Raw genomic sequence first — 57,671 nt, forward strand, 5'->3', positions numbered from 1 at the left:
GCTGATTGTAACCCCAATCACCAATAATGTAATCATAGCGATCCAGCACTTCACTATACCGATCACGAAACGCTTCGGGATTCCACCCGTTCTTGTGATCCTGCAACAATTCATAGTTTTTACCACCGATTTGAAACAAGCTATTCTGACCGCCTTTCCCGGATCAAGCCTGCGAAAGGGCGCCTTCTTCCTTATGCTGAGCGGCTGACTTCACCTGCTCATGCGCTTGGTAGGAGCTGCGGACCAACGGTCCGGATTCGACGTGGCTGAATCCCCGCTGTAATCCCTCTTCCTTTAACTTCGCAAAATCTTCCGGTGGATAATATTTTTGCACATATAAATGTTTCTCGGACGGCTGCAAATATTGACCAATTGTCATAATGTCACAATCGACTTTGCGCAGATCATCCATGGTTTGTAAGATCTCGTCCCACTCTTCCCCGACACCTAGCATGATGCTTGATTTCGTTGGAATAGCCGGATTTAATTGCTTCGCACGTTGAAGCAGCTCCAGAGAGCGACGGTATTTCGCTTTAGCCCGAACTTTGTCGGACATTCGCTCCACCGTTTCAATATTATGATTCAGAATATCTGGCTTGGCATCCATGACGATTCGTAGCGATTCAATATCGCCCATAAAATCGGGAATCAATACTTCTACACTGCAAAAAGGTAACCGGCGGCGAATCGCACGAACCGTTTCTGCAAATATAGTAGCACCCCCATCTTTCAAATCGTCGCGAGCCACACTGGTTACGACACAGTGCTTCAAATTCATGTTTTCAGCCGCTTCAGCGACGCGTTCAGGCTCCTGCAAGTCCAGTTCCGTAGGCATTCCCGTATTTACTGCGCAAAAACGACACGCACGCGTACAAGTATCACCCAAAATCATAAATGTAGCTGTCCTATTGGCCCAGCATTCATATATATTAGGGCATCGTGCCTCCTCACATACGGTATGTAATGTCTTGGAACGCATCATGCTCTTGATTTCCTGATAGTTATCGCCTGTCGTAAGTTTAATACGAATCCAGTCGGGCTTAGCTTCCTTCACTTTTCTAGACAATGGCATAGACCTTCTTTCTGATAAGCTTAAGCTGTCATTGCCATACATTATAACATGAAAGCCATGGAAAAACCTCCATTCATTGTTCCCTTTTTGATATGACATTGATGCCGGAAAAAGTAAACTCTTTACATGGATAAAAGCGGCGGATATGGCTCAATCTAAACAAAAGCACCCTATTCACGCTATTGAATACGGGGCCTAGAATTTACCGGGCGATTAAGCCCTTCTATAGGAGGTCGGTTCACGTGCCTTACCCTACGCGGACAGCCCGAGCTGTTCGTTTGTTATCGCTGCTGTTATGCGCTACTACACTGACAACGGCCTGTCCGCTTCCTGCCCATGCCTTTGCCAATCACTTACAGTCCTCGTCCGCCAGAAGCAGCCTGACCGCAAATGTAGATGCTTCACATGTTCAGTCTTCGTCGTATACGTCCAGGCTGGCTCTATATCATTCCATCGAAGCCCTGACTGGAGTTCCTTGGTACAGGCTGGCCGCCATCGACCAGTATGAACGCACACTTACAGTGGCCCATCCCAGGGATCGCAAGCATGCGGAACGGATCATAGGTATTTTCATCACGGGACCAGTCTGGTCCGGCCTGATGAACCCTGATTCGGAGGATCAAAATCCGCGTTCCATTGAACTATTTTCCGGGCTGGGACAAGACGGTTCGGGTGATGGAATCGCTGACCGTAATAATGACAAGGATCTGCTATTCAGCATCGCATCTTATCTCGGAAAGTATGGAAACAACGAGGATGAATTTGGTATTGCCGTTTGGGAATATTACCATAACAGCCGCGCAGTTCAAAGAGTTCAGCAGTTTGCCAAGCTGTATCGGACGTATGGCAAGCTGGATCTGGTCAGTCAAGCCTTCCCTCTTCCTTTAGGCAGCATTTATAGCTACCGCAGCACATGGGGAAGCCGTCGCAGCTGGGGCGGTTACCGTATACATGAAGGAACTGATCTGTTTGCTGGCTATGGAGTTCCAGTTCGCAGTACCTGCTACGGTGTAGTTGAAATGAAGGGCTGGAATCCCTTCGGCGGATGGCGAATCGGAATCCGAGATCTCAACAACCGCTATCACTACTATGCGCATCTTTCCGGCTTTGACAAAACCGTCCACAACGGAGACATCGTTACACCCGGTCAGACGGTGGGCTGGGTCGGAAGCTCGGGCTATGGAAAACCCGGTACTCAAGGCAAGTTTCCACCGCATCTGCACTATGGTATATATCGAGACAATGGTTGGGCAGATTGGTCCTTTGACCCGTATCCGTTATTAAGACAGTGGGAGCAGACCGAACGCAAAGCGCTCAAAACAGGAAAAACAAAAGGGACCTCCTCATAGGGTCCCTTTTGTTTTTCCTGAGCAACTCACGTCACTCCCCTCCGCTCTATGGCGTTGGGGACTGGCTAGAGGTGTTTTGGTCTTCCTGTACCTCTGGAACACTTACTGTGCTGGGATCTACAGCGCCGCTACTCTCTATGGAATGGGGAGGCAACGCCAACTGCGGAGCGGCTGCACCATTTTTACCCACTGGTTTCCCCTGATTGTCATAGTAGTACATCGGAACGTTGCCTACCACTAATAAATAAGAAACCGGAATTTCCGTCTCCACAATCTGAGGTTGCATCTCAAACGGTATAACCACGGACACTTCCGTCGTAATCCGAATGTACACTTCCACCAAGATCATGTTTATGCCCGCATCCTGTTGACGGGTATTTAAATCCACCTTGATTGCTCCATGCGGCTCCACCTTTAGGGGGACCGTTGGTCCATAAGCTGCCAACAGTGGACTGCCCAATGCCTGACCAATCGGAACACTCTCATCAAAATGGCTCATGCTGTCCATCGTTGCCTTGACTGCTTTGAGCGTGTCTGACGTAATTCTCATATGCTCTGCATAATTCAGAACAAAGCCGGAGGTTCTTCCTTGTGCATCCGTTCTCCATTCGATCAAATTATCAGCCGTCTTCCCCTGCTCTACCTGTGCTGTAATTGCTGAATTAATAGCCTCCGTCGCCATTTGTTTGACCCGTACTTTTGCCAGGTGCATCATAGGCGGCTTTAAATGCTGCTCCACATAAGCAGCCACCTGTATGATTCCCACCAGCAGCGCCAGTACCACAATCAAAAATACTCTACGTCTGCCGCGTCGTCTTCTGTTGGGCGCGCTGTGCCATTGCGGTCTTCTCATCATCCGTTCCCCCCGCAGCGTTGAACTTACCCTACAAGGATATGCAAGGGAGGGACGAAAAAGAAGCCGCCCGTCCGGCAGCTTCTCTAGATGGAATACATATACAATTGCAAATTTCAGGTGCACTTATTATTTGAAATTATGGTCAATCTTTTCGATATCAGCCTGACTCAATTGGACATTTAGCGTCTTCAAATTCGCCAGCACCTGCTCCGGCCCCTTCGCCCCTGGAATGAGGGCATCAATCGAATCGCGGGTCAAATACCATGAGAGTACAACATGAGCAACCTCTGCATTCAACGCATTGGCAATCTCTCGTACCTGCTCCACTTTGTCCAAATTACGAGCAAATGCATCTCCCTGAAACAGTGGATTTTTTGCTCTGATGTCTGTGAAGGTCATGTCTTTCGTATACTTACCACCCAGCAATCCTGAGGCTAGCGGGAAATAAGGCACAAACGAAATGCCATTTTCCTTGGTATAAGGCAGCAGATCCTTCTCAGCTTCCCGTTGAAACAAATTATATTGGGATTGGAGCACATCTACATAACCGTCGCTATTCGCATCCTTAAGTTGTTCAATGGAAAAGTTAGATACGCCAATAGCCTTGATTTTGCCTTCGTCCTTGAGCTTCTTCAATTCTCCAACTGCTTCTGCCTTCGGCGTAGCTTCGTCCGGGAAATGGATATAGAACAGATCGATATAATCGGTCTGTAATCTTTTCAGACTGGATTCGACGGATTCACGTAAAAAAGCAGGCGAGTTGTCAAAAACAACCTCTCCGTTCACAAATTTGTGTGCCCCCTTGGTCGCAATGACCGCTTCCTCACGTTGGCCCCGCTCCTTCAGCACCTCACCGATCAACCGCTCTGAGTGCTCAGGTCCATAAATAAAAGCCGTATCCAGAAAATTGATGCCGTTGTCCAAAGCTGTGCGAACGACTTCTTTGCCCGTTTCATCATTCAAACCGGAAAAGAGATTATGTCCTCCCACCTTATTTGCACCCAAACCGATTGGTTTTACATATAGATCTGTTTTTCCAATACGCACTTGCTCTGCCAATTCACGTCATCTCCTTTTCGAAAGTTACTTCCATTTTAATATTAAATTCCAAAAAAATCAAAGTGCGTACCTGGCAGTTGTTCTCATCCTTTAATTCCCGTCAAAGCAATCCCTTCCATAAAATACTTCTGTCCTATGGCAAACAGAATAATAGCAGGCAAGACTACAATTAAAGATGCGGCCATCAAAACGCCCCATTGAGCCGAATATATTCCCTGAAATTGCTGCAGCCCAATCGCCAACGTAAATTTGCTCTCATCATTAAGGTAAACCAGCGGCCCCATAAAATCATTCCATGTATTCAAAAACGTAAACAATCCAATGACCAAAATCGCCGACCTCGACAAAGGCAAAATAATACGGGTGAAAATCGTAAAATGATTGCCTCCATCCACAAATACAGCTTCATCCAGTTCTCGCGGTAGCGTCATGTAGAATTGTCTTAGCAAAAAAATATTAAAAACGCCTCCACCAAAAAACGAAGGTAATACCAATGGAACGTACGAACTAACCATGCCTAATGCCTGCCAACCAATAAATGACGGAATCAGCGTGACTGCAAACGGCAGCATCATGCTGCTTAATAACAAGGCAAATACCTTATCTCTTCCCTTCCATCTCATTCGCGCAAAGCTATAGGCAGAAATGGTACTCGACAGAAGTACACCCGCCAAAGTACCCGCAACGACGATAAATGTATTCACAAAATAGCGCCCAAAGGATAACTCTTCAAACGGCTGTAAAAAATTCTCGAATACAAAAGGCTCTGGAATCCATTTCGGCGGGATCAAAAAAATCTGACTTAAATCCATCATGGAGCTTCGCACCAGCCAGTAAAAAGGAAACATACAAAACAGTGAGCCCACTATGAGAACTGCGTAGAGCAAAACCCTGCTCCAACTCCAACCGCGTTTTTTCATGTTCATGCCCCCCCGCCTTCGTAATACACCCATTTTCGGGCCGTCTTGAACAGAAAGGCAGTGAATACCAAAACGACAATAAAGAGCACCCAAGCAATAGCACAGGCATAACCCATATTCGAAAAAGTAAATGCCTCGCGGAACAAATAAAAGGTATAAAACAAGCTGGAGTTATTGGGTCCACCCTGAGTCATGACGTAAGGTTGAACAAACACTTGAAACCCACCGATGAAGCCCATAATCGTATTAAAAAAAATAGTGGGCGATGTCAATGGAATTGTAATATACATAAGCTTATGAAGAGCGTTTCCACCGTCAATTTCAATGGCTTCATAATAATGTCTAGGTATATCTTGCAAGCCTGCCAGAAAAATAATCATGGTTCCTCCAACGGTCCACAAACTCATTAAAACCAGAGTAGGAACTACCGACCCTTCGCTATAGATCCATTGACTTTCGGGCAAATGCAGCGCACGCAATACCACATTTAGCAAGCCAAGATCCGGATCAAACAGCCACATCCAGATCATAGACGATGCTATGAGTGGCACAATGGTAGGGAGATAGAAAACAGTCCTGAAAAAAGCCAGACCTTTTACCTTTTGATTAAGTAATATCGCCAAAAAGAAAGCTACAATAATTTGCAGGGGCACACTCAGGAACACATAATAAAACGTAACCCCGAGTGATTTATAAAAAAATTGATCCGTACCGTCAAATAAGTGGACGTAATTATCCAGACCGATAAAATGGGCCTGTGAAGCCACCTTGTAATCGGTAAGACTGAACCAGAGACTAGCGATCATCGGTCCCAGAACAAAAATGACAAAGCCGAGAATAGCAGGGGCGGCAAAAAGCCACCCCAACCAATTTTCCTTCTTACGAATAGAAGATAATGATTGCATTCTATCCCTCTCTTTCTGTCAAAACACTCACCCTATTCTTTTGGATACGTCCCTTTAAATTCCGCGTTAGCCTTTGCGGAAACCTCCTTGAATGCTTGCTCCACCGTTTTCTTGCCCAGCCATACCTGATCCAGCGCCGGGTTAATGATAGCATTGATTTTTTCCGAGTTTTTCAGATAATAGTCGTAAGAATTGACACCGTTATGCAGCGTTTGGTTCATGACAGCATCACGGTAACCATCGGCATGACCTGGTTTGACATCAGCCCATTTGCTAATCAAGTCTGGTTCGGTGTACCATTTTTTCATGACAGGCATCCACAATCCGCTGGAATGCATGTCAAGTCCGCTTTCAGCATCCAGCAAGAATTTATAAAACATCCATGCTTCTTTAGGATGTTTGGTTTTGGCAGAAATCACTTCCGGTTCGCCAAACAGGATCGTTTTGCTGCTTTTCAGCTTGGGTAATACGCCTACACCAAAATTCACCTTCGATTCTCCAAGATCCAATTGAACCCACTGTCCATCCAGATCCATCGCTACACGCTTACTTTGCAGTGCTACGGCCGGGGAAGGTATATTTTTGGACTGCGTTGGCGACGGTGCCACATGATAAACGTTGATCAGATCAGCCATTTTCTGAACAGCTTCAATCACATCAGGGCTCTCAAGATTAAGCGAGTCCCCTTTGTCTGAAATGACACTTGCGTTATTGGAAGGCACAAGCAAATGCCACATCCATGTATCAAACCGAACTCCATACTGTTTAATGTTACTTGCATCGAAATTGGGACTGAGCGCATTATTTCCCGCTTTATCAATGGTCAGCTTTTGTGCTGTCTCTAAAAACTGCTCCCATGTCCAAGCCTCCTCAGCCTTTACTGGCGGCAAAGCAACACCAGCCTCCTCAAACAAATCTTTATTGTAATAAAGCGCGAAAGCTTCCTCAGTTACCTTGATCCCAGCCACTTTGTCCTTATCCCAATAGATGACTGAATTAGGAATAAGACTTTCCTTCGTTAGCTCCTTATCCTCCTTCAAAAATTCATTTAAATTATATAGTTTGCCTTGTTCAGCCCATTGCAGAGCCTGTGCTTTATAAATGGGAAATACATCGGGTGCCTGATTGGCGGCAAACATCGTCGTTAATTTGGTTACGTAATCCCCGGGGATATGCATATAGTTAATTTTGATCCACGGATATTTCTCTGTAAATTTTTTAGCGATTTCCTGCTGAACCTTCTTTTCATTGGTGCTCCCCCAACTGGCATAGGTCAGTGTCACTTGCTCGTGACCCTGCAAATCAACTGGTTTGCTGCTGCTCTCATTTGAACTACAGGCTGACATAAGCCCAACGATCAAGCACATGCAGACAATCCATAATTTTCGTTTTAACATGAGTAACGCCCCCAAACCGTTTATTTTTTTATCTTTTCGTTTGTTGCTTCGTCACTAAACTCATTTTAGCAAACGCTTACATTTTTAAAAGTCGTACTCTCATTGGATTGGTGTCATTTGATTAGATCTATGAATTTCTCCGATGCGAATCAGGACGAATGTCCCTTTACCTGCTGGCGAGTGGAGCGTAATGCCATAATCCATTCCATATAATAGCCGTACTCTTCTGTCTACATTTTTAATGCCCGTTGATCTGATTTCTCCAGCTTGAATTCGGCGTATATGATCTTCTTGAATTCCTAATCCATTATCCTCCACTTTAAAACACACCAATTGCTTCTCGATCCAGGCTGTGATCCTAATCAGACCCCCTGATTCCATTTCGGCGAAGCCGTGAATAATTGAATTCTCTACAAAAGGCTGCAAGAAAAGTTTGGGAACTTCCATCTGAAGCAAAATGGGATCAATATCATATTCCACCGTGAACTTGTCCTCAAAGCGATTCTGCATAATATAAATGTATTTTTCCAGCCAATTCAGATCGGTTTCCAAACTCCATGTATCGTTTTTAGTTCGAGTAGTAATTTGCAGCATTTCCGCCAGACTAATGATCAATTGGCCCAGCTCGTGCTGTTTATGTTCTAACGCGATCCAATACATGGTCGTTAAAGTGTTATACAAAAAATGGGGATTCAGCTGTAAATTAAGTGCCATTAACTCCGACTCTTTGGCTCGTAGACGTGACTTGTAATTTTCCTCGATTAAATCTTTAATTTTTTCATTCATTTGATTAAACCGAATCACCAGGTCTCCCAATTCATCATAGCCACGTACAGGAATTCGAATATCAAAATGTCCCTTCTCCATTACTTTCATCGCCTGTTTCATATCCGTGATGGGCTTACTGATATAAACAGACAGTAAATATGCAAGAATAACAGCAACGAGCATCATAAAACCTAAAAAAAACACCGTGTAGGTGCGAATCGTTGACAGATGTCCCAATACATCTTCCATGGGAATGGCTATATAAGATACCCAGCCCGTCGTCTTCATCGCTTCGTAAACCAGTAATATGCTTTGACCTTTAACGTTTACCATTTTCATCCCTTGTTCCGAAGTAATGGCATCCTTAAGCCAATCCGCCACGGGCTCCCCCACTTGTTGCTGTCCATTCGAACTCATGACCATCCCATTTTTATCATGAATCATGCCATAGGATAGATGTGTAAATCCGCTGCGGGCTGCATAATCTTCAAAGCCCCCTTTTAACAAGTCAGGACGAAAATTCAATATAAGTATAGGTTTTTCCTTTCCCTCCGGAAGCGTATGAAAGGTTCCTGCATCATCTAATGCAGTCAAATGGAGCTGCTTTACCACAGCAAATAAAGAACTAAACTCATAGGAGCCTCGTTTTAAATCCTGCTGATGGAATGTATCGGCATACGAATAAGCGGGAATCCATTGGGTAGCCCCTTCTGCTTCCACCGCCGTTGTTGCCAACGGAGAAGAATAGAACGGCTGAACGGGAATATACATCCGATCAGTGCTTCCATATGCATAATTTTGCGTCATAATTTGGGAAGCATACACTTCCTCCATATTGCCAAAGTATCTGTACAAAGTTTTTGTAATGCTGCGATCAGCTCGTAACAGCGATGAAGAATCCGTAGTATCCACGTTCATAATGGTCTGAAGAAGATCATGGTCGATCGGAATCATATCTACGGTTTTTTGAATAGCTGTCAGCTTGTTATCCAGCAGCTGGTTATTACTACGCAGAACGCTTGTAACGCTATCTGTTACATTTGTAGTAATATTCCGTGCGCTCGTTTCAAAGTAAACGAAACCTAGGATCAAAACGATAAAACCAGACAACAAAAAATAGGACAGCATCAATTTCGTACGAAAGCTACTGTCCAAAAATTTTTGATACATATATTTAACTTGGCGCATCGTATCTTCCTTTCACCTAACAATCATTTGAATTTCCTACGAAATTCTTCCGGCGTGTGCATTACGTTTTTTTTGAACACTTTAAAAAAGTATTTGATATCTTTATAACCAACCTGTCTACTAATTTCTGCGACCTTGGCGTCTGTATGCAGCAGTAAGTGCTGAGCCTTTTGCATTCTGAGCTTCACCATATATTCCGTGAACGAGAGCCCAAAATAATTTTTGAACAGAATGCTAAAATAGGACGCATTATAGTGGAAGCTCCGGGCCACGATCTCCAGACTTAGGTCTTCATGTAGATGTGCATCTAGAAATTCCTTGCACTTGTTCATAATGGGTTCGCCTTTGGAGCCGCTATGAAGCTCAAGAATCAGCTCTTTTAACCATGTTGCAACACCATCCTCAAGATTCCGAAGATAGGTTGCCCCTTCGACAGCTTTGTTCAAACGTTCCGAGAAACGTGAGTAGACTTCCTCACTCCACCCTATATTTAACCGTTGTAAACTAACCAACAGAAGGTGTACCAATTTAGCTTTAAGCGCTTCAGGTGCAGGATACCCTTGTGTCATTTGTCCAATGAAATTTTTCACCTGACCCAATAGCTGATCGGGCTCTCCATTAGAGATAGCGCTTTCAATAAATTTAAAAAAGGCCCTTTGTTCGTGTGCGCTCATTTCCTGTACTGGCCGCTCATCATCTGAAACGACAAGGTTCAAACATCTGATGTGAGGTGTATAAAAACGCATGGAGATCAGGCCAACGGCCTTTTCGTGAGATTGGTTTATTTGCATTTCATCAAAATCAAAAGACTGACCCCAAGCAAACCAGATTGAAATCGCTTGCTGTTGCTCCAACTTTTTCAGCCCAGCTTGAAGGGCGCTTTTGGCCTCCTTGCTTTCAGCCCTATCCTTCCAATTCACTACTGCAACCACATGGTCTTTACGGGATTCGAGTGGAAACACGACAGAAGACGCCCAAGGTCGCAATATTTCAACAACCGTATTACGGAGCTGAGAATCCCACATATGTATATCCTCCGGGTGGGCCGCCGATGCTCCCAACGCGAGAACTTCTCCTACCCCACGCCATCCAAAGTGACTCTTTAATAGGATTTTCTCATTAGGCTGTAATTTGTCTGTCACGCATTTGCTAAACAAATGCTCCACAAATGCAGGCATACTCTGCTCGATCTGATTCAACGCTGTTTGATTCCCAATCAGTGCTTCCTGCTCCTCTACAATGATCTTCTCCATATGTTGAATCACTTCAATGAGCTGCTGCGATTGCACCGGTTTCACCAAATAATCATTCGCCCCGTACCTCACCGCCTGCTGTGCATAGCTAAATTCCTGGTAGACTGTCACTAAAATAACTTTGGTCTCATGCTGACCAGATGTTCTCAATTGTTGAAGATATTCAAGTCCATTCATGATCGGCATTTGAATATCTGTAAAAACGATTTGGATCGGTTTGGATAACGAAATGGTCAGAGCATCTTTCCCGTTCTTGGCTTCCCATACCTCGTATTCGGGACGTAGATCCCTGACCATGGCAGCCAAACCTCGACGCTGTCTAGTTTCATCATCCACAACAAGTACTCCCAGCGGGATCGAATTCACTGACTCCCCTCCTGTTCGTTTTCATACACGCATTTTTTTTCAGTATAACACTTACAGTTGGGAGCCGATCCTATTTTCTTTTTCGCTTCATACCGCGGATAGTCGTTTTCGTTGCCTGATCCACCCGATATGATTCCGTGATTTTTTGCAGTGCTTTGTTGAAGGTGAAATCATCCAATGTATTATGACTTAAATACGCCATTGTTACCTCTGGCAGCTTGATATAACAGATCGATATCGCCCATGCTACTGCCATTTGTACATAATAATCCTCACGATGGGTCTGATCCAGTAAAGTAAACACCCGGTTCATATACTGTTCCTCAATATAAAAATTTAGAAGCATAACCACACCAAACCGAATTTCATATTCTTTCTTGGAGAACAGATAGGGCTGAATAAACTCCCATACCCGTTCTTTATGATGTTTCGTGATTTTCAATCCGGCACAAAAGCTGTCACATACGGACCAATTATCAATTTTAGGAACAAACTTGGCGGTATAACTCAAAACTTCCTCTATATCTGTTTTTACAGAACCAATCACCATACCTTGCAGCATTACTTCTTCGAAGTGTTCACTTTCAGCGGTCTCCAGGTAGAGACGCCAATCTCCTTTGGCAATATTTTGAGCTAGCTTACGCAGCACTGGCAGACGTACACCCAGCACATTATTAATCGTCGGAAGCAATGCAGCCGTAAATTTCTGAAAATCCGCATCCACGTATGACAGTATCTGTTCTCTGATTGTTTTCTCCATCGTTTCCACTCCCTGATTCTTAACGAAATGAAATACTCCACAAATAAATAGAGGCTACCGAACCATAAGGCGAATAAACTCGGCGGTACTCCTCAAATTGCTGCTTGGTCAATGTATCTAGATGGTACAACTTCATCATTCCCCGTCGAATAGCCATATCGCCCCAACTGACGACATCTGGACGCTCCATACAATTAATCAGCATCATTTCAGCCGTCCAAGGTCCTATCCCTTGCAGCGAGGACAATTTCTGGATCACCTGTGCATCGGAAAGCTCATATAATTCCTGTAAATCCAACAGGCCCTGCTCGATCGTTTGGGCTATATTTAGAATACATGTGGCCTTTTTCATGGTGATGCCACAGCTTTGAATATCTAAAGCCGTCTGAACGGCTATATTTTGTGGAGTGATCACGCCTAACTTTTCCTGCATCCTTGCCCATATGGTCTGAACCGCCTTGGCCGATATAAGCTGTCCCACAATCGCATGAACGAGCGCCGCGAACAGGTCGGGAATGATGATCCGTTCTACCTTGCCCATTTGCGTCATCGCTGCACCAAGTACGGTGTCTACGTTTTTTAGATAATTGATTTCCTTTTCTCCATAATCAAAGTTTTTGGTCATTACGGTTTGCATTCGTTCTCCCGCTGCCCCCTTATATGTTCACTCATGATTCAATGGCATGGACTGCTTTTACATCAAGGTTCGAATCCTTCTTTGCTCACATAGAGCTGCTCTTTCGGGAAAACATGGAGAAAACGTTCATAAACCTCCTTATAGGCAGCAGGATGATACCATTCTTCCAGCCCCAATGACTCGTACAACGCACCAATTTTTAAGCTACGCGTTCGTCTTCCCCCACTGCCGTCTCCCATAAAATAATCATCAATACAGACACGGTTGACCAGAGGCAACAGCTTATCTGCAAAATGTTCACTGCTTGGAAGCATCGGAGCAATCGTAGCTTGGGTTGGTACACCTGCCTCCTTTAAAAGATGCAGCGTTTGGAGACGAGCCTGGATGGGAGGAGCTTCCGGGGTAAAATGTTTGCGTATATCTTCTCGATCAGTTTCTACAGTCATACTCACACGAACACGATTCCCCAATCGAAGCAGTAAATCGGTATCCCGCCGTACCAGTGGACTGCGCGTCTGTAAAAAGAGAAAATCAGGTGGATCCTCCACCATCACCTCCAGCAGAGACCGGGTCACCTCTTCCTTGTACTCGGCAGGCTGATAAGGATCTGTGCTTGATGACATAAAAATCGTGACTTTACCTTTGGACTTGGCTCTGCGAAGCTCCTTACGAAGAATATCTGCCGCCTGATTTTTAATATCAACCCATGTCCCCCAAGCTTCCTTCCGAAATGTGGAGACTGGCAATTGGCGTACATAGCAATACGAGCAACCAAAGGTACAACCTGTATACGGGTTCAACGAGTGTGTATACCCTGACAAGAAGCCAGTCCCTTTATTCAAAAGAGTCTTGGGGGATTTGTAATACTCATTTTTCATACTGAACCGATGCCACACTTTCCTTTTCGAGCTGCAAAAGCTTCACCTTCATGTCCAACCCACCCCGATATCCGGTCATAGCTCCATTTTTACCAATAACCCGATGACAAGGGACGGTGACCAAAATCGGATTAGCACCGATGGCAGCCCCCACCGCACGAACAGAGGCTGGCTTTTGAATAGCGTTGGCAATGTCTGAATAGGATAGTGTTTCCCCATACGGAATATCACACAACGCATTCCAAACCGCCATCTGGAACGCAGTCCCATGAAAGTCAAAGGGCAATGTAAATTGGGTCCGCTCCCCTTGGAGATATTCAATCAGCTCCTTGGCATAGGGCTGTAAAGCAGCATCCTCTTCAACTAAAGGACTGCCGGGAAATCGCCTTCCCGCCCATGAAAACAATTCCTCTACAGGTTGATTGGGCGAACCTACATAACATAGTCCTTCCGATGTAGCTGCAATATATAAATTCCAATCCTCATGTGTCAACAATGACCAATAGATCGTTTTATTTATTTGCTGTGCCATGCTGTGTACCTCCATTTTGTGTTGCTTTCAATTTGAGTTGGCGATATTGCAATGGGGTGTAGCCTGTATTCTTTTTAAATAACGTAATAAAGTAAGGTGCATTGGACAGACCTACGTTCTCCCCCACTTCCGTAACAGATATATCTGAGCAAATGAGCAGCTTCTTCGCTTGTTCCAACCTGGTCTGCTGTATATATTCCATTGGAGTTAGATGCATAATCCGCTTGAAGGTACGATGTAAATGATACGGACTTCCATGACTTATCTCAGCCAGGATGTGCAATGTTAAGTCCTTCATATAGTTAGAATTCACGTATTCTGTAACCAGTGCGACCCATTCATGATCAGGCAATCGTTGTCCTGTCGGTTTACATCTTTTGCATGGACGAAAATGCTGGGCCAATGCCTGCTCTGCTGTTTTAAATATACGGATGTTCTCTCTTTTGGGAGGTCTGGATTTGCAGGAGGGGCGACAAAATATTCCCGTTGTCTTCACAGCGTACAAAAATACCCCATCATATGACTTGTCGTTTTCTACAATAGCTCTCCACTTGTCGTCAGTTATGGATAAATCGGATGTGCTCATTCAAATCACCTCTCTTGTGCAATGTGGCCTCCCCACATATCTATGGCAGAATTTTTCTAAATCCGTCTGTCTAAATTATAGACTAAATAGTGAACATATGTACCCCTCTTGGAATGTAAAGGCAAGATAACGAAAAAAAGATGACTCCCCGCGGAGCCACCTTTGATCTTACTTATCTATCTTATTTAGGCTTGCAGCTTGCTCGGTTTGGCGGTAATCGTCAACTCATCTGAAGGAGGCTGATATTCCTTTGACCAATACTCGGCATTTGAAATACCTGCCTTCTCCGGGTCAAACACCGGGTCCAGCCCTTGCCTCTGCTGCTGTTCGTAATCCTTAAGCACAAGAAGAGCAGGCTTGGCCAACAGAATCATAGCAATCAGATTCACCCAGAGCATAATACCGACCCCCATATCCCCCAGTGTCCACGCCAACGCCGATTCCTTGACGACCGTTCCATAGAACGTCGAACCCAGGATAACCAGCTTTAGAACGAACATGGGCCATTTGGCTTTACGGTCGGCAACCAGGTAGGCCATATTCGTTTCTGCGATGTAATAATAGGCGATAATGGTCGTAAAAGCGAAAAAGAACAAGGTAATGGACAGCAGACTCGACCCAAAACCCGGAAATACCGATTCAATAGCAGCCTGTGTATATTGGGTTCCCTCTTCAACACCCGGGAGATGTTGCACAATAAAATCGCCACCAGGTCCCTTCACATTATACATACCAGTAAACAGGACCATAAAAGCCGTAGACGTACAGACCAAAAAGGTATCCACATACACGGAAAACGCCTGAACTAGCCCCTGCTTCGCCGGATGAGATACTTCCGCAGCGGCTGCCGGATGCGCACCAGAGCCTTGTCCGGCTTCGTTGGAATAAATGCCCCGCTTTACGCCCCAAGCGATCGCCGTCCCTGCCATACCGCCAAACACAGAATCCACGCCAAAGGCACTGCGAAAAATCAGCGAAAATACATCGGGAAGCGCAGTAATGTTCGTCATCATAATGTAGAAAGAGACGAGGATGTAACCGAGTGCCATAAACGGAATGACAACCTGAGCCACATTGGCAATCCTTTTTACACCACCAAAAATGATAAGCGCCAGCAACACGACTACTAAAATCCCCGAAACCTTCATATCCATGCCAAACGAACTGTGAAAAGCTACAGCAATGGAGTTCGATTGAGTTCCCGGCATCAGTAAACACATCGCGACCAACGCAGCAACCGCAAAAATGACGGCAAACCATTTTAAGCCTGTCCCTTTTTCAATATAAAAGGCCGGACCGCCCCGGTACTGACCATCGCGCTTTACCTTATACACCTGAGCCAGTGTGGATTCTACAAAAGCTGTAGCCGACCCGATAAAGGCCATGACCCACATCCAAAATATCGCCCCAGGTCCACCCATACCAACCGCCAAAGCAATCCCAGCAATATTCCCCGTCCCTACACGCCCCGATAGTGCCATCGTAAAGGCCTGAAAGGAGGATACACCTGCCTCGGAACTTTTCCCTTTAAATACTAGGCGGATCATCTCTTTGAAATGCCTGATTTGTAGGAAGCGAGTCATGATCGAAAATAATAGCCCCACACCCAAACAGACATATACCACAGGATTGCTCCAAATGACGCCGTTTACTGCCTCTGCCCACTGCTCTAACATTCCTTGTATTTCCCCCTGATCAATCAATTGATTTTCCAGTCTATGTTTTCAGAAAATTTGCATAATTACAAAAAATTATAGATTAGTTTTTACCCCCGTACAAGTTAATTTAATTGACATATTGTCAATTACACGTGAGCTTACCGGCTACATAAAATGACGACAAAAAAGCTCTGATGATCCGGGAATGTGGACCATCAGAGCTTTATTCTTAAGACATCAGGCGATGCCCTCTTTCTCATTTGAAGCACTAGACAATTTCAACAGTGGGGACTGCTCCGTTACCTCTCCTTGAGCGATTGGGAGGATCTCAACATATTGGGAAGAGTTTGTAATGATAACTGGCGTAATCGTAGGATAACCCTCTGCCCTGATTTGCTCAACATCAAACTCAAGCAGTAGATCCCCAGCTTTTACCTCGTCGCCTTCTTTGATATGGGAAGTAAAATATTTACCGTCCAGCTTGACTGTATCTACTCCAACATGAATCAAAACCTCTGCGCCATGGGGTGAAACAATCGCAAGCGCATGTTTTTTCTTGAACGCCACAGTGATGGTTCCATCGAAAGGGGCCACGACTCTGCCCGTTGTCGGTTGGATGGCGATACCTTTGCCCATAGCCTCTGAAGCAAATGCAGCATCTGGAACTTCTGTTAGAGCTACCACAGTTCCTTCAATCGGGCTAAGTACCTCTTCATTGGAAACATCGGTTGGTGAGGTTGATTCATTAGCCGAATTGTCGATGGTTTCTTCCGCTTCGACCGGGTCCTCAAATCCTAAAATATAGGTCAAAATTGCCGACACCAGAAATGAAACCGTAATCCCTAAGATCAATCCCGGGAATCCTTGTCCACCGGGGCCGTAAAAGATTGGTAAGGTCAGCAACCCAGGTGCGCCGGAGGCAAATGCTTGCGTTCCCGCTTGACCGATAATGGCACCACCGGCGGCGCCGCCGATAATACCTGCAATAAACGGACGTTTCAGTGGCAACGTAACCCCATAAACTGCTGGCTCCGTGATGCCGAATAAAGCGGTAAGTGTGGCGGAACCCGCCAGCGTTTTCAGCTTTTTATTTTTCGTTTTCAGCATAACACCAAACGCAGCGCCGGTTTGAGCAAAGACGGAAGCCGAAGCAGCGGGCTTAATGCCATCCCGGCCGTTGACAGCAATGTTATTAATAAATACAGGTATAAGCCCCCAGTGAACACCAAAAATAACGAGCAGCTGCCAGCAAGCACCAAGGATTGCTCCAGCCAGCAACGGACTAAAGCTGAACGCAGCAACGAGTGCGGTAGCGATTGCGTTGCCCACATACACCCCGACTGGACCAAAGACCATCAGGGTCAGAGGAAGCATAATTACAAGTAGAATCAAAGGTGTAATAAAGTTTTTAACGCTCTCGTGGATCACTCGATTGCACCATTTTTCCAGCTTACTCATGACGATGACGGCTAAAATGATCGGAATAACGGTAGATGAATAACTCATCATAACAATAGGAATACCGAAAAAGTCCGTAGGTGTACCTTCCGTTTTTAGCGTGACAATGGTCGGGTAAAGCAACCCTCCGGCAATGGTCAGGGCAACGAAGATATTACCACCGAATTTCCGTGCCGTTGTAACCGCTAACAAGAGAGGAAGAAAATAAAACAAACTGTCGGCCGCAGCATACAAAATCATATAGGTAGTGTCTTTCGGTAGCAACCAGCCGAGGTTGCTCGCAATCAGCAGCAGACCTTTCAGAATACCGGACCCCGCCATAACTCCGAGCAACGGTGCAAAAATGCTGGAAATTACGTCGATTACGGCGCCAAATCCTTTGTTGCCTTTAGCAGAATGATCTTCTTTTCCAGTTTCATTCAAAATATTGGATACTTTGCCGATTGCATTATATACCTCTGGTACTTTGTTGCCGACTACAACCTGGAACTGACCACCGCTTTGCTTTACCGTGATAATTCCATCGGTTTTTTCCAGCTTTCCCTTGTCTGCTTTTGCCTCATCTTTTAGCACAAAACGCAGGCGAGTGGCGCAGTGAACGAGCGATATTACATTTTTTTCGCCACCTACCAGGTGTACAATTTCCTTAGCCAGTTTTTCATTACTCATGATGGACACCTCCATGTTCTAAGGGGCTTTTTACATATTTAGGCACACAAAAAACCTAAGCCTTGAAAAATGGTGGGCACTTTAGTCCCGCAATTTTTCATGACTTAGGTTTTGCCTGCATAACCAGTAACAATCCCAGTTAAAACTTATTAAATTCCTGTTACTCTCATAATATAACCAATCTACCATATTTGTCAACAAAAACTTTTAATCATATATTTTTGATCCTTTTTCGTCGAAAAAGTTCGACTTATCTATTCACCACCCGTTCAATATGCACGGTCAGATACAATTTTTCTTCGTTCGTCAATTCGTGGTTGTATTCTTTTTGCACAAAAGCACCAATTTTCTCTGTGCAAGCAGCTGCTTCCTTGTGCTTTTCCTTAATCATGTCATACAAATGATCATAGTTATTTTCGTAGTGATTTCCCTTAAATACGCGCTGAGCGAAAAATTTCAGATGCGTAATAAAGCGGAAATAGCTCAGAGAGTCCTCGTCAAAATCGACCTTAAAGTGATATTTTGCAATATTGATAATTTGCTGGATAAACTTCGTGATACTCATGGTCGTAATGACTTCCTCGTTCATTTCAGCATTCACGATGTGAATCGCAATATAAGCTGCTTCGTCCACAGGCAGTTCAATACCGAGCCTTTGTTTGATTTGCTCCAACGTTTTCAGACCAATTACGAATTCTTCTTTATATAGCTGCTTGACTTCCCACAATAACGCGTTTTTGATTTCCAATCCTTCCCGGTATCTTTCAACAGCGAAATTAATATGATCGGTCAGCGAAACATAAATATTTTCGTTCAGCTTTCTGTTCAGATTATGCTTGGCATCATTAATGACTTCCTCCACAATCACGATCAAATCAAGCGGTACCTCACGCAACAACATTTTAAAGTTATCGGACGTCTGCTTGTTTTTCAGGGCAAATACCTTCTGAATTCTGGTTTCGTCTACTTTGTCTCCAGGCTTTTTCTTAAAAGCAATCCCCCGACCCATTACCACGAGTTCGGTACCGTCCGTCTGGTAGACGCTGATTACATTGTTGTTGATGACCTTTGCTATGTTCATCTCGATCCCCCGTTCCATATGCCAGCAAGAGCCACACTTGCTCCATCCTCTTTATTGTAAACAGAAAAAAAACCGAAGCACGCCAAATAAACAAGACTGTAACATCTTCTTATTTGTGGCTTAGGTTTTGCCTGCTACGCAGTAACAATCCTAAAAATGATGGAATTGCGTCAAGTATAGCCCGAAGAGGAACGATTGTCAACGCTTTCAATGAAGAAACGAAGATCGGAAATCCCCGTGGGCCCGGGACGTCCGATCCTATTTTCTTGTGGTACGATTATTCGCCCAGATTTTCGCCGTCGGAATGAATTACGTTTTTGTACCAGTGGAAGCTTTTCTTTTTAATACGTTTCAACGAACCGCTTCCTTCGTTGTCGCGGTCCACATAAATATAACCGTAGCGTTTTTTCATCTCTCCTGAGGAAGCACTGACAATGTCAATAGGTCCCCAACTTGTGTAACCGATAATTTCAACTCCGTCTTGAAGAGCCTCACCCATTTCGGCAATATGCCGCTTGAGATAGTCGATCCGGTAATCGTCGTTAACTTCTCCTTCAGGCGAAACCACATCATTGGCACCAAAACCGTTTTCCACTACGAACAGGGGCTTTTGGTAACGGTCATGCAATTGGTTGGCTGTGATGCGGAATCCTTTTGGATCGATCGTCCAGCCCCATTCGGACTTGTCCAGATATGGATTGGCCACGGAGCCAAATACATTACCACTGGTCATGTTCTTGACGATTTCCGGGTCTGTGCTGGTCGTCCGGCTCGAATAGTAGCTGAATCCGATATAGTCAACGGTATGATCTTTCAGAATGGCTGCGTCGCCTGATTCCATCTCAATGTTTAATCCATGATCCTTGAAGAAGCGCTTCGCATAACCAGGATATTCGCCGCGTGACTGTACATCAATGAAGAAGTAGGACTCGCGGTCTTTTTCCATGCCCTGATACACATCTTCGGGATTACACGTATACGGATAGAAGCTGCCGGCAGCAAGCATACAACCAATCTTGGCATCCGGGATAATCTCGTGACACGCTTTTACAGCCAGCGCGCTTGCCACAAGCTGATGATGTGCAGCCTGATACTGAATCTGTTTAACGTTTTCACCTTCTTGAAAAACAAGACCGGCGCCGAGAAACGGCAAATGGAGAAGCATGTTAATCTCGTTGAATGTCATCCAGTATTTCACTTTATCCTTATAGCGGGTGAATACTGTTTTAGCATAGGTTTCAAACAGGCCTACCAGCTTCCGGCTCCGCCAGCTTCCATATTTCTCGACTAGATCCACTGGCACGTCAAAATGAGCGAGGGTAACGACTGGCTGAATGCCATGTTTATGCAACTCGTCGAACAAGTCATCGTAGAATTGCAAACCTGCTTCATTTGGAGTAGCGTCTTCTCCTGTTGGAAAAATACGAGCCCAGGCAATGGAAATACGTAGCGCCTTAAATCCCATTTCTGCAAATAGCGCGATATCCTCGCGATAGTGGTGATAGAAATCAATGGCTTCGTGGGAAGGATAGAATTCGCTTTCAAGTGGAGTCAGCGAGGGAACATTCCCTTTCATTATGCTTCTTCTCTTCTCTCCGGTAGGCAACAGATCCACCAGACTCAATCCTTTACCGTCTTCCAAATAAGCGCCCTCGGCCTGATTGGCAGCAAGAGCACCGCCCCATAAAAAGTCTTTAGGAAAAATATAACTGGACATAAACGTTCTCCTTCCAAATGTGTGATAAAGGGGTTCCTAGAGGGTGGTGATGGATATAAAAAAACCCAAACCAGCCTGTATACACTTGCAGTGTAAACAAGCCAATTCAGGTTATGCCCTATCGGTAACATCCCATGAAAAGGTTATACGTATTTGATTGAAACTCTAACAAAGATTTGGGAACCTGTCAAATTCATTTGATATAATAACACGCAATTAACAAACCAACAGCATTACGTCAATCGCCTATTGGGTAATGAATAGAACCATGAAAGAAACCCCAGATAAACGACTTTACGAAAGATACCTGGCTGTTCGTCTTTGTCTGGAAGGGCACATGTTTTCGGAAAGTCGCTAATTTAAGATATTTTGTTGCAAGAAATTTAGAAAATCCCTTTGCATAGAGCCAAGAGGAATAATTTTTTTGATTATCTTGAACCTCCAATGCTGTCCTTTAATGTTAAATGACCAGATTGCAGAAGACAGATATATAGAATGATATTTTTGTTCTTGTAAATCAGCTACTTCAAATTCAACTTTTTCTACTACTTTAGATGAAAATAGATTGAGGAAAAGGATGATAATCCTATCATTATTTAGGAGTAATATAGCTCGACTTGTACAAGCTGAAAGACTCTGAGGAGTTGAATAGCAGATAAGCATGTTAGGTTCTCTATGCGATTCAGTTAGCTTATTAATAGTTTTTTTGTTAATGAATATCATAATCAAATACCTTTCTATTTGTTACTATATAAACCGCAATTAAGATCATAACCTAACCAGTAGCCGACCACTTGTTTCTAGCGGTTGTTCATTGATTCGTTTCATAAACCGGCCGGCATGAACTTAATCTTATAAAACCTCTAAAAAAACACGTTATTCGCCACATTGGATTTAAGCCATAGCCCCCTCGACTGGATCAGGTTGGGACTATAGGGCGGAAGAAAGGCCAGGTGCAGGCGTGGATGTTCCTAGTCTCAATTGACAATATAAATAGTCCCATTTGATGTTATAAACCACACCAGCTGTGGGTTATATCATCAATTGAGACTATAACATGCTTACAATCGTTGTTTCTATAACATTAGTCAAAGATATTTATAACATCTAGTAGGATAAACGTACCTTTTCTATAAAATAAACTGAGATAAGTATTTTCCATTAATTGTTACCAATACGTAAATGTTAAGTAATATTGATTTTGGAAAATGAATAGATCTATCAGTGAAATTAATTCACTTGACTACGATCAAGCATACTCATTTTAGATGATGCATACAGAACAAAGTACTACTCCCTCACATAAATATTTTTTCCGTGTCCATTCTTCCTAAAGTCAAATTTTCATACATGCCCCTATGAAATCTATTCCTACTTTGCTTTGAGTCATTTTATGCATCACTATTACAAACAATAGTTGCTTTTCTTAATTTATAGTCGTAATAACCGACTAGATACCCGTCTGTTTCTAATTTTCATAGATAGATGCCTGCGATAATATTTGATATATCCACTCACCTTCAAACTTAATTTCAAACTCACCTTTTGGAATTATATATTTTTTAAAAATTTGAGCAATGACAAATTGGTTTTGAACTTATGTCCCTGTCCATAGGTCTGGACAAGAACTATAACGCTAAATCAAAAAAAAACGCGATTATCACGCCTTCTTATGAGTACAAGTTTTTCCACTCTGAGAGCAGTCCTTTATTTATGCACCTTTTGTAATGTGATCTTCATATTTATCTAGATCCGATATAATATTAAATAAAGCTTTTTGAATTACCTGAGAGTAGTGATCCTGAAGTTGTTTTTTGCTTCGTAAATGTTTATGTCCATATTTCTTTGCTTCTTCAATATCACTTTGCATTTTATTTATAGAAGAAATAATTTGCAAGTGGTCGTATAAATGAAGCGCAATATCATCACTTATTTCATTTAAAACTACATTTTTAACGTTGCATAAATATGATTTATGAGCAACTACAGTAAGCCATGCTAAATCGTCATCATACAAACTAACTGGATCATCAATTTCTTCCCAAATTTCCTGTAAATTATCTATTAGATCCTTAATTATGAACATCTTCTTGGAGTAATTATGCCCTTGGTCTATTATTCCATTAACCTCTATATTCGAATCTGCTAAGTACGCAAATTTTTCCTCCGTCGTTAGTGAAATACCTAAGAACTCTCTTCTAACGCCATAATTCAGACGATTATTCAAAATATTAACTAACCTTTCCAAGTGGTAGATTTTTATTTCATATGATGTACTGGTCATTAAATCTTCTCTTTGAGAAACTGTTATCTCTTGATTTGTTATAAAGGCTAACCCAAAAGCCCCATTCTTACTAATACCTCTAATATCTTCAATGCATTTTTCTTTGATAACTTTATATGTTTTTTGCCCTCTTGGAAAGTATACTGCTCCTATCCACTTCTCATTATTTTTAAAACATATAAAGTCTTTTGTCCCGTCCCTTCCACCTAATGGATGAGATGGATCAATGGATTCAAAGCCTTCTGAGTTCAAAATATGGCTTGCTAGTCGCTCAGCAGCTTTTTGCCCTTTAGTCCATTCTTTCAGTCTAAACCAAGTTTCATCTCCTTCTAAACGTCTCGGATTTTCGTCTTGCATATTGGTCACTCCCCATCTTTTGATCATAGATATCATTTGCTATTGAGCTTCAGACATTCTAACTTTGTATTCCTAGCTTATAAATATAGTCTTATGCTATAAGCGCTCATCAAGACATTGCACCAGGCTAATTGGTACATATGGACTAAAACTATAGTTAGTTATTTAATCAACTTATAAAAATTTATTGTTAGGCACTTTTTCTCCAAGCTTGAAGTATTTTCAATCTGCTAGTGATTAGTTTTGTGGAACCCTCTCCTCAATCTTGTAGCAAATTTTTTTTCATCCGTCCGCAGACGTAGGAGATTTACGACGTTGCTATCAATCACCACGGTATGGGTGACTCGATTTAGTATTTCCTGATAAGCTTTTGATCCTAGTAACACTTATAAACAGAGGAACGCTCCGGTATCCATCTCTTCATGAAACCATGCTGCTCGCGTTCCTCTGGCAAGCTCACTTTAATGGTTAATTATTTTCATAAATTTGTTCTATAAAGTCTTCTGAAAATTCAGACTCAACCTCTTTCAAAGGCATTGTCTCCCAGACTAATTCTTCAATAGTTTTATCGCAAAATAGTCCCAGTTCTGTTTGCCCCCACAACTTACCTACATTAATATTAGAATACTTACCAAGATTAGATTTAGACAAATTGATGTCATGTTTGAATAAGTAGTGAATGGTTTCTTTGAGCTTTTTCTTTTCTTCATTCAATTTCTTTGTAGCTTGTTGCTCCTTTGAAACAACAACTTGTTCTTGTATCCACTCTCCTAATTCTGGGCAATTTTTCGTTAGCCACTTTCGATTCCTTCTAATATAACTGTATACATTTTGGCAATTGAAAGCCCGTTCCTCCCTAAGTAATTTCTCTGTGTAATCCCTAGCCAAAAACCAACAAGTTTGAATTTGATATGACAAAATCGACTTGTTTTGGAGTTGGCGAGCAGAAGTAGCCTCATCATGTAAATTATGATACTTTAGGACACCTCTCGATACCCCATAGATTTGTTCGAAATCCTTTTTTGAGAATGATTTTCCCTGTTGTCGACACAATTCTCGATATTCCACAATTTGCTTTGATAAATTCTTATGATACCTCGGTATCCTTTCCACCTTTTTCTTATTATGAATCCAATACATCTGAATCTCAAAAGTATAGTAATACTGATGAAATTCTAATACGTTCCAATTAAATATTTTTTTTGCTGCAGGAATCATTTTAAATCTAAATAAACCACCAACATGCTCACTTAATGTTTTGAACTTATTTATAAGATCTGATTCAGATTTTGGTCTTGTTACAAACTTATAACCTTCGGGAATTAAATTCTGGTTGTACATATAACCGATAACATCATTAACCTTTTGAGATGAAATATTGAGTATATGTTGTATCCTTTTTCTGGATACTCCAGATTTTAAGAGTAGTAAAAAATGATTGGAAACCAAATTAATTGTATTACCAATTTCACACCAATTTCCAGAATTCCGGTCATACCCATATGGTATGAAGCAAGAAGTACAAATTGATGGTTCCCGATGAGTGTGACTAGCTTTAAAATAATGGTTTGTCATATGAACATTCGTATTTTTATATTTACACCAAGGCGTTAAACAAGGGCCATGCTCCTTAGTTGGCTTATCCTCAAGAATAGATTGAATATACTCCTGACTCACTTCGACTCTTTCTAAGTCCTCAACAGAATTGTTACTATTTAAAAAAAAACGAATTAACATACCCACAATTGAATAATGCTTATCCCTTTTCCCTCTTATTAACCGCATTAAAATTTTTATATTACCTCGAGTTAAATACTTTACTCGATTCGATCTATATCTACTTTCCTTTGATTGAGAAAGAAATATCAACTTTAAGGCCAGCGTTTGTTTTAAATTGAATTGTCTGATACTTTGTTGTGGTGACAAACAATTATTTCCTAATAGTTGTTTCCAAATTTTATATTTTTTCAATTGGTGTGTGTACTCCGTTTCTTGTTCTTCTGCTATTTTTCCGTCGATACTTCCATAACTAAGTGAATAAGAACAGAGCACACAGCAGGATTCCTTCATTTGGTCCCTTGTATACGGCTGTAGTTTTCCGCAATTTATACAACTGGATTCCAAATTTGTTTTATGAATCTCGCATATTTGTAAACCTTTAATTTGCCATATTAAACTAAACCCTTTTTTATTTTCTAAGCATTTTCTGCAAAACAATCGTTTTTTCGTTTCCACTAACAAGCTCAGTTGATGTAAAGTGATGTCTAGCTCTTCACCAGAAATTTTTGAAATTTTTTCTACTGCTGAATAATAGGTATGAGAAAGGATTTCATCCTCACTCATACCTAATAAGTTTCCTAATAGATATATATCCGCTTGGCATTGGGGCAGCAAATCCAAATAACGATACTCTCTAGATGTAATTTTCTCTTTTTTCTGATTGTGAATGACTTGAAGTATCTGGTGAAATGTTGTCCGATTGGCTTCTGCTATTCGAAATAAGTAACTGGTTAACGCCTCTCCTTCTTCGATTCTCGGTCTGATTGGGAAAATATTTTTGTCCTTCATCTCTCTCCCTCATCATTAGATATTTTAATAATCTGGAATGTTTATTGAGAAAACCAAATCCCCTGACCTTTGTATCTCGCTGTTACGCTCCTCCCGCCATTCTTCAATTTGCTCAACTAGCTCTGGTATAACTTTTTTTAGGTAACCGTGCCTTATACCAAGAAAAGCGTATAGTTTTTGCGAATAAACATGTTCTGAACATTCACCGATATATGAAATTGCTTTTTTTGATATATTCAAGAACAAATGTTCTCTTCTTCGTTTCAATTGAATCTCTTTATGATTATGCACTACCCTTGCTCCACCTCTTTTATAGAGGGTGGATGTGGAGATTCCTAACTCTTTAGATACATTAGGTAGAGTAATAGAAATATCCAAGACAATTAGTTGTTCACATATAAATTGAACTTCATGTTCAAAGGTATGATCACTGAATATCATTTTCTCTTTATTATATCTTCTATTAAATAATTCTCTCATCACTGCTGGATGGTATCGGTGCAAAAGATATTGGCCATACCCATTCCATTTCGGCCAAAATCGGATTTGGGCTATATCTTGTCCTTGTTTCAACGCTGATATGAACATTTCTAACAATAATTCGTTGACTTCATATTGAGCTTTAGCCGTTTTCTCCAATAAGATTTGCCTTACATTAAAATATGCCACTCCTCGCCTAATACGCTCTTTATTCATAAAGAAACATTTCTTTTTATCCAACCAACTCATATTGCTTATATCACGCTTGGTCAAAACATCATACACAGCAATAAAACTGGTTCGTTCAATTAATTTCTTCTCCTGATTAAAAGCATACTCACAGAAGCATTCTTTACAAATTAAATAATGGGACAAACCTTTGCCTGACTTATGGGTATGTTTAGTGTTTGTAGATACAAGGCTACCTGGTTGATCTTTTTGTTTACACCATGGGGCTATGCACATATGCCCTCGAGTCCACTGAGTAGATGTATCCTTTAATAATGACTCTAAGAATTCTGGAGGTATTTTCATTTTGTACAGGTCGTTTATACATACCTTATTCTTGTATAGAACGTTGAATACAAAATTTAGTTTTAAAATCTTTTTGGCTTTAATAGTATTTCGTGCGTATTGGAGAAGGTGGGCTAAAGTGTATCCATCCAATGACTTTTTAACTATTTCAGGATGATACATAGACTGAGAATCATTTAACAAAAATAACAATTTCTGCGCAAGACTCTGAACTTCAAAATGCAACTTATCCCCGTAGATAAGTTGATTCATATTGGTTCGTACGGATTTCTGACGTGCTATACTATTTCCCTCATGTGTAGGCTCTGCTGGTATGTCTGTTAAAAGTTGATCGCAGTGGGGACAGCGTCTCAAGCTCGTAATCTCGTTATAATTTATCCGATGATTACAGTAACTGCACTTATTTACGAGCCTTTGATTGTGTTTTTGACAAGAATCAATTCCTTCTACCTTCCATAACAAATCGTAACCTCGATTTTCTTTCAAGCATTGAGGGCAGAAATGAAGAGTTGCACGTATCATATCGTTTGTAAAACGAGCTTGCTCTCCATTTGTAGAATATCCAAAGGTATTTACAACATTCGTGAAGCTACCTTTGTTCACATCAGATTGACTGATGCCTGTAAGTTTAGATAACTTTTCAATATTAAATACACTTTCAGGATAGTAATCAATCCTACGAATATCTCCTGCGTGAAGTAAGTACTTCTCATTTTTTCTAATCATATTCATCAATAAAATCAATGTAACTCCATTGTTTTCGGCAGTTCGTAGGAGATAACTAAACAGAGACTCTCCTTCAATATAAAAAGTTCTAGAGGGAAGTGCACAGTTACCTTTAGTTTTCAAGAAAAATCACCTTCCGGAAAATAATGATACTATCATTATTTCCCAGAAAGCATATATTAATAGCCTTTAGCCAACATCGTTTTAAACTCTTCTATTGGTAAATCACCATTTATATTCTGATAAGCTCTCCTGAGTACTTCTATCGTTTCTGATGTGAACGTTACATCCGCATATTCTCCGTCGAATACACCAAGGAGGCTGTACATTTCTTGAAGTACGGGCGTGAGGATCCCCATCAATCCAGAACTCATGGTGTGTAAAATCTGTGGCAGTTTTGTCGCAGGGTCCCCCAAACCTATAGGTTTTTCAGGTGCCAGACTTTCCTCTATTCTTGACAGTAATCGGCACCACTCTTCATCACACCTTTCAAACCGGTTAATGTACAATTTAGGGTACCGTCGATAGTTCTGAAAGTTTATTTTTAGTAGAGTCTCCACTTCAGGAGTTCCTGCCAGTACAAGAGTGATGTTTGCTTTATTGGCTATTTTCTTGAGTGCATTCATGGCTGCTTTATGAGGGACATTGGAGGTAAGAATATAGTCCATCTCATCTAAAATAAGTACTTCTACTTTTTGTTCCATAAGCAAATGAAATGCCTGACGTTGTGCATCACCAATAGATATGCGTCGTGGCATTTCTGGAAAACCCAAAGCATAGGAGATCTGCTGATATAGCTCTTTAATGGTGAAGGGATCTGGCAACTCCATATATACAACTGGCTTAATATCAACTTCTTTAGAGTTATCTGGACTCACCTCGGTGTATCCCATGTTGAGCTCTTCATATTTTAATAATGCTTGCGACTTTCCAACTCCAGAGGGACCGATAACAGATATATGCCGCTTACCATACTGTGTTGTACCTTGTTTAAACTTGTTTTGAGTTCGGATGGAGTCGAGTACATACCATACTTGTTCAATTTTCGGAAAACGAACATGTAGATTCGCAACTCTATAGGCTAAAGATTGAGTTTCCTTTTGTTCTACTATATTTTTCATTTTATATCCTCCATCTCGGCAAAAATGGCTTTAGCCCCCAATAGTAATTCATCCAAATCGTTGTTTCCTTCTAAGATTAAATTATTCGTTAAAGAGATCGCTATTTTCCCCCCCATTCGTTCATTCATTTTTCGCGCAGTAAGTTTTGGTTTGTAAGAATTAGCAATTAAATCCTGTAATTCTTCTTTGGCTTTTTGAACTGTCTCATTATCCAATCGATTTTTCCGTTTTAGATAACCTGTTTTCCGAAGGTTGTCTTTGATTTTATTCCAGGTATAGCGGTTTATATCTTGAAGCACCTCTGGAGGAGGAGAGGAAGCAACCACTTCAACATATTCTTTCGAGTCAGGTAATTGAATAAATATATGTGATATATCATCATCATCGTATTTAATTTTATATTTGACCTCCCTCTTATTCACAAGGTGTGCCAAATGATCGGCCCTATAATGGATATGATCCATTGTGATTCCATCTTTGCGGGTATAGGGTTTAAGCTCGGTTGGTAACAATTCGATGTGGTAAAATTCTCTTAGTTGAGGTTCTACAATAGGTGGATTACCATAAATGTCCACACCATCTTCATACTTGAGGATAGGAACGTTGCAGTCATCCGGCAAGCCCCTATGTTTTTCAAAATGGTAGATGTCAACGATATACTTGGCTACGATCTTCTCCAATTCAGCTAGTGTAAGTTTCGCTTCTTTAACTGGATCCCGATCACCTTTGTCCATGACATTAGAACCTGTGGAACCTGGGAGGTTGTGAATAATCTGTGTGTTGATTGAGCCCATCAGTCGTTCAATTACTCCACCATAATGGGGAGTTTTTCTAGGACGATAGCGGACTTCCGATTCAAGCGTTTCGTTTATCATTCTTTTAACGTTCACACTTGTAAAGTCTGAACCGTTATCTAAGAAAATGACTGAAGGGATACCAAATATAGACCATTCATTGGTCGTGCCATAGCGTTCTTTGGCCCCCTTAGGGAATATACCATGTTCAATCGCTTTTCGAACTTTATTGGCTGACGGCTCATCAAATGACAAATGCATGCACCAGATCATCCTTGTAAAAACATCAATGCCCAGCGTGATAACAGGTCTACCAATAGCCAAACCTGTCTTTTCATCAACCACAATAATATCCAATCTCGTATGGTCGATCTGTACCATATGTAGAGGATACTGGGCTGCGGTTTCCGAATACCCACGTTGCGTTGTGCTGTAAGACTCAATTCCCTTCTTTCCGTCTCTAAAAATTGCAACCGTCTTTGGACTTAACTGTTTTAAAAGAGAACGAACTGTAATTTCGGGAATCGGTTTCAAACCACTTTTTGTACATTTAGCCTCCATAATGCGAAATATCGCACTAGCTTTAAGACGTCTAGTGTTTAAATAATCTTTCTCAATCGTTTCTTTAATAATGGAGTGGTATTCATCTGCATACTTGGTATAGACAACATCGACCACAACTTCAGGGTGTCGTGGGCTACAGATCTCAATAGCTATTGTGTCTTTTCTCTGTATGTAATTAATATCTGTAGCTTTAACAAAACACTCCAATGCCATGGGTACACCCTGTTTCATTCCATCGCGGTAAGCCTTCACATACCTCATGAGCGTTGAACGTGCCAGTTTTTTCCCTTCGTTCTTGCTGTTCACTAATATTCTTGTAGCCAGCTCCTCTTGAGACAACTTTGTAATGTTCTCGTTTTTGTTCACGTATGTTTTTAGGTATTTATCTGAAAACTCAAGCAGTGCTTTCATATCATTTTGCTTGATTCTGGAAAGAAGTAATATGGGACGGATTAATTCGTACTTCCACGATACTTCTTCGCGCTTATGCTCAGGTAACTTTTCAAGTATGGATTCATACTTTCTCTGTTCGACACGAGCGATCGTTTTCCCACCCCGAAAGGTCGAATCGGAAACAAGTTTTTCAAGACTATATTTAAAGGTTTCATTATCTCCATCCGAACGCTGCAGTACAACATGACTCCCCTTAATAGCAATTAATCTATGCTTCCTTCCCATGAAGTGGATTTCTTCATTCACATTCAAAGTAATCTTCATATTCGATTACCAAAAGCTATTTGATATAACTCATTTAAGGGATGGGCGGTCGTAGCTACATTTAGCTCGATTACGGTATGTTGAGAAATGACTATATTCATATTTGTTTCCACCTCTCCTGTTGCAATCAGGTGGTACAAAAATGGTTTTATATCAGCTGAAGAATACGAAGGAAAGCTACAAGATAATTCTTCAATTGACACGGGACCATTCATCATCATCTTGAACATGACATCCTTTCTAATTGATGGATATAGTCTGCGCTCCCGAAGATGGCCTTGAAGCATTTGTATATTGTTTAGCACTGTTTGCGGCAAAGTTTTAGGATAAATCACATCATAGTTCCAGCCCTTATGGGCAGCAAACTTCTCACAAAACTCATTGCATTGCTGAAACGTTTTACTAGGGTCGTCTGGTGCCTCTTTTATCTGATATAACAAAGGAGGACAACCATTTCGAAATACCAGAACATCAGGCACATGTAACCAAAATTCCCCCTCTAATTTTTTTGTTTTACATGGAATGGGGACTTCAATGGGTTGAACATAGTAATATAATGTTGAAACATCCACCTCTAGAAAATAATAAAATAAACACTCATTCAATGAGTGGTACTCGACAGTACGCTTCATCTTTCTACTGTGAAAACTTCCGATGATGTGAGGCCTTTGCCAGCTGATTTTATTATCTACTCTCCGTTTTGGTGAGAATTCTTGGTCTTCTTGTAGCCAGTTTTTATTATTCCACATCAAAGATTCCATGAAGAAAACCTACCTTCCTGGTAATCAATATTACCAACCTCCAAAGCGTAAATCACTCGGCTATAATAATCGATATAAAAACCAATGCTAAGTTTGACTTCTGGCCCACAGTCCGTTATCAGATATGGTTGCTCGACAAGAAACACCGTGCTGAAAATGCGGTTTTCCTCTTTGGAAATATATCTCCTTCTCCTTTCGGGAAACGGATTAATTAGCTGATCTATTTTTATCTTCTCATAAATAAAATTAAGAATAGAGATTTTCACATGTAACCTCTAAAAAAACGACACTACATATTTTCTGCAGTGTCGTCTTGTTAGTGTTATTTTTAATTGTTGTTTCAAAGCGTCTTATGGCGGTTATTAACCACATATAGCTTGAATTAAACACGTTTATCTTTATTTCCTCAGAATATCTAAAGTAATTTAACGATACGGACTCAATTCAGACAATATTCTTACTTATCTTTTAAAAATTCATGCCTTTTATTTTCTTATAGAGCACAGTGTAATTGTATCCGGTAGATATATTTTTAGCTTCGCGGTATTGATCAATTTCAGTTTTATTAAAGTATCTTTTTGCTGCAAACTACATTACCTTTTCATAATTAACAGAGCCCGAACGGCTTAAACCAGAAACATTCAATTGCTCCATAATGATGATAGCTTTAATCAGTGGATGTAGTCCAACAACTTAGAAGCTCCTTGATGATACATTGATTTCTGGATCTCGTGAATACTCCTTTCGTAAACAAATCCACTATCCAAATGTTCGATCACACTTCCTTTTACGGACGATCTTAATATTCCTGATAGATGTGCACTTTAGTAGACATTCCAACAACCATTGCTTTCCTATGTTTGCTCTCTAATCCAGTCCTCCCCTGATATTCAGGATGCAAGGCACCTTTTTTAGCTTTTGAATTCTCCCTTCAGAATAAATAATTGAAGCTAAACTAGATACACCTTTCATCCTCCTAAAGTACAATGTCTCCGTAGAAATCAAATCATAACCAAAAAAAAGAATCCGTTATTTATTCCATCATCTGTTTGCCAACTTCATAAGGTGAACTTTGCAAATAAATCTCTTGGTCTAAACCCTGAAGACCCCTGCAATCTTCTCCCTCCACACACTCTGTCAAGTATAAATAGATTTCATATCCTTTTGGGTTCTACCTAATACAAACGTTTCATGCCCCATTATGTTGGGCAATCTCAAACCAACCTTCTCGTATCGCTTTAGAACAAGTATAATTTAACATGCTGAAACTGGATGTCACCGAAGCATAATCATACATTTTTTAAAGAATCCGATTTTAGGGGCATCATTGTTCTCCCTTTAGCTTACGTCTCTATTTATTGACAATAGGATTTTTTATATTCATTAAATATTAGAATCTCCGAATGGCAATAATATTGGATGATTCACCACAAGAATGTATTTAACACTTTAATTGCATAAAATCAGCTATCATATTGAATTTTGTCTTTTATTGAGATTTTCGTGCGATAAACAACATTCTAAAAGGAGGAACTATTATTGTACTATTCAATAGTTGAAAACAATAGGTACTGTGTGGTGTTAAGAGATGGGGTCGTTGAAAAATTAATTATAGAGCTTCCAACCGAAGCACTTGCGGATGAAGTCGCTGTGCAACTTCAAATGGCTTGGTTAGATGGAGAGTCTTGGGGAAAGAATGAGATGAAAAAACAACTTGATCCAGATGGCTACCGTTCTGAAATCAGTAAAGCCATAGAAAGCTTTAAAAACAGGAATCACAACGAGCAAAAAAGACATCATCACGAAGTGACAGAACAATATGAATCACAACGAAATAAAGTCAGACAACAAGTATTACGTTTAAAAAAATGATTTCCCTTTTAAAACTCGGACGATAAACATTCAATATTCTGAAACGAGATGCACCCATATTCCCATAACGTGAACTCACTGTCAAAGGAATTGTCGTTCTCTTCATATAGGAGTTGTATTACATTTCAGATACTATGTTCTTCTCATATTACTTTATATAGAATGAAGAACCCTAGACATAGTAAAATAAAGAAACTTCGAGGTAGAGAGACAAAGTCAATAGATTTTGTGTAAATTTACTACCAATACAGCCTTTTAAAGAACTTGGTATGAAAACATAATGTAACGAGGTGTTATGTATGGCAAACAAACCGCGCGTAAACATCATTTCTTGCCGCAGTTTTATCTGGCCGGTTTCACCAATTTAGGAGCAAAGGATAGTCTTTTCTGGGTGTTTGATCAGACTACGGTAAATCAATGGGGAGCTAACCTCGAAACGTGGCATAATCAGAACAATTTTTACCGTGTTGAAGTTCCAGACGGTGAATCCGATGATTTTGAGAAGGCTCTTGCTCAATTTGAGACTATGGGAGGACCCATAATCAAAAATCTGATTCAGAACCAAACAATGCCTGAAGGGGATGACTATGTCATTCTTATCAACTTCATAGCTTTGTTGGCATGCAGAGTTCCTTCAAGGCGTGAAGTTTTTGATGAAGCAATGAGTGATGCGATGCAGGTGTGGATGCAGATGATTTTCCAGAGTCCTGAACATTACGAGTCCTACCGTACAAAGATGATTGAATCCGGTAATGAAGTAGATAACTCAACAATATATGAGGAAATGAAAGAACTCGTAAACACCAACTCCCAATACACAATTTCGTTCCATAACCATATCCATTTAAACAATATGATGACTTCTCTAAATACCATCATTCCTTTGCTTCTGGAACGAAAATGGTCTGTTCTTCTGGCGGATGAACAGACCGGATATTTCATTTGATCTGATTCTCCCGTGAATTTGCACTGTACAATACCTCAAGAAACGATTTGGGGGCCGGGCTTTGGATTAAGAAAAACTGATGTCACCGCTAAGCAAGAATGTCTTGTTGCTTGGAAGATTCGAAGAAGAATTGCCAACTCAGTACCTTTCGCCTGAAGCTAGGCTATTGCAATCATGAACAGCTATACCGCTAGCGACTCTCAAAGATATGTATATTCGAGTGACAGGGATTTTATTTGGTATACAAGAAACAATTGTATTGGAGCAACAGATGATTTAACCAAAACAATACTTGAGAACAGGGACAACTAAGACGATGAAGAAGCCCTAGCCGCACTGTTAGGCGGGAAGCGCTGACTTGTCTTCGACTGAGAAAGACAAAAGAAGACAAACAGACTGACCCGAAGGAAATCTGGCGACGGGGCTACTGCATTCAGAGGTACTACCATGTACCTCATTAGAAATCTGTCCCATTCGACGTCAGATAAGACAAAACCCTAGAGCCTGAGGTGGTAGTACGAACGAGAAAAAAGTACACCAAATGGTGTCCGTCTGGTACTGAATATGGAGTAAGGGGAGTCGAACCCCTGTCCCTCATTTTTTAACTTGAATTAAATAAAGTCATCATTCTCCTTCAAGTCTTACGGGGTAAGGCATTGAGGGAAATCAGTTCGTTATTCGACATTAATGAACTTTATAATATTTTAGAAAGTATTGAGGCTCCGGTCTATTATTCGTCTACAGAAACGGACGGGACATTTAATAAAATTGCCTTCCTATTAATTGAGATTACCCTGTTAACTTATCATTTGTTTATCCATTTTTATACCTGACGTTTCAAATACAGGAGCAATATAATTAATTAGGCTTAGTAATGTTTATACACAAAGTCTCATCCTTTTTGGTACTGTCGACAGTAGCGCCCATAACCTCTGAAACAAATCTGAGAAGCACCATAACACGGTTAGGCAATACTGGCATAACAGGTGAACTAGGCATCAACTTTTCTTTATCGTTTACATACGCCACTTTACTTCTAATAGTCAGACTTACGTATTACCTTTTCGGAACGGATTGTAACCTCCTGTTTTCCTCTATTCCAACTTACTTCCCTCCAAAATTCTCTGATACAAATCTAATTGGAACATACGTTGTATTTGTTGTTCGTTCGATATAAGGATTTGCATCAGATGTGACTTCAACATTGTTTACTTTAAGAATAAGATTAAACAAGTACTTAGGAAGAGCAGCATTAGTCTGATCTGCTGTTACAAAGAAAATCACTGCAAAGAGTATCGCATTAACTGCTTTTTTTTAACATACAACATTATTCCTTTTCTAGTTGAATAATACTCATTATTTGTAGAAAGTGTACTTATCTATACGGCTAGAATTTTTAACATAATCAATTTCTCCACCATGATTCCAAACATCATCACCTAAATTTATAAAATAATTTATTTTGCTCGTTCGGTATCTATACCAGCAATATTACTAAGTTCTGATTCGAATGTATCCATTAAATTTAGCAAAGTAGGGAAATTACTTAATTGTCAATATATAATTCTACTGTTCGCCTCTTTCATTAAAGCTTGTGATAATAAACTCATTATTTCTCCATCAACTATACTCATAATAATTTTCTCCTTTCATTCAAAACAAATAAAACAGGGTATCTTGAGAATTCTCAAGATACCCTTCTTAATGGCCCTCGAACCACAATGTATATCCGAAACTTACCAATTAACGTTTCATATAATTAACTCAATTTGTCTGGGAAGTTTGCCTTGCAATAATAAATTTATTTTTTTGGCAAGACTTTCTGCCATAAGAGGTGGAACTGCATTCCCGATTTGCGTAAACACCGCTGTTCTCGGCCCTTCAAAAAAGAAGTTATCAGGGAAGGATTGAATTCTAGCTGCTTCTCTTACGGACAAAGAACGTAATTGATTAATGTCTGGGTGAATATAGTAATGCCCGTCTTTTGCTATATGTGCAACCATAGTATGTGAATAGCCAATATCACCGGCTACCACTTTAAAACGGTCTAAGAAAGAAGTAACGTTTTTATGAGTTCTTTTAGCCTCGGGTACATCAGTATACTTCAACCGTTTTTTTTCTTTGTTCCATTTCTCAATCGCTGATTTATATATATCCCTATCCCGACTGTTGTGATTTCTACTAATATGCTGCACTAAAATATCAGTATCATCACGAATACCGAAATCTATAAGATATCTACTGGGAGAAGATTTATAGTGATAATCTCTAGTTTCGCCCGGATTAAGTGCTGGCAAATCAGACAACAAATCGTTTACTGAAAAATTATGGGTTACTTTATTGAATTTAGGATAAAAGAGATCACTGCCCTTTTTCCATCCAACTAAGATAACACGTCTTCTTTTTTGTAACACACCGAAAAAACTTGCGTCAAGAACTTTTGCTTCAATATTATATCCAGCCTCATTCATAATCCTCTGTACATCTTCAAATAAATGTCCTTTTCCAGCAGTTAAAATACCAGGGACATTCTCAAATAAAAATAACTTTGGCTCATATTTTCTAAGAAATTTAACATACTGTTGATAAAGATAGTTTCGTGGATCATTTTCTTTTTTGTATGGGTCACGAGCCCTACCAACCAACGAATATGCTTGACAAGGTGGTCCTCCTATAAGAACATCAATTGAATTTATCCCATTACTTACAAGATTATCGTCAATGATTTTGAAGATTTCATCAATAGTTGAATCTGAGATTTCCATATTCATCACAGAATTTAAAATCCTAGCATCTACTTCACTATAGAGTTTATCTTGATCTATCTCGCCTCTTAGATAAGCGTAATAAAAATCAAGTTGCTTATTTTGTTTCAAATAATGAAAGGCTGCACGCGTCTTTAACGTCTGTGCAGCATATTTATCCATCTCTATGTGTGCTATGGGCTCAAATCCCTGACGTATGAATCCTTCAGAAAGCCCACCCGCCCCGGCAAACAAGTCTATAAAATTCATACTTTACTCCTAAGTTTTTTTCAATATTATAACCTATTACTATACAAAAATTAACTACCAAACGTAAAGATGTACAAAAAAAGAGCTTATTTATTTCTTTTTTTAACGAAATATCCTTTTTCAAGCATTGTGTTAAATATAGATCTTATTTCTTTAGCACGTTCTTTTGATTGCAATAATACCCCTAGCTCTAAGTTTCCGTCCATTCCATTAAAAGAAAGATTAGCTGAGGTTACCACTGACTTTTCACCATCAACTGTAATTACTTTTGCATGAAGTGCCTGAGTGTGATTTGTCGCTCCTACATAATCATAAATCGACAGTTTATTATTTCTAGCATTCATGAGTGGAGATAAAAGTTTTGTTTTTCCTTCATAATCATCAACAAAAACTTCAACATAAACTCCCTGATCAGCCTTTTTCTTTAACAGTTGTATTAATTTATTCGCATATTCACTCAATGAATATATGGAAATAAGAATACTGTACCTAGCTTCTTGAATTAGTTCTTCAAACAAAACTTGAGTATTTCTTCCTCGTATCCCGGCAACCTCTGGTCCTGACCAAACCATATGAGTCTTATCCATGTTATTTAATTTATTAGACTTTATAAGTAAATACACAAGATTTTTCTTGTCCTCTAAAGAAATACTTGGAAAGTTGGAATCTATCAACCTAGTAATCTCACTATTCGATTTCAAGAAATCAAGAATATTATCACTTGATATTAAGGTCTCTAAAAGTCCTCTTTGAGACTCTATTTCATCTGAAAGGTAATCTAATCTATAGTTATTCCGCATATTGTCACTATTAAATCCTCAAAGTATCCTTTAATAGAATTAGAACTGGTAGGCACAACCAGTCTCCTATCGAGAAGTCTATTTCCGTTTTCACAAGCTGTTTCTGGGATCATTGAACAAGCATGGCAAGCCGCTCCGTTTAACTCACCATTACCTGGATTACTTGTTACACAACTTGGATCACCTGAGCATGTTAAAGCAGCTTTAAGTCCTTCCAACAGTATATTCTTAAAGTTTTCGATTTTCCCCATCTCCTCCAATCCCCCTAAAGTTCCTTCCGAATCACCGCTTCCCGTATATATAAGTAAACCGCACATATTATCGCTATAATAAATTCGTTCTTTTAATTCTGTTGTTGAATAACCGCAATGTAAAGCTAATTCTCTTATTAGAATATGGGAAAGTGTGTGTAGTAGAACATATACAACATCTTTTTTATTTTTATATTCCCACCCTTTTTTCTCAGTAAACGATTTAAATTCATCATTATAAACATCGGAAATAGCACTTGAGTTAAAACGCTTTAGCCAGTTTTGAACTTCAACTTGGTTAAGCTCAAGAAATATACCTTCTCCGTTTGTTCTTATTGCTGGCAGCCAACCAATGTCTCTACCAGAAAGATTAACCTCACTAGCAGAACTGTCACTTTCAGGATCAGGATAAGTACCACGAGCAAAACCTTTCAAAGCGGTTACTTCCCTAACTTTTTCAATGCGAATAATTCTTGAAAAATATTGTAGGAAATATGACGGTATTTCTACGTCTGTAGCAAGAAAGCTCGATAAGTAGTTCTTACTTATTGTTTCATGATTCAAGATTGATCTATATTCGCTTTCTTTAATTTCACTGTATTGAGAAACTCCCTCTGCCACCTTTTCGAAAATTTCTCTATATTCATCAAAAGTAAAGTTCTCATCTCCAATAGTTTTATATGTTACTCTTAAAGCTCTATTTAGAGTTTTTTCATAGTCAAATGTTTCCTCATCTATTTCGCACATGTTTTGCTGATCTTCAATAATTTGTTTTATGTGTACAGCTTTCTCTTCCACAATTTGAAACCGTGGATCAGACCACGGCGGAATTTCCAGAGCACTCCTCACGATAGAGAAATAAACATTGGTTGCTCCTCTTAAGCTAGGTATTATCTCTGCTTCACAACTTTCATTCTTTGATTTAGGTTTCTGGACATGTCTGCCTGAGCATTGCATAAAACTAAAACTATCTTTGTTTAATGCGTCCCCCATTTTTTTGGTAACCTGACATTGTTCGCATTTTAATTGTAATGAGTTCAAAGAAGATGTATAGCTCCCAGTTTTTAGCGTCAACTTCCCTGAACAGTTCGTTTTACCACCGTGCAAATACTCACGATAAGGAAATTCATCCATGTGCCCCTTCTCACACATTACAATAAACCGGGATGGATGAGCCTTACCTTTCTTACAACTAGGGCACACAAGTCCCTTATAATCATATATTTCTTTTAATGAACTCCCTATTTTGGATACTTCGAACAGGTAATCACATTTCGAACAAACATGCCAGTCAGGAAAAATGATAACTGGTATTGAGGACTTCCCCTGCTTGGGTTCCATAAAATACTTAACATTCAGGTAAGATGCAAGCTTATTAAAATATATTTTCTTACCATTTTTTTCTCCAATGTTATACCAATAACTTATGTCGAGTGGTACAACAGAGTCTAACTTTGCATCTATTATTGAACCAGGACCGAATGTTGTAATAATTTGACTTTGACTGAGTTCTCCGATATCCACCTTTATTCCTCCCATAAATAAAGCCCTACTTCTTTTTGTACGTTCCTCATGCTATTCAATGTTGATTTTTCATGGTTAACACCGTTTTCTCCAAACACTTTTAATAAACGGTGGACGGTTTTCATTTTATATCCTCTATTAAACGAAGACACATGATAATATAAATTTTTGTGTTTTCTAGCCAAGTTAATCCACTCGTCATAGAAATATCTAATATCTTCTAATGTTTTTTCCCAGTTATTATGATCAACTATTGTAACTCTATCTTTAACTATACGGAGAACTTCATTTATATCTTCTTGACTTAATCGTTCAATAGCTCTAGCGCCAATTTTATTGTCCCTTAATTCATCAAACCTCCCTCTTAAAATTGCTATTAACGCTGCATGCAAACTTCTTTCCCTAGATCTTGCAGAGAAAGGCGTGGCTGAATTACCTTCAACATACCTATACAAATGAGAATGATAGGTTGTGAAGTTTTCATAATGCGATAAATCTCTCGATCTATATGCATTATAAATAGTTACCACTAGGCCAGGTGTCTTCCTTCCTATTCTAGAAGTAGCCTGTATATATTCTGCTGTTGTTTTCGGCTGTCCTGTTACCGCCATTAACCCTAACCTTTCAACATCCATACCTACTTGTATCATGTTAGTCGCCACTACGACGTCATAGGGATACCCATCTCCGTTGAAAGAAGTTTCTAATCTTTCCAAAACTTTAGGAATCTCCCTTGAGTTCTTTCGTGAGGTTATTTCATCGTAGACTAAACTATTTCTAGCCCACTTATCACCATTTCTCTGTTTTAATATAAGAGCTCTAGCCGGAATGTCATCTTGTATTAATCTCACAGCTCCTCCTAGTTCTCTCTTACTGTTGTAATAACCGACCAACGTCCAAAAAGGATCAATGAAATCCTTATAAGTAGGATCGTTTTTGTATCTTTCCGCTGTTTGTAGTAAAACAGCATATACCCGTGAAATGGTTGTTTTCATAGATGTATATGGCGAGCTGATTCCTATGTATTCTCTAAATGGATGCTCGCTTATACTTTTTTCAAGCGAGAAATAAGAGTCGTCAGAATCGTGGCCATTAGAAGGAAATTGATTAAACATTGATCTAGCATATAAAGAAGTGATTTGCTTATCAGCATTTTTTATTGTTGCTGTTGAAGCGATGTACTTAGGAAGAATCACTTTTTTGTTTTCATATACTTTCGACAACTCGTCGATAGCCATTTCATAACTACCGTAAATAGTTCCTAGCGGTCCTGTAATTAGATGAAGTTCATCTTGTAATATAAGTTCTGGTGGATAAAATGGTTGGGCTTGTTTTTGTTTGTCTCCTATTTTATGGCCTTTGTCAGTACAACTTTTAATAGATTCTGCATCCAACATACTTCCGCAATCTGGACACTCCATTTTTCTTTTTCCAAACAACAGATTTGTCTTCTCTTCAAAAGTAATTCTAGCAAATTTATCAACAGTGCCAATTATTACAGTAGGCGTTTTTTTGTAAATGTCTTCATCTATCAAATAGACAGGAATATGGGTATTATTGAAATAACAATCGTTGTTTGAGCAAAAAACTTCAAATTTCTTATTAATTATGTCAAGTTTATAAGATGCATTATCAAGTTTTGAACCACAGCATGGACATTTAAGTATCTGTCCTTTCAAGTTTTTTATTTTGTTTTCAATTTTATAGGACTGATTGAATTTACTTTCAACTAAATCTGCATACTTGTTTACCGTAACAGTGCTCCCTACCCAGAATCCTATTGAAAATTCTTTATCTCCGAAAGACATAGTATTTTCATTTCTTAACATCTCACATGCAGAGATTAGTCTTAACATCCGATCTCTTTGTTGAGTTGTTAGAAGTCTAAGTGTATACCTAACAATTACTGTAACACCACCATCCTTCTCAAACTCAGCAGAATTTTCTTTAGTAATTCTTCTATGAAAGAGTAGGAAAGCAATAACACCCAAATAGGCTTCAGTCTTACCACCGCCAGTAGGAAAATATAGCAAATCTAAAATATTACGGTCAGGTGTTTCTGGATAAACAATCCCTTGAATATTAAGAAGAACAAAACCAATTTGAAAAGGTCTCCAAAAAGAATGATTATATTTGTAATAATTAAAATTTTTATTTTCCTCTGTACTTTTCGAATACTCTCCCATGCTTCTAGATAAATGTAATGACTTATTCATATAAATAAATGCATAAAATGCCTTATCATTAGTTTGGAGTATATTAACCCCCTCTGACATTCTAGATAAGTTCTCTTCGCAGATTTTTATTTTATTATCTCCAATGTCCTTGTATGCTGGGTCCTTCATATACTCGTGTGATTTTAGTCTCTCAATCCAAATCTTGTAGTCTCCTAGGAGATCAAGCAACTCCCTTATAATTTCTTCCTTATTATCGCTCTCTGAGTATTTTAACATTGAAAAATAACCACTGAATTTAGAAATCTCAGCATCTACTCCATTGATCTCCTTGGATGGAACAAAACTTGTTAATATTCTTTTTGCCGTATGACCAATTACATCTTCCCATACAGCAGCACATCCATATCCTCTAGAGAAAATAGGCTTTTTATTATAAAAATAATCCTCTTCCTCGGTCTTAGAATATGCAGAAGATTCGGATAAAAACACCTCTGTATTATCGGTAGATTCTAATATTAGTTCAATTTGATAAACATGCTTAGTAGGATCATTAATTTCTTCTTGTCTTCTTCTATTTTCAACGTAAATCGAGATCATTTTATTATTATTATGCAACCTATGAGTTATCCAACTTATATATACATCTTTCTCTAACAATTCACCTTCAATATTTCCATTTGTAATGTTTATTATTCTTACGAATTCTTTAGGTACTCTTTTATATTTACGAGAGTTTGATTCTTCCCCATTCGTTTCTTGCACTATATAATCAGCCCATCTTATTTTCGCCAATATTACATCTGTTTCCTTTGGTAAAAATACTTTCAATCCTGCAGAACTCTGTTTATTTTTACTTGGATATAGCTCCTCTGAAAGTTCTATAGATTCAAACTCATTATCGTCATCTTCTTCTTGATTTTCTTCAAAGAAACTATCATCTACTTCATCAATTATCACATTTTCTGTAATAGGACTTAGCCTTCCCATGATGTAACTTGATGTAGGACTCTCATAAAGCACTTCATTTTCTTCATAAGGACCAATCAAGTCTTTCCTTAAATTTTCCACAAACTCTTCTCTTAGCTTTCGATATCCATCTCTCATAGTTCTATTCCACCTTAATAAAAATTCACCCAGAATGGTACGATTTGTATGTTATATGATTGAGTATAACACTGAATAGTATAAATTAGTTCTAAAAAACCATACTTTATACCCTATTTTTTTCAAACCTATCAAACCAAAGTCTTTTTCCATATCAAAAAAACCAATCATAATAAGCGCTTTCAACCAAATCGATACATTTTTATGTAGTCTTTAACATTAAATCACTTCAACTTAAACGGTTGGGGTATCAACATACTATCTGGCAAGCGTCCTGGATGGACTGGGTGACCGAATTTTGTTTCTCCAAAGCACATAATTTCTTTTTCTTTTTGTTGTTCTAGAAGACGTAAAACCTTATGATTCATATGAAATTTCTCCCCATCTTTACCCCACGCTAAAATTGCATAATCTGATTTAGCTATAGATTTTTCAATTATCTCCATGTTATTCTTATTCCCACCACTAATCTGTTTGTAATTGAGCTTAAATAACTCAGTTGGTTTAGGGGTTATCCAGGGATATAAATTCACAATAATTACAGCTTTGCAATTTAAGTGTCTATGGATAGCATTAATACATTTATCAATTGTCGGATCAACAACATCTTCGTCGGTTTTACTAGGATTGAGCATTATTAAAGTAGTTATTTTATTTAAGGAAGACTCGCTCCAAGCATATTCAAAATAATATCTGTATTTGCGTTTAGACTTTAGTTTAGTGTCAAAAACTACATTAACATTTTCCTTTTCTTCTTCAGACCAAAACCTCACACTGAATTCTCCTTAATTCATATTTATGATTGTATCTTACCATCTTTGGTCTATAAGATGTCTACAGTCTTAATACTAACAATGAAAAAAATCCGCCCTATGAGAGGGCTTTTAGTATGGAGACGAAGGGAGTCGAACCCTGTTAAGGTTTCCCCAAAACCTTATTCTACAAGCCCTTATTTTTTCTGTCCAACTTAGTGTAGCCGATCCATACGTCATAGCAACGTATCATATTCATGCAGAATACAACACAAGATGACCCTTTTTTTTGTTTAAGGACAAATAACCATCCCCTTTTTAATCTCAAAAAGCGACGATACCGACGAAAGCGTCAAACTAAGCCAAAGTCAGTATCGTCGCTTTCTTTCTGTAGAAATGGAGAGAGTCCCGTCATTCTTACTCTTAATGGAAAAAGGAGGCAGAACACGCATCTATCTAGCTTCTCTTTTGCTATTTATCACATGTGTCCATTAGAAACACTAACAAGCTTCGACCTGAATTGGTCAAAACTGGGCCTACTTAAATAACGTACGTTACATAAAAAAGATACCATCATGCGGCTAACTCATATTGATGCAAAACAATTCCACCGTCTTTAATGATTAAATTCAATACAAGTTTCTTTTGGGTAAGCCCCCACTCTTGGCAGGACTCTCTCCACAAAGTTTTCTTCCCAAAAATGCTTCTGTTCTATACCACCTATATTAATCCCGAGAAATGAGGGATCAATAAATAAATCCTGCCCGTTAATCAATTTAATATGCAAAACATCACATATTAACGCATCATGCTCCATCTCCAAATTGAAAAATATCATACAACTCACTTCATTAGTTGCTAATGGGTTCGTGAATATAAAATCACCGATCTTAGCTTTACTAGGAGTCATATCTTCAATATCATTTTCATATTTGAAGGAATCAACTATTGTGATACGAAGTCTACCATAACCATCTATTGCTTCAAGTTCAATAAACTGATCACCAAACTCAAAGTATACAAAATTCGTATTAGCAACAAATTCAGAAACCCCATCCTCTTCCACATGTACAACACCAGTTAAATGGATATCATCTATTGAATTATACCCTATCAGTTCTTTCATTTTTTCTAACATAATATAATACCCTCCAATTTTTATGGGACAAAAACTATATTCAGGTCCATTGCCTTACCTTGTTCAAGAAGCGTGACCCATTCACCATTAGGCTTTGTTACCACTGTCAGCCCCTCTCCCCTATATATGTTAAGTACTCCAGAATCTCTATTTATTGTCCCCTTACCAACAAATTCAAATGTCCCATTATCAATATTTTTTTGAATATCCTGCAAAAATCTAGGCCCATCTGCTTCGAGTTTAGGATATTTTGTACCTAGCTTCTTTTCTAAAAGTGTTTTGTGTTTGAGAAAATGCTTTTTGAAATTATTACCTGCAGTAACTACATTTTTTCCAACTTCACCAGTAGTTTTAGTTTCAGGAAGCTTTTCGTTTGGTTTACTTGGTTTCTCCGAGGAAGGTGTGCCTTCACTCTTGCCTGACTTCGCACTAGAGGGTTTAGACGGCGCTGAGCTACTTGGCCCCTCGCTTTTAAACATTCGATAAAGATCCTTAGTACTTTCCACACTATTGGATGCTCCGGTATACGTTACCGCTGCCCCATGTGCTCCCAAAAGGGCAGATTGTGCCATAGCAAGGACGCCTACAGGTGCCCCTACTCCCGTGGTCGTTACCAAACCACCTAAGAATCCTTCCCCCACAGCACCAGCCATTTCTACGACTCCGGCTACAGTTGTCAAGGCATGTCCGATCACTTCACCTGTTTTACGCGCCTTCGGATGATCTGAAGCATATTCCTTATTCATTATTCCAAACGAGTAATTTGTTACAACCGCTGCTCCTGCTCCTAATACCACTTCTCCACTCACATCTGCCGTATACTCCAACTCGTTCGCCATCTGCTTCGCCATAATGGCTTCATTTTCGGCATTCTGGAGCTGGCCTGCCGTCATAAGATCCCACCATGATTGCTCTTTTTCTTCTTCCTTTGGCTTCGACTGTTGGGCCATGTAATTTTCGGAATTCACCTTCCAGCGTTGTCTCAAATCCGCAGGAATCTGTTGGTATGCCTCCCCCACTTCATTTGCAAGCCGCCGTATATAGGGTACTATATCCTCCATTGATGTGGGTAACCCTAATTCACGTGCACTCGTAAACACCTTCCCCAGTATCCACTTGCTATAATAGGCATCCCTGGCTTTCTCGTGCTCGTACTGACTGATGAGTCCTTCCAGTGCTAAACCAGCCAAATATTTCAGCGGGTGCAACCCACCTTTAGCACCTCCGCCTCCAGCACGACTCGTTCCTATGCTACGAACAGGAATAGCTGCGGTTGCGAGCAGAATCGAACCCGCTGCTATTCCCATAGGTCCGATTAGCGCTGCTGCTCCCATCGCAACTCCCGCCACTACTCCCATCACCGGAATGGAGCCTAACAGCTTGGACACCGTACCCAGCATCGCATCGGCTTGTTTTTGAGCTGCCGGGCTCGTGATTTTCGCGGTCGGGGGCTTTGCTGTGCTGTTGGATGAAACCTTCGCTGCTTCGGATTGTGCTGCTTCATATGCCTTAATACTCATCAGCGGCGGTTCCGGCACGGGAGGAAGATCCATGACGAACACTGGAGCCTTCACCGTACCCTCTTGATCAATCACTGGGGCTTTAACATCCGTTTCACCATCCAGCACCATACTGCTGGCTCCGCCCTTTAGATACAATGCACTTCCCGCCTCAAGTGACAGCTCCTGACCTGCATCCAGCTTCACATGACCGCCTTGAATCTGCACATTTCCCGGACTGCTGACGGTTATACCACTCCCTTCATGGAGTGTAATGGAAAATGCCCCCGAGGTGGACAGAGTTAGCTCTTGCTCCGACATGTCCACGCCACTTCCTTGCGCATGTCTCCATACTTTGACGTCTGGCTGCCCCGTTGCGTGTCGCTGCTGCCGTAGCGAATCCGTCACATACGCTTCATGTTCCCGGCTCGTCGGCAAGTAAAGCTCCACACGCTCCCCGATCTCCGGCATATCATACCAGCCGCTGTGTTCTTCCGCTACATAACGAGTGACCACCGGAAACCAGCATGCTTTAGCTGGGTCTTGTTTGGGATCGATATCTAGCTGGAGCTGTACAAAGTCTTGCTGTACCTTTAACACACTACCCGTAAGTGTAATGCCCGTAACCTTATCGTTTTCATAACGGGCATAGCGGATATCCTGTTCGGCCTGGAGATCGTAACGAGTGAGCAACAAGCCATCCTCTAACCGTGTCACCGCCCGAACGACAACCAGTTCTTTTCCTGATCCAATCGGTAACGTAATGAGATCTCCTAGCGCATAGTATTGCAGGCTTTCGATCACGTAAGTCACATACGAGCCTGCACGTTTTCCCGGCTTTCCCTCGTCCAACTCATGAAACGTTTTCCGTACCCGGTAAAATACATCCCGTTCCACCCTGTACGGTTTGCCTTCCGGCATCCCGAAAAAAACCTTGGGCGAAGCTGCGGTGATCTCCGGCACCAGCACCGACCCAAAGCGAGAGGCAAGGCGCTTTAAAAACGCCCAATCTGTCTCCTCATATTGTAAAACAAAAGTGTCTAGTTTGGCATAGTTCGTGACGGTATCAATGGCATCTCCATACTGGTATTTTCGAACCATTGTTGTGACCAGATCATCATAGGTACGATGAATATCCTGATAGGATCGCTTTTTCAGCTTGATATCCATCTGATACGAATGTGAAGCTGCCTCCAGTTCAAAGGTATACACCCCTCGCCTGCAATGCACCGACATACGTCTAACAATCCCATGGAACAATCGTCTTATCGACTGTCCCTGCTCATCCAATTGGCGGATGACAATCGGCTCCTCCTCCATGTTCTGCCCAATACACGCGGCTCCCTGTTCTTCCGACAGCATGCCACTTACCATCAAATATGCATGATCGTTGATGGCTCTTGTAATTTGAAGCTTCTCTATATGTTGAGGCTGAAAGGAACCGTAAAAACGCAGGCTTTCATACCCGATTCCGTTTTGTAATACACTCAAGTGAGTTCATGTCTCCTTTCAGGCGGCTTAAAGCCGCGAGGCCGCTTCCGAAACCCAACGGCTTTGAAACAGGCCCTTAATCCAGCTCCTGCCCGTCATTTTCAATTCGGATATGACCACAATACAGACATTGATGGGTACAGTTCTGTGTCAAGGCGGGCTGCCCTCGATCTTCACGTCACTTTTCCCGTTCAGCCACGGCATGGTCAGGACCGGAACACACGGAGCCTTCTTCACGCCATAGATGTCCACCATCTCACTAGCCTGTACGGCTGGATTTAGAAGACTGGAGCAATTCCCAAAAGACTGAATGTTCACTCTAGGCACGTAATCTCCAATGTTCATTTGCGCTTTGTTTTTCACGTAGACCCCAGGGCTAAAAGGTCGTTTCAAACGGGTAGGCTGCGTGCCATAACTACAGCTTAAAATTGCTCCTGCCACGACATAGCTCTTTTTTGCACCCGTTCCTGGTTTCACTTGGGCTTCTCCCACCTTACTCCATCCTCCTTAGTGCTCCATCTCGATTCTTTGTACTCGAATGCCTGTAAAAGATCGACGCAGCAGACTTTCTGCCACAGCCAAATGGATATAGATATGAGGTTCGATCAATCCCACAATCCGAAAAACGGACGATGGGATATCTCCCGGTTTGAGCACTAAATGCTTCAACGTATCATTGGGGTACCATTCCGTTTGTGCGGACAAACAGTCCACCATCGGCGGACGAAGCACCCAGTACACCTCCTGTCTGACCTGCTGGAAATTAGTAAGGACGGCCGCTTTCCATTTCAGTCCCGGCATATATTTTTCCAATAATGCTTTCAGCCGATCCGACACCAGCGGCAGAGGAAATTCCAACAAGTCCGGGTACACTGTTCGTGAATCGGTATGTACAGCCAGAAAAAGAGGATCATCCTGCTGTTTCTGTCCCTGGGTCTCTGTCAAGATGTCTTCTACTTGCAGAGGAGTCAGCGCAGCAGGCTCCACCCGATGTTTTACCCGCTCGTCTACCATCAGTCGAAAATATCTCAATGCAGCCACTCCCTTTTTCTAACGGCATCCCTCGCCTGTGCAGACGCAGACGGCTCTTTGTATGAAAGGGAAGCCTCAAGAGTTGCCCATTCCAATCCAATGGCTCCTCTACGCTGTGCATCGGTAAATATGACTCCTTGTACATTGGCGTCCGTAAAATCAGTTCCGATCAAACAAGCCCCTTTAAAGGAAGCACCTGACACATCCGCTCCAGCAAAGCAGGCATCCGTAAGATCCGCCCCGTTCAAGAACGCCCTTTGTAGTAACGAATTTTGAAATACGGCTCCTCGCAACTGTGCATCTTGAAAACGGGCCCCCTGCAAACTCGCCCCTGTGAAATCTACGCCAGCAAAACCCAATGGCTCCCAATCTAAAGAAGCATCCGAGCCATATCCGGCGTTACCCATAACGACATCCAGTATCGCCCCTTTCATCGAGCATCCGCTAAAATCGGCTCCATGAAGCAAGCTGTACGTTAAGTCGATTCCATCGAGTTGACTTTCCTGCCACATCGTTCCAACCAAGACACAGCCATGCAAGCGACTATGTTCCATCTCGATTTGGCGAAAAGCCGTATAGCGGAAATCCAACTGACTATAATCTCCGTCCGAAAGCTGGATTTTCTCCAACGCCTGATAGCTATAGGCATGCTCTTCTTGTTCCTCCAGCCACGACCGGATTTCGCTCGCCTCCAACGCTCTGCGATCTTCTTTATACACCGATACAGTGTGGTCCATATATTCCCCCACACGAATCTCAAATGTTTCTTCCCGATCCAGCTCCTGAAATTCAGGTAAGTGCACCGCATATTTCATCGCCAGCCGCATTATATTTACAACAAGTACATGAATATGTACCGCTGCCTCCAGCATGACCTGCTCCCATTCAAGCTCCGGTAGAGAAACATGCTGCTTCTCTACCTCCCTTCGCAATTTTTGTTGCAAATCGGTCCAATAGGAATATGTCCAGCTTGTATCCCATTCGAATCGGATCGGTTCAGGATCAAGTACCCATAAAGCGTTCGCTGCCTCCACCAGATAGGTAGGCCGCTCCTCCAACCATGTGGTACGTAGCATGGAGTACGTGATATAACCGATCTTTTCTTTTCTTCCTTGAAGCTGCTCTTGCCGAATGTCCCGGCAATATCCCCGAAACTCCTCGACACAGGCTTGAATCCGCTGATCTTGCTTCGCTTTGAACTTCAGCGCCCAGTCTCTGCGGATCAGGAACCACGCCTGATTTAAGATGACTTGCTGCTGCGGGTTTAGCTCATCTATAGGCTTCTCCATTTGCATTCCTCCACTAGTTGAAGCTCTTCATATGTCATATCATCATACTGCCGCACTACAGCCTAATTCGACTTCACTTCACTGCCCTTCATATCCACTGATCCGCTCAATTGAATATGACTGCCGTTGCAATCCATACGCAGCTCACTGCCTGCGGACAGACTCATCGTTTTCCCAGCAGATAGACTCAAATTTCCACCCGCTGAGATACTTACTTGCTTGCTGCTTACGATATGAATGCCTTCCTTGTCGTCCAGCTTGATAAAATGGGGTGTTCGCCATATTTTCATCTGCGGATTGGAAAACTTGTTGTGTCCGTCCCCTCTGCCTGCACGTCGAACCGCCCTCCCCGCTATCCCATCTTCTTCACGACTGCCCGGAAAATAGAGTGAAACCGGATCACCTTTTTCCGGCATCACATACCAGCCAGTATGGCCCCCAGCACTATACACCGTCGAATAGTTGAACCAGTGTGCCTTATCTACATCCTGCTTCTCATCGCAATCCAGATGGATGCGCACCTGATCCTGGCGGACGTCCACAACCATACCGCTTAAAGAGGCTCCCGCCAGCTTTTCCTGATAGTAGCTTTTTTGCCGTAAGCCTTTGTACGAGGCAAGCACATATTGATGCCGCAGCAGCCCTTTTCGGTATAGGCTTCCACTACATACAAGCTGTGTCCCTGAAAGGCCATCTGAGCTCCCAAATCCAGTACCTCGTCCGTTTCTACCTCATATAAAATAAAGTCATTTTCTGTCACCATCGCCTGCTCATTTTCCTGAAAATAACGGAAAGGCAGCATCTGCTTGCGCACGGTATAACGGGTATGATCCAGCACGACCTGTGCAGGGCTATCCTCAATGCCAAAATAAAATTTAGGACTGTCAAAACGAGCCACAGGCATCAGGCTCGTATGATACCGGGAGGCTATACGTCTCAAGAACGCCCAGTCCGTCTCCTGATACTGGATGGCAAGCCTTCCGATTTGCTCTCCACCTGTCGCTCCATCAATCACATCCAGCCCTTCGTAGTCCTTGCCAATCTGCTCCAGCATCTGAGGAATGGTCATTTTGGTATATTGAAGAGCGAGTACGCTTTAGGATATCCATCCTGTAGGTATGGGAGATTGCCTCCACTTCCAGATAGTACACGTCCCGCACGACCTTAACTTCGACTGATAGAGCCATTCCGCTGAAGAGCGGCTTGCTTTCGCCCGATTCATCCCGTTGGCTCACCTGAATGGCGGTGTTCTTTTCCGTTGTTTCCACATAGCTGTCCTGCATATCCTCGGGGATAATTCCTGTAAAATAGAGCCGGGTATGCTCATTGATTTTTTTCGTGAGGGTAAGCTGCTCCAGCTCAACCAACTCGAAGGGATAGATTTGAATTTGATCGTAACCGAGGCTCATAGGAAAGCCACTCCTTTCTCAAATGTGGAATCCGAAGGTGACGGAACAATATGGAGCGATTGCACTGTATTTTCTGCCACAGGCAACCACGCTTCCATGTCCGATTCCATACAGTTAAACGTACCCATCGTCACCTGTCCCTCATGGACAAACAACAGCATTTCGTTGTACAGATTAACGTCCACACCTGCTGCCACAAAACGAATCAGCCCGATGGCCAGCCCGGAAGGATTCACAATCATTTCCGTACCGATCCAGTTACGAATCGGTTGTACAGACCGCAATACATCTGCCATTTGTTCTACAAACTCGAGAAGCTCGTCCACCTCCAAAGCCGATTCTGTCGGATTAAAGGTGATGTTCACCGTACCGTCCAAAGAGGTATAAATGATCTGCGGACGTTGTTCCGAGGGATATTTAAATCGGGCTTGCTCCAGTGGCATCAGGCTAAAAAATTTGGGGATGCTAACCGCCATTTGTCCATCCAAAATCGTTTTCCATTCCAACGGGATCAGCTCATCACCCATCCGTAGCACCCTGTTTTGTTCAGCAACGGAGTTGTCCTGATCGGGTACATCAGCTTGAGATAGGTTCGTATTTACGTTATTAGATGCTGCATCATGATTAAGCTTATTTTTGAGACTTAGGATATGCTCGTCCATATAGTCCATAGAGGTAGTCCCTTCTTCTTAAAAGGATGAGAGTTTACTTCAAAATACGAAAGTAAGAGGGGATATTTAACAATAGCCCATCTTATGTATGTATCGGCCAGAATAGAGATTATGTTTACAGAAAGAACCATACGAAGCGTTATTTTCAATGTATATTTCTGAAATTAATATAGAAATGAGGATGAATAGGAACGGACTACCGATCAAACTAAATCCGTCTTAGCCAAAAAAAAAGAAATTATCATGAGAGCACACACCAGATGTTCCTTTTCTTTTTTAAGGGCAAATAATCATCCCCATTGAACCTAAAAAAATTGACGGTACCGACGAAAGCGTCATTCTACGCCAACATCGGTACCGTCGCTATTTTTCTTTAAGAAATGGAACAAATTCCCTTTCAAACTGCTTGCCAAGCATTCTTTCTACCTGCTCTTTTCCCTTTCAAATTAAACTTATGTAAATGAAAAATCAATACTATTCAGTTATATGCAGTGCATAAAATTTATAATCCAAGTTTGTAGACATGATGTCTACAAGTTCTAGTACAATTTGTCCCTTAATAATTTCATGTGTTTAGTTACATTAAAGTTGGTAACTGAGAAATCCCATACTTACAAGTAATTTCGGGTAATTCATCAATATTTTGAATTACATTAATGTTGGTAACTAATAATACACCCTTATTTCTCAGTTACATTAATGACAGTAACCACAATCTATACTCTAAAGAGCCTTTACGATCTAGATTGAAATATGAATAGCTACCCGTTACAATATCCCAAAAAAAATCATGTGACTAGCTTTTGATGTCTGCACAAATGAAACAGAGAGGACTATAAATTTCACAGGACAACCATGATAGCTCACTATATGAAGATCAAACTGGCTCTCCCTTTAGTATCCCTATATCAATTTCCTTCCTGCGCTAAGTGCAACTCGAGGCAATCCGGTAACAATTTGAATCTCCTACTGATAGTTTTGCAAAAAAGTGCCTTCTAAAGTAGCTCTGTAATATAGTTGTTGTTTTAGAGGATTATCAAAGTGTAAATAATATATTCTTAAAATATTTCACTATCGAATCGGATTCGAGAATATTAACACGGTTTTTTCCTTGATAAGACTTATTGAATCAAGGTCTCCATGAAAGGAAACGGCTTCATATATCTATTCCAATTAATTGAAAAACTCTTAACTCATCTTCCAGATAAGTTAAGAGTTTCTCTTCAACCTCGGTAATAACTTTTAATAACTGGCCCATGCTAGTTTTAAATTTCCCAAACAATTAATTATAAATCAACTTGTTATGTGCAACGTGGTTCCTGATAAGTATTGAATTTTCCACCGGTCCTCAAAGTGGCAAAAGTCACAAGGGAACCAATTAAAAAATAATATTCCCAAAAATCCTTGTCGAATTCTAATTGGTCGATTAAGAGTGCACATAGCTTAGTCTGAAAACGGATTATACCTTTTTGCATAAATAAATTATTCATGATATCGAAACTGCTTTAATAGTTCCTTTTGTTGTTTATCATTAAAAATCTTATCACTACTAAGCACTCTTTCTGTGCCTTCATAAACCACTCAGAGAGACTTTGTTCGCTTGGAACCGCAATTACGGGCAATTTCCTCGGTCTAACCTAGCTATTCGTAATTCTTCGTGGTGAATAAAATTTAATCTGGTGATTTCACCTATTATGTGTTTAAGAATCCAATGATGTTAAAGAGATTCTGAGACAATTCACGTCTAAAAGTCGATTGTAAATAAGAGATACAATTATGCATGTTTCCCATTACGCATGTATCTTCGAGTTTCATCAAATGATTTATACGTTCAGCATTTTGAAGATTTGGGAAGCTTTCTCTTCTTCCGAGAAATAGCGTGCAATGTAAATAAGAACTTTTCTGTACTTTGTACAATAGACTCGCTCCTATATTGCCCGTACCTATAATCGCAACATTCAAGCACTTTTCCCTTGAATACGCCCATCAACCCTTTCATATTTACCCGTCTGTAAGTCTAAAATGAATATTTTGCGCCATCTCACACACATTTTTTAAGGCCAATTCAACCGTCTCGCCTTTAGCAATAACATGGGCATGCGCTAAGGTTCGCCTTTCTGAAATAATTCGATCGCCTTTTGTTCTATAAATATGTAGCTCTACGAGATTAGGGTTTTGATGAATACGTTCAATACCCACAACATCAACCTCATCCACAATCCCATCTGCATCAATGAAATGTTGATAAAAAGCAATTGGGTCTGGTTGGATTTTTTTGATTTTAGGATTTATCCCTAGAGCGATATCCATAATTTTGTGTATCATATTAATCTTTGTAGAGTTCAGGACGGATAAAAAGATAGGTCCGCCCCCTATTCTCGCCCCTGTTTCTATGATGTACAGTTCATTATCATCGGTAATTCTATATTCCGTATGCGTTGCACCACAATGAATTCCAAGCGCTTTATTGGCTATTTGAGTCGTCTGAATGACTTTTTCTTCAATATTTTGAGGGAAGGAGGTTGGTGTTGAAAACATCACCTCTGGAAAAAAATTGGACTCTTCTGGCATTTGCTTATCGTGTATCGCCAATACCTCAGTCACATCCTCATAAGTTAATGACTCGACACTAATTTCTATCCCTTTTATGTATTCCTCGATAAGTATCTTTCCACCATAAACTGCCCACGCTTTAGGATACACCGCATCCTCCTTAAAAGTCGCCCATACTGAAAGCCTCATACTTTCAAAATGCGCTCTCAATTCCTTTTCATTATTTATTTTAAGAACAGCTAGGCTGCCGCCCCCTATTATTGGCTTAACCACAACAGGATACCCAGATTGCTTAGTAAATGCTCTTGCTTCATCAACGCTATCTACAAGAGCATATTCGGGACACTTTATACCAAACGCTTCATACTGCTGACGCATTTCATATTTATTTCTCGACTTATAGGCAGCTTCTTGAGAAATAAAAGGCAGACCTAGCGCTTCAGCAACTGCCGCTGCAGTAGGCACTGCATGTTCTACAAATGTGACAACCCCATCTATGGCAACTTTTTGCGATAAAGCCTTAGCGCTTTGTACCGCCTCTTCTATTTTTCTAACGTTGGCACATACGACGTGGTCCACATATTCAAGTTCCCATGTTGGGTTTTCCATCATCAAATATAATGTTGCACCATAGACCTTTGCCTGCTGAAAATGCATTTTTCGACTTGGGTTAGGTAGATGAATAATTAAAATATTTTTCATAATAACTCTCCTCTCTTCCCCTTTAAACCGTTTCAATTCTTAAAACGTTAAATACATCATTAAAAATCGATTCAAGAGCCTCCCTAGATGGGGCTTTGGCAACCACACACCCTAATCGATCACGATTCCAACATAATTCATTTACAACATTTCCTACTTGGCAATATAAATCGATAGAATGTACTCCGTCCATCCGTTTAATCGCTTCAACACCTTCTATTTCAACAATCTTTCCTGGCTTTGCAGAAATAAATCTCGCCCCAGAAATCTCTCTCTCTCCCACTGGTACAACTTCAACTACTTCTCCCATAAGCTCTGAAAAAATAGGCGTAATGAGATCATACTTATTCCCTAACTCTGTAATTGTGCTAATTTGATCTCCACCGTAACGTGTGTGTATTTCACCACAATAAAAACCTTTTGGTGTAACAAATCCTTCTATAAACATGGCACCAAAAAAAACACTTGCAGCTTTTACAATGTTTTCAGCGATATTTTGGAAGTCTTCAGCATCTAACACTTCTGATTCATAGGCTGTGGTATGCCCCCTCTCAACGAATGTCCCTGGGAATAATAACTTTTCAGTCACGCCTAAAACGTAAACTTTACCATTACACACGACGACCTCTAATGAAATCTCTTGCCCTTCAATAAACTCTTCTGCTAAGACAACTCCGTCATTGCCTTCTGTTTTGCAACGCTCAAAAAAAAGATGAATTTCTTCTTCTTTGGTAATTTTAAATACCCCTAAGCTTCCTTGCATTTTTAAAGGCTTAATTATGATAGGTGCAGCTATACTTTTAAAAAAGTCCTCTACTTCTTCTAAAGTGCTGCACAATTGATACTTCGCAGATAAAACACCCTGCTTTTCAAAATTAGCCTTTGTTTTAAATTTATCGTTGCAGGCTTCTACAACGTCAAACGGCAAGCCATACAATCCCAACTTTTCAATCACTTTAGCCGTCGGTTCAGAAGAAAATTCTCTAAACGTGTACATCCCATCAATTTTTTTCTCATGATGAAGTTGTTCTGCCACAGAATACAGAGCATTAAAATCATTAATATTAACTTCAATAACTTGATCTGCCGCCTCTACCAGAGCCCTATTCTTCTGCATTTCTGTAGGCGTCTCACCAACTATAACCTCATAATTCATTTGCTTTGCTCTCAAAACAGCTCTTTTTGTTAAATCTGGTGCAATTCCCACTAGAAACAATCGTTTTTTACTATGCATTTTTCCTCAGAGCCTCCATTATCTTCATATCGTTTTCTCTTAAATACAAATTCCTTGATACTAATAGAGCCAAAACTCCAAATAATGTAATTACTGCAAGAATAGAAAATAGAAGGGTTGATTTCCCAAATCCTAAAACACTGATACCAACGCCTCCGAGCATCGGTCCTAGGGCATTACCTAACCTCATAAAACTTA

General features: G+C 40.6%; 42 protein-coding genes and 2 pseudogenes (2 of these 44 running past the window's edge). 3 read left to right on the plus strand and 41 right to left on the minus strand.

Annotated features, from left to right (window positions below; all coding sequences use genetic code 11):
- Positions 1–139, minus strand: partial view of a YutD family protein gene (locus JOE49_RS00540; protein ID WP_209940386.1) — the beginning only. Its footprint begins 767 nt before the window's first position; the window shows 139 of its 906 coding nt (coding positions 1–139); its start codon is at positions 137–139; its stop codon lies off the left edge, out of view.
- A 24-nt stretch (positions 140–163) separates the two neighbouring features.
- Positions 164–1,066: a lipoyl synthase gene (gene lipA, locus JOE49_RS00545; RefSeq protein WP_023990211.1), complete on the minus strand. Its 903-nt coding sequence runs from the start codon at positions 1,064–1,066 to the stop codon at positions 164–166.
- 248 nt (positions 1,067–1,314) lie between these two features.
- Between lipA and JOE49_RS00550 the strand changes: the two genes are divergently transcribed.
- On the plus strand, positions 1,315–2,421 hold the full coding sequence (locus JOE49_RS00550) for a M23 family metallopeptidase (RefSeq protein WP_053326070.1): 1,107 nt from the start codon (positions 1,315–1,317) through the stop codon (positions 2,419–2,421).
- Between the two features lie 46 nt (positions 2,422–2,467).
- Here JOE49_RS00550 and yunB read toward each other — a convergent pair whose 3' ends face one another.
- The 22 genes from yunB to JOE49_RS00660 form a co-directional block, all read right to left on the minus strand.
- Positions 2,468–3,277 carry a sporulation protein YunB gene (gene yunB, locus JOE49_RS00555; protein ID WP_023990213.1) on the minus strand — a complete coding sequence of 270 codons (810 nt, stop codon included), beginning with the start codon at positions 3,275–3,277 and terminating at the stop codon, positions 2,468–2,470.
- A gap of 126 nt (positions 3,278–3,403) precedes the next feature.
- Positions 3,404–4,336, minus strand: a complete 933-nt coding sequence (locus tag JOE49_RS00560; RefSeq protein WP_209940387.1) for an aldo/keto reductase — start codon at positions 4,334–4,336, stop codon at positions 3,404–3,406.
- 83 nt (positions 4,337–4,419) lie between these two features.
- Complete coding sequence (locus JOE49_RS00565; protein ID WP_209940388.1) at positions 4,420–5,256, minus strand: carbohydrate ABC transporter permease; 837 nt, start codon at positions 5,254–5,256, stop codon at positions 4,420–4,422.
- Between the two features lie 2 nt (positions 5,257–5,258).
- The gene (locus JOE49_RS00570) at positions 5,259–6,161 is read right to left on the minus strand and encodes a carbohydrate ABC transporter permease (protein WP_023990216.1); all 903 of its coding nucleotides are present in this window, start codon (positions 6,159–6,161) and stop codon (positions 5,259–5,261) included.
- A gap of 32 nt (positions 6,162–6,193) precedes the next feature.
- Entirely contained in the window at positions 6,194–7,558 is a 1,365-nt protein-coding gene (locus JOE49_RS00575) for an ABC transporter substrate-binding protein (RefSeq protein ID WP_209940389.1), read from the minus strand.
- A 99-nt stretch (positions 7,559–7,657) separates the two neighbouring features.
- Positions 7,658–9,514, minus strand: coding sequence for a sensor histidine kinase (locus JOE49_RS00580; protein WP_209940390.1), 1,857 nt, complete (start codon positions 9,512–9,514; stop codon positions 7,658–7,660).
- Positions 9,515–9,537: 23 nt separating this feature from the next.
- Complete coding sequence (locus JOE49_RS00585) at positions 9,538–11,133, minus strand: response regulator transcription factor (protein WP_209940391.1); 1,596 nt, start codon at positions 11,131–11,133, stop codon at positions 9,538–9,540.
- A gap of 70 nt (positions 11,134–11,203) precedes the next feature.
- Positions 11,204–11,893 carry a DNA alkylation repair protein gene (locus tag JOE49_RS00590; protein WP_023990220.1) on the minus strand — a complete coding sequence of 230 codons (690 nt, stop codon included), beginning with the start codon at positions 11,891–11,893 and terminating at the stop codon, positions 11,204–11,206.
- Between the two features lie 19 nt (positions 11,894–11,912).
- Entirely contained in the window at positions 11,913–12,530 is a 618-nt protein-coding gene (locus JOE49_RS00595; protein WP_023990221.1) for a DNA-3-methyladenine glycosylase family protein, read from the minus strand.
- Positions 12,531–12,592: 62 nt separating this feature from the next.
- On the minus strand, positions 12,593–13,408 hold the full coding sequence (locus JOE49_RS00600) for an SPL family radical SAM protein (RefSeq protein ID WP_209940392.1): 816 nt from the start codon (positions 13,406–13,408) through the stop codon (positions 12,593–12,595).
- A complete protein-coding gene (locus tag JOE49_RS00605; RefSeq protein WP_023990223.1) occupies positions 13,398–13,940 on the minus strand; it encodes a methylated-DNA--[protein]-cysteine S-methyltransferase in 543 nt (180 codons plus the stop codon). The genes JOE49_RS00600 and JOE49_RS00605 overlap by 11 nt, the downstream gene beginning before the upstream one ends.
- Positions 13,921–14,526, minus strand: a complete 606-nt coding sequence (locus tag JOE49_RS00610) for a bifunctional transcriptional activator/DNA repair enzyme AdaA (RefSeq protein ID WP_209940393.1) — start codon at positions 14,524–14,526, stop codon at positions 13,921–13,923. Before JOE49_RS00610 ends, JOE49_RS00605 begins: the two co-directional genes overlap by 20 nt.
- Positions 14,527–14,711: 185 nt before the next feature.
- Positions 14,712–16,202 (minus strand): alanine/glycine:cation symporter family protein, encoded by a 1,491-nt coding sequence (locus JOE49_RS00615; RefSeq protein ID WP_209940394.1) that lies wholly within the window; start codon positions 16,200–16,202, stop codon positions 14,712–14,714.
- A gap of 219 nt (positions 16,203–16,421) precedes the next feature.
- Positions 16,422–18,311: a beta-glucoside-specific PTS transporter subunit IIABC gene (locus JOE49_RS00620; protein ID WP_209940395.1), complete on the minus strand. Its 1,890-nt coding sequence runs from the start codon at positions 18,309–18,311 to the stop codon at positions 16,422–16,424.
- A 250-nt stretch (positions 18,312–18,561) separates the two neighbouring features.
- The gene (licT, locus tag JOE49_RS00625; protein WP_069080789.1) at positions 18,562–19,392 is read right to left on the minus strand and encodes a BglG family transcription antiterminator LicT; all 831 of its coding nucleotides are present in this window, start codon (positions 19,390–19,392) and stop codon (positions 18,562–18,564) included.
- Between the two features lie 277 nt (positions 19,393–19,669).
- Positions 19,670–21,109, minus strand: a complete 1,440-nt coding sequence (locus JOE49_RS00630) for a 6-phospho-beta-glucosidase (protein ID WP_069080787.1) — start codon at positions 21,107–21,109, stop codon at positions 19,670–19,672.
- Positions 21,110–22,820: 1,711 nt separating this feature from the next.
- Positions 22,821–23,750, minus strand: a complete 930-nt coding sequence (locus JOE49_RS00635; protein WP_209940396.1) for a hypothetical protein — start codon at positions 23,748–23,750, stop codon at positions 22,821–22,823.
- Between the two features lie 468 nt (positions 23,751–24,218).
- Positions 24,219–26,318, minus strand: a complete 2,100-nt coding sequence (locus tag JOE49_RS00640; protein WP_209940397.1) for a TniQ family protein — start codon at positions 26,316–26,318, stop codon at positions 24,219–24,221.
- A 24-nt stretch (positions 26,319–26,342) separates the two neighbouring features.
- Positions 26,343–28,181: a TniQ family protein gene (locus JOE49_RS00645; protein ID WP_209940398.1), complete on the minus strand. Its 1,839-nt coding sequence runs from the start codon at positions 28,179–28,181 to the stop codon at positions 26,343–26,345.
- Positions 28,182–28,237: 56 nt separating this feature from the next.
- Positions 28,238–29,179, minus strand: coding sequence for a TniB family NTP-binding protein (locus JOE49_RS00650; RefSeq protein WP_209940399.1), 942 nt, complete (start codon positions 29,177–29,179; stop codon positions 28,238–28,240).
- A complete protein-coding gene (locus tag JOE49_RS00655; RefSeq protein WP_209940400.1) occupies positions 29,176–31,254 on the minus strand; it encodes a Mu transposase C-terminal domain-containing protein in 2,079 nt (692 codons plus the stop codon). The genes JOE49_RS00650 and JOE49_RS00655 overlap by 4 nt, the downstream gene beginning before the upstream one ends.
- Positions 31,251–32,015: a hypothetical protein gene (locus JOE49_RS00660; protein WP_209940401.1), complete on the minus strand. Its 765-nt coding sequence runs from the start codon at positions 32,013–32,015 to the stop codon at positions 31,251–31,253. Before JOE49_RS00660 ends, JOE49_RS00655 begins: the two co-directional genes overlap by 4 nt.
- Before the next feature lie 1,539 nt (positions 32,016–33,554).
- On the opposite strand from JOE49_RS00660, the gene JOE49_RS00665 reads away from it, so the two are divergent.
- Both JOE49_RS00665 and JOE49_RS00670 read left to right on the plus strand, forming a co-directional pair.
- On the plus strand, positions 33,555–33,887 hold the full coding sequence (locus JOE49_RS00665) for a hypothetical protein (RefSeq protein ID WP_209940402.1): 333 nt from the start codon (positions 33,555–33,557) through the stop codon (positions 33,885–33,887).
- 295 nt (positions 33,888–34,182) lie between these two features.
- Positions 34,183–34,833: a DUF4238 domain-containing protein gene (locus JOE49_RS00670; protein WP_209940403.1), complete on the plus strand. Its 651-nt coding sequence runs from the start codon at positions 34,183–34,185 to the stop codon at positions 34,831–34,833.
- 858 nt (positions 34,834–35,691) lie between these two features.
- Here JOE49_RS00670 and JOE49_RS26220 read toward each other — a convergent pair.
- The 17 genes and pseudogenes from JOE49_RS26220 to JOE49_RS00750 form a co-directional block, all read right to left on the minus strand.
- The gene (locus JOE49_RS26220) at positions 35,692–35,880 is read right to left on the minus strand and encodes a stalk domain-containing protein (RefSeq protein WP_280922045.1); all 189 of its coding nucleotides are present in this window, start codon (positions 35,878–35,880) and stop codon (positions 35,692–35,694) included.
- Between the two features lie 57 nt (positions 35,881–35,937).
- Positions 35,938–36,117, minus strand: a complete 180-nt coding sequence (locus JOE49_RS26225) for a stalk domain-containing protein (RefSeq protein ID WP_336077687.1) — start codon at positions 36,115–36,117, stop codon at positions 35,938–35,940.
- A 467-nt stretch (positions 36,118–36,584) separates the two neighbouring features.
- Entirely contained in the window at positions 36,585–37,847 is a 1,263-nt protein-coding gene (locus JOE49_RS00680) for a DNA cytosine methyltransferase (protein WP_209940404.1), read from the minus strand.
- 86 nt (positions 37,848–37,933) lie between these two features.
- The gene (locus tag JOE49_RS00685) at positions 37,934–38,647 is read right to left on the minus strand and encodes a phospholipase D-like domain-containing protein (protein ID WP_209940405.1); all 714 of its coding nucleotides are present in this window, start codon (positions 38,645–38,647) and stop codon (positions 37,934–37,936) included.
- Positions 38,626–40,422 carry a DrmB family protein gene (gene drmB / locus JOE49_RS00690; protein WP_209940406.1) on the minus strand — a complete coding sequence of 599 codons (1,797 nt, stop codon included), beginning with the start codon at positions 40,420–40,422 and terminating at the stop codon, positions 38,626–38,628. Before drmB ends, JOE49_RS00685 begins: the two co-directional genes overlap by 22 nt.
- A gap of 2 nt (positions 40,423–40,424) precedes the next feature.
- Entirely contained in the window at positions 40,425–43,703 is a 3,279-nt protein-coding gene (drmA, locus tag JOE49_RS00695; protein WP_209940407.1) for a DISARM system helicase DrmA, read from the minus strand.
- A 224-nt stretch (positions 43,704–43,927) separates the two neighbouring features.
- Positions 43,928–44,476 (minus strand): DUF1643 domain-containing protein, encoded by a 549-nt coding sequence (locus JOE49_RS00700; protein WP_209940408.1) that lies wholly within the window; start codon positions 44,474–44,476, stop codon positions 43,928–43,930.
- Positions 44,477–45,071: 595 nt separating this feature from the next.
- The gene (locus JOE49_RS00705) at positions 45,072–45,593 is read right to left on the minus strand and encodes a hypothetical protein (RefSeq protein WP_209940409.1); all 522 of its coding nucleotides are present in this window, start codon (positions 45,591–45,593) and stop codon (positions 45,072–45,074) included.
- A gap of 20 nt (positions 45,594–45,613) precedes the next feature.
- Positions 45,614–48,583 carry a contractile injection system protein, VgrG/Pvc8 family gene (locus JOE49_RS00710; RefSeq protein ID WP_245248334.1) on the minus strand — a complete coding sequence of 990 codons (2,970 nt, stop codon included), beginning with the start codon at positions 48,581–48,583 and terminating at the stop codon, positions 45,614–45,616.
- A 76-nt stretch (positions 48,584–48,659) separates the two neighbouring features.
- Positions 48,660–49,075 (minus strand): annotated as a pseudogene (locus JOE49_RS00715) (DUF4280 domain-containing protein).
- A 15-nt stretch (positions 49,076–49,090) separates the two neighbouring features.
- On the minus strand, positions 49,091–49,597 hold the full coding sequence (locus JOE49_RS00720) for a hypothetical protein (protein WP_209943530.1): 507 nt from the start codon (positions 49,595–49,597) through the stop codon (positions 49,091–49,093).
- Between the two features lie 14 nt (positions 49,598–49,611).
- Entirely contained in the window at positions 49,612–50,904 is a 1,293-nt protein-coding gene (locus JOE49_RS00725; RefSeq protein ID WP_209940410.1) for a pentapeptide repeat-containing protein, read from the minus strand.
- Positions 50,905–50,966: 62 nt separating this feature from the next.
- Positions 50,967–52,313 (minus strand): annotated as a pseudogene (locus tag JOE49_RS00730) (phage baseplate assembly protein V).
- Complete coding sequence (locus JOE49_RS00735) at positions 52,310–52,984, minus strand: hypothetical protein (RefSeq protein WP_209940411.1); 675 nt, start codon at positions 52,982–52,984, stop codon at positions 52,310–52,312. Before JOE49_RS00735 ends, JOE49_RS00730 begins: the two are co-directional and overlap by 4 nt.
- 2,001 nt (positions 52,985–54,985) lie before the next feature.
- Positions 54,986–56,239 (minus strand): ATP-grasp domain-containing protein, encoded by a 1,254-nt coding sequence (locus JOE49_RS00740; RefSeq protein ID WP_209940412.1) that lies wholly within the window; start codon positions 56,237–56,239, stop codon positions 54,986–54,988.
- Between the two features lie 22 nt (positions 56,240–56,261).
- Complete coding sequence (locus JOE49_RS00745) at positions 56,262–57,473, minus strand: ATP-grasp domain-containing protein (RefSeq protein ID WP_209940413.1); 1,212 nt, start codon at positions 57,471–57,473, stop codon at positions 56,262–56,264.
- Positions 57,466–57,671: the final stretch of an MDR family MFS transporter gene (locus JOE49_RS00750; protein ID WP_209940414.1), read on the minus strand. It continues 1,033 nt past the right edge of the window; the window shows 206 of its 1,239 coding nt (coding positions 1,034–1,239); its start codon lies off the right edge, out of view — the gene reads right to left on this strand; the stop codon is at positions 57,466–57,468. Before JOE49_RS00750 ends, JOE49_RS00745 begins: the two co-directional genes overlap by 8 nt.

Source organism: Paenibacillus sp. PvR133, from assembly GCF_017833155.1.
GTDB classification, from domain to species: domain Bacteria; phylum Bacillota; class Bacilli; order Paenibacillales; family Paenibacillaceae; genus Paenibacillus; species Paenibacillus polymyxa_B.

Bases quoted from the DNA above. Each gene is read 5' to 3' on its own strand.
- JOE49_RS00745 (WP_209940413.1), bottom strand. From the start codon at position 57,473: ATGCATAGTAAAAAACGATTGTTTCTAGTGGGAATTGCACCAGATTTA.
- JOE49_RS00680 (WP_209940404.1), bottom strand. From the start codon at position 37,847: ATGAATTTTATAGACTTGTTTGCCGGGGCGGGTGGGCTTTCTGAAGGA.
- JOE49_RS00570 (WP_023990216.1), bottom strand. From the start codon at position 6,161: ATGCAATCATTATCTTCTATTCGTAAGAAGGAAAATTGGTTGGGGTGG.
- JOE49_RS00605 (WP_023990223.1), bottom strand. From the start codon at position 13,940: ATGGCACAGCAAATAAATAAAACGATCTATTGGTCATTGTTGACACAT.
- JOE49_RS00590 (WP_023990220.1), bottom strand. From the start codon at position 11,893: ATGGAGAAAACAATCAGAGAACAGATACTGTCATACGTGGATGCGGAT.
- JOE49_RS00660 (WP_209940401.1), bottom strand. From the start codon at position 32,015: ATGGAATCTTTGATGTGGAATAATAAAAACTGGCTACAAGAAGACCAA.
- JOE49_RS00575 (WP_209940389.1), bottom strand. From the start codon at position 7,558: ATGTTAAAACGAAAATTATGGATTGTCTGCATGTGCTTGATCGTTGGG.
- JOE49_RS00610 (WP_209940393.1), bottom strand. From the start codon at position 14,526: ATGAGCACATCCGATTTATCCATAACTGACGACAAGTGGAGAGCTATT.
- yunB (WP_023990213.1), bottom strand. From the start codon at position 3,277: ATGATGAGAAGACCGCAATGGCACAGCGCGCCCAACAGAAGACGACGC.
- drmA (WP_209940407.1), bottom strand. From the start codon at position 43,703: ATGAGAGATGGATATCGAAAGCTAAGAGAAGAGTTTGTGGAAAATTTA.
- JOE49_RS00620 (WP_209940395.1), bottom strand. From the start codon at position 18,311: ATGAGTAATGAAAAACTGGCTAAGGAAATTGTACACCTGGTAGGTGGC.
- JOE49_RS00720 (WP_209943530.1), bottom strand. From the start codon at position 49,597: ATGGTAGACGAGCGGGTAAAACATCGGGTGGAGCCTGCTGCGCTGACT.
- JOE49_RS00740 (WP_209940412.1), bottom strand. From the start codon at position 56,239: ATGAAAAATATTTTAATTATTCATCTACCTAACCCAAGTCGAAAAATG.
- JOE49_RS00655 (WP_209940400.1), bottom strand. From the start codon at position 31,254: ATGAAGATTACTTTGAATGTGAATGAAGAAATCCACTTCATGGGAAGG.
- JOE49_RS00580 (WP_209940390.1), bottom strand. From the start codon at position 9,514: ATGCGCCAAGTTAAATATATGTATCAAAAATTTTTGGACAGTAGCTTT.
- JOE49_RS00595 (WP_023990221.1), bottom strand. From the start codon at position 12,530: ATGCAAACCGTAATGACCAAAAACTTTGATTATGGAGAAAAGGAAATC.
- JOE49_RS00630 (WP_069080787.1), bottom strand. From the start codon at position 21,109: ATGTCCAGTTATATTTTTCCTAAAGACTTTTTATGGGGCGGTGCTCTT.
- JOE49_RS00670 (WP_209940403.1), top strand. From the start codon at position 34,183: ATGTATGGCAAACAAACCGCGCGTAAACATCATTTCTTGCCGCAGTTT.
- licT (WP_069080789.1), bottom strand. From the start codon at position 19,392: ATGAACATAGCAAAGGTCATCAACAACAATGTAATCAGCGTCTACCAG.
- JOE49_RS00640 (WP_209940397.1), bottom strand. From the start codon at position 26,318: ATGAAGGACAAAAATATTTTCCCAATCAGACCGAGAATCGAAGAAGGA.
- JOE49_RS00615 (WP_209940394.1), bottom strand. From the start codon at position 16,202: ATGTTAGAGCAGTGGGCAGAGGCAGTAAACGGCGTCATTTGGAGCAAT.
- JOE49_RS00735 (WP_209940411.1), bottom strand. From the start codon at position 52,984: ATGGACTATATGGACGAGCATATCCTAAGTCTCAAAAATAAGCTTAAT.
- JOE49_RS00635 (WP_209940396.1), bottom strand. From the start codon at position 23,750: ATGCAAGACGAAAATCCGAGACGTTTAGAAGGAGATGAAACTTGGTTT.
- JOE49_RS00725 (WP_209940410.1), bottom strand. From the start codon at position 50,904: ATGGAGAAGCCTATAGATGAGCTAAACCCGCAGCAGCAAGTCATCTTA.
- JOE49_RS00600 (WP_209940392.1), bottom strand. From the start codon at position 13,408: ATGAAAAATGAGTATTACAAATCCCCCAAGACTCTTTTGAATAAAGGG.
- JOE49_RS00650 (WP_209940399.1), bottom strand. From the start codon at position 29,179: ATGAAAAATATAGTAGAACAAAAGGAAACTCAATCTTTAGCCTATAGA.
- JOE49_RS00565 (WP_209940388.1), bottom strand. From the start codon at position 5,256: ATGAAAAAACGCGGTTGGAGTTGGAGCAGGGTTTTGCTCTACGCAGTT.
- JOE49_RS00685 (WP_209940405.1), bottom strand. From the start codon at position 38,647: ATGCGGAATAACTATAGATTAGATTACCTTTCAGATGAAATAGAGTCT.
- JOE49_RS00705 (WP_209940409.1), bottom strand. From the start codon at position 45,593: ATGTTAGAAAAAATGAAAGAACTGATAGGGTATAATTCAATAGATGAT.